The following is a 53,321-nucleotide window of genomic DNA, read 5'->3' on the forward strand; positions in this document are numbered from 1 at the left end:
TTTTTTTTTTTTTTTTTTTGTGGTCCCCCCAACTTTTTGGGTCCCGCTACACAAACAAAGGTGTACCTCATTAATCTAACTGTTCTTCACCAATGTCAGACAATGCAGGCGGTTCGTGTTCTGGTGTCCGCAAATCTTCTACCAATGCTTGCACTTCTGGGGGAGGTGGCGGCGTGAAGCGAGAAACAACCAAGGTAACGATAAAGTTCAGCACCATACCAACAGTACCAAACCCTTCGGCGGAAATCCCAAACAAAGGTTGCATTCCGCCAAACTTAACCGAAAAGATGTAGATGCTGGTGATAACTAAACCCAGAATCATGCCAGCGATCGCACCTTCTTTATTAGTACGCTTATCAAACACCCCCAGCACAATTGCGGGGAAAAAGCTAGCCGCTGCTAAACCGAAGGCGAGAGAAACCACCTCGGCGACAAATCCGGGGGGATTGATGCCAAAATAACCGGCAATTGCAATCGCAATCCCCACCATTACTCGCCCCACAAATAGTCGTTTCGACTCGGAAGCATGAGGATCGATCATGCGATAATAAACATCGTGGGCTATAGAACTGGAAATCACCAACAACAGCCCCGATGCAGTTGATAAAGCAGCTGCCAATCCTCCTGCTGCAACTAACGCAATCACCCAAGGAGCGAGTTTTGCCACTTCAGGGGTGGAAAGCACCACAATGTCTCGGTCAATCTTAATTTCGCTCGTTTCTTTACTAGGCGTTAGTTGAAAGCGTCCATCTCCATTTTTGTCGTCAAATGCCAACAAACCAGTTTTTTCCCACTTCGTCGCCCAGTCGAGTTGTTTTACCTCCTCAATCGTTTTGTTGTGCAAACTATCAATTAAGTTGTAGCGAGCAAAAGAAGCGAGGGCGGGAGCGGTAGTATAAAGAATGGCAATAAATAACAAAGCCCAACCAGCCGACCATCGCGCCGCTTTAACATCTGGAACTGTATAGAATCGGACGATAATGTGAGGTAAACCTGCCGTACCCACCATCAGTGCAATCGTGATAAACAGCACGTCAATCATCGGTTTATTAGCAAAGGGTTGAGTGTAAGCTGGAAAACCCAGGTCAAGGTGGATGCGATTGAGCTTTTCCACAATGTCGCTGAAGGTGAAACTGAGTTGGGGAATTGGGTTACCCGTTAGGTGGGTAGAGATAGCGATCGCTGGAATTAAATACGCCACAATTAACACAATATATTGTGCCACCTGCGTCCAAGTGATGCCTTTCATCCCGCCCAAAATCGCGAAAAAGGCAACAATTACCATGCCAATAATTACCCCAGTTTCGATGTCTACCTGGAGAAACCGGCTAAAGACAATCCCAACTCCTCGCATCTGTCCGGCGACATAAGTCATCGAAACGAAAATCGCTGCAATTACTGCCACCGAGCGTGCTACGTTTGAGTAGTAGCGATCGCCGACAAAATCCGGCACAGTATACTTACCAAACTTGCGGAGATAGGGGGCAAGCAAAAGTGCCAGCAACACATAACCCCCCGTCCAACCTAACAGAAAAATCGACCCGTCATAGCCCAAAAATGAAATAATCCCCGCCATTGAAATAAACGAAGCCGCAGACATCCAATCCGCCGCCGTAGCAGCGCCATTTGCCAGGGAGGGAACCCCTTGATCGGCGACAAAGAAACCTTTAGTATCTTGTACGCGCGATCGCCATCCGATATAGATGTAAACAATGAATGAAAGAATGACTAATACAGTCGTCCAAACTTCTGCTGACATTATTGAACCTCAAAACACGAACTTGGTATTCAACTTTTGTTTCCCGCATGGGGCTAATTGCTAATTGCTAATTGCTAATTGCTAGCTAATTGCTAATTGCTAGCTAATTGCTAGCTAATTGCTAGCTAATGGAAATAACAAATGCCATCCACCATTTTTTTCGGAAATTTATTTCAGATAAACCCGGTTGATTTGCGTCATTCCTGGCTATATTACTGATCTTACCAATTAGCAATTAGCTATTAGCTATTAGCCAGCAACTTGCGTTAATTATCCTTATTTTTCAGATATTTACGGTCAATTTTGTCCATTTGGTAGGCATAGACAAAAATCAGCGCAACGAACAAGTAAATTGCGCCTTCCTGTGCGATCCAAAAACCGAGGGGAATGCTACCCAGTTTCAGGTTATTCAGAGGTTGTACCAGCAAGATGCTGCATCCAAGCGAAACAAAAACCCAGATCAGCAGTAGGTTGCGAATCAACGCTATATTGGCTCGCCAATAAGCTTGTTTGTTGTTTTGATTCATGGTTTTTTTTATTTTGGGGATATTGAGGCAGAAAACTTGCAGCTTTATAGGCAAAAATTAGTTTACCTTGGACCGGCGATCGGAGGCTTATTATTTTAACTTTTTTAATATCGCGTTTTATGCACTCGTTATCCCACGCGGGGGGCGGGTTTAGTTAAGTTATGTGTTGCTGGTAAAAGTTGTTGGTAAAACCCGCCCCTACTTATATAAAAAATACCTGACGGCAGAAATCTCCCTGCCGTCTAGTTTTAAAATGAAATTTGTTTATTTGTTGCTGTTACTTGCCGCCATAAAAGAAGGCAATTTCTTTGTCTTTCAGGGGCGCAAAGCCAGCATCTATTAGCTTTTGGTTGAGTTCATCTTGGGGAATGTGCTTGGCACCGATGCGAACGATGCGCGATCGCATGGTATTACTCACCCCACTCCGCTGGCGACCTGCTTCTAGCGCCATCACCTGATTATACAGATCGAGTTTTTCTGCTGGAATCGGAGAACCGTCGAAGTCGATGCCGTTTGCGATCGCAACATCAATCGCATCTGCACCTGTAGTCGTTTGAAGATCTGGAGTAGTTTCAGAAGGCATGGCAGAACAAGAAACAATTACGAGGGATATTTTACTAGGGATTGGAATGGGTAATTGGTAATTGGTAATTGGTATGCTCAATGCCCCCTGGCTCAAATCTATATTTCGACTGATGTTTCCCCCGGTTTGTCTTAACATAATGTAACAAGTGGAAGGGTCGTTAAACAACAGGAGGTAAACCGTGACAGAACAATTCAAAAAAGGCGACAAAGTAGAGTGGAACACCGCACAAGGCACTACAACTGGCACGGTGAAGAAAAAGCTAACATCCCCCACAGATATCAAAGGATACCATGTCGCCGCCAGCGAAGATAACCCAGAATACCTCGTAGTTAGCGACAAAACGGGGAAAGAAGCCGCCCATAAACCAGAATCGCTCAAAAAAGTCGAAAACGAGGAATAAGCCTGCTTAATTGTTCTCTACACCGACCTATCCCCCCCAGCCCCCCTTCCCTGCAAGGGAAGGGGGGTGCAAAAAAACACCCCTCTCCTTGCCGGAGAGGCAGGTACAAGCGGGTAACTACAACTACCAGCTACTTGGTGCAAAAAAAACACTCCTCTCCTTGCCGGAGAGGCAGGTACAAGCGGGTAACTACAACTACCAGCTACTTGGTGCAAAAAAAACACCCCTCTCCTTGCCGGAGAGGGGCTGGGGGAGAGGTTAACCGAATAGTATTCCCTCTTCCCTAGCCCCTAACCCCTAACCCCTAGCCCCTAGTTCCCACGCCCAGCAATGAACACAATCGCGATCGCTTCCTCCCCAGTTATTACAGTGCCAAAATTAGGGTTAGTTTGCATTACGGCATCAGAACAAGTCCGTTATAAAGCACTAACCCGCAAGCGACTGTTGAGCTTGCAACCACAAGAACAACAGCGGGTACTGCGAGAATTGTATGCAGAAAACCTCAAACGGTTCAACAATGCGATCGCATTTTGCCACACCCACAACATTCGCTTATATCGCATCACCTCTGCCTTATTCCCCTTTGCCGACGATCCTTTAGGCGAGGATATTTTAAGTGAATTTACGGAACAGTTGCAACAGACGGGCGATCGCGCCAAAAATCTAAGTATCCGTATCGTGGTTCACCCAGATCAATTTGTGGTACTAAGTTCGGATAAACCCGATGTAATCGAGAACAGTACCAAGATTTTAGGGCTACATGCCCGTATATTTGACATGTTGGGGTTAGAGCGATCGCCCTGGGCAGTTATGGAAATACACGGAGGCAAGTCAGATCGGGCAGAACGACTGATCGGCGTTATCCGCAATTTACCGGAGAACATCCGCTCGCGTCTAGCCCTAGAAAACGACGAATACGCCTACAGCGCCGCAGAAATTCTGGAAATTTGTCGCGCCGCAGGCGTACCAATGGTATTTGACGCCCACCATCACGTTATTCACGAACATTTAGACAGTTACGAACATCCCAGTGTTGCCGAAATGTTAGCAGCAGCAAGCACAACTTGGCCAGATCCACAATGGCAATTAGTACACATCTCTAACGGCAGCGAATCTTTCAACGATCCGCACCACAGCGACTTGATAACAGTGATGCCAAGTGCTTACCGCAATGCCCCCTGGATCGAAGTAGAAGCCAAACTTAAAGAACAAGCAATTGACAAATTGCGGACAGAATGGTTGATGGAGCGGTAATGGGTAATTGCTAATTGCTAATTGCTAATTGCTAATTGCTAATTGCTAATTGGTTAAATTATTACCCATTACCCATTACCAATTGCTAAATCGCTTGAATCCACTCGCGGATTTCGTATTCTGTCCAAATGCCGTTTTTCCAATAAGGGTCATTTTCAACCAGTTGGCGCACGGTGTCTTCGCTATCAGCGTCGTAGATGCCAAAGACTTTAGTTAAATCTTTGGTAGGTCCAATTGTAATTAAAACACCGGATTCTTTTTGGGCGGCAAGTCCATCTAAATGAGCTTGTCGGTAGGGCGCCCTTTTTTCCAGGACATCCTCGCAATAACTTCCCCACATCACGTATTTAGGCATAGGTAATAGGTAATGGGTAATGGCTAATGGCTAATGGCTAATGGCTAATAGGTAATGGCTAATGGGTAAAATTTTTAGCAATTAGCAATTAGCAATTAGCAATTAGCAATTAGCTTCTAAGATTGACATTGAACTTATCAACCAACGCTTCCCGTACTTTTTGATGAACGGGTTCGATATCGGCGTCGGTGAGAGTGCGATCGCTGGCGCGATATACAATCCGAAATGCCAAACTCCGCTGTCCAGTTGGCACGTTTTCGCCGCGATATTCATCGAACACTTCTACCGACTCTAGTAAAGTGCCAGCAGCTTTAGATATCGCCCGTTCAAATTCCGCCACCGATATTTGCGTCGGTGCAAAGAAGGCAATATCCCGGTCCGATGCTGGGAAAGTGGAATAAGGGCGGAATGCAGGCGTCAGATTTTCCTCTCCATCCAGCGAGTCCAGCAATACATCCAGATCGAGTTCAAACGCATAAACCGCATCTGGTAAACCTCGTTCTTGACGTAACTGGGGATGGAGTTGTCCAAACGTTCCCAATCGGTTACCCTGCACCCAAAGCGACGCGGTACGTCCCGGATGCAAGCGCGGATCGCGGCGATCCGGTTGATATTCCACTGCTAAATTTAGTCGGCGGAAGGCGCCCTCCAGGACGCCCTTCGCTTCAAACCAAGACATGGGTTGTTCTCTTCCGCCCCGCGGAAAGCGACCGACTGTGCGATCGCCTCCCAAAATCCCTGCGATCGCGTCGGCTTCCATTAAACCATCTTCATCGCAAAAGAAAATCCGACCAATTTCAAACCCGTTCAACGCCCCATTGCCTTGTTCCAGATTATACTGAAACGCATCCATCAATCCGGAGATCAAATCGGTTCGCAACGCCGAGTATTCGGCAAACAAAGGATTTGCCAGGGCAATTTGTTTATCCCCACCCGGTTTAACCAGGGAGTATTGCACTAATTCCGTTAGTCCGGCGGCGCGGAAAACTTCTCGCAATTTCCGCGTTAGTTCTTGGTCAATGGAAAGATAGCCTGCTTCTGTTTCTTGCGGCAAATCATCGCAGAAATTATCGTAACCGTAAAGACGGGCGATTTCTTCAATTAAATCGATTTCCCGCTCCAAGTCGCGATAGCGATAGGGCGGAACCGTTACCTGCCAAACTTTTTCATCTTTGCTGTTATCAATTTTACATCCCAAAGCCGTAATAATGCGGTTGATATCTGGGGGTTGCAGTTCGCCGACATCATCGCCTAGGACAATTGGCCCTAAAATCTGGTTAACCCGGTCGAGGCGCAAAGCGATCGAGCGACTCCAGGCAGATTGGTTAGGACGGGCGTCGGCAATTTTTTGCTCGACCAGCACCCCGCCTGCCAACTCGACGAGCATCCCCAGGGCGCGACGACAAGCGACTTCCAATTCTGCGAAGTTGACGCCGCGTTCGTAGCGGGAAGATGCCTCAGTCCGCAATCCGACGCTGCGTGCAGAACGACGAATAGCTACGGGTTCAAATAATGCGGCTTCTAGAACCAAGTTTTGGGTATCGGCGTGGACTTCAGTTTCCTCACCGCCCATGACGCCTGCAAGGGCTACAGGCTGGTTGTTGGCTGTAATTAGCAGAGTTTGTGGTTGCAGGGTGCGAGATTGACCGTCAAGGGTTTTGAGGGTTTCTCCAGAGGCAGCAAAGCGGACGCCAATAGTCAGGGGTTTAGATGATTTATCTTCAGTACCTGCTATACCTAATAAGCGATCGCGGTCAAAAGCGTGCAGCGGCTGTCCCCACTCCAACAGCACATAGTTAGTCACATCGACAACATTGTTAATCGGTCGCACCCCAGCAGCAGTCAGGCGCTGTTGCAACCAAGCGGGAGAAGGAGCAATTTTAACTTGTTCGATAACCGTCCCAATATAAGCAGGACAAGCTTGAGACTCCTCAATTTTCAGCATCAAACCAGAAGCAGCTTTCTCAAGAGCTCCCCTGCTCTTGAGCCCCTCTACCATAATTTCCGGGACTTCTGGTAGCTTGAGGGTGGCACCAGTCAAAGCTGCTACCTCCCGCGCGATTCCCACCATGCTCAAGGCATCGGCGCGGTTGGCAGTCGCAGTAATGTCTAAAATTACATCATCCAGACCCAGCAGCGGGCGCACGTCGCTGCCCAGTTTTAAATCCGACTCAAAAATATGAATGCCAGAGGATTCTTTTTCCAGTCCCAACTCGGCGAGGGAGCAGATCATCCCCTCAGAGGGTACGCCCCGCAGCTTCGCAGGGCGAATCGTCAGATTGACATTGGGTAGGTGAGTCCCTACCGTAGCGATTGGCACGTAAATATCGGCGCGGGCATTGGCAGCGCCGCAGACGATATTTAAAGGCGTTTTTTGCCCGATATCTACGTGACAAACCCGCAGTTTATCTGCATTGGGGTGGGGCTGACAGTCCAACACCTTGCCGACAACCACCCCTTGCGCCCAAGTGCGACGATCTTCAATATCTTCCACTTCAAACCCAGCCATAGTCAGCGTTGCAGCCAACTCTTGGGGCGTTGCGGTGAAATCGACCAGTTCCTTTAGCCAGTTGAGAGAGATACGCATTAACTTGCTTGGATTTTCCAATACAAACCTGATTATATTAGTTGCGCGAGCGGGGAGATAGGTGAGCTGCTTGTGCGGGCGTGCAAGGGAGCAAGGGAGCAGGGAAGCAGGGGAGCAGGGGAGATGGGGAAGGTGATGGAGGTGATGAAGATGATGAAGAAATTACTTCTACTTCAAGAGTCTTCTTCATCTGCCTCATCTCCCCATCTCCCTCATTTCCCCATCTCCCCATCACCATAGCCCCTCTGCTCCTCTAGCATTTAACTGACCTGAACTGTTAGATTGGCGGTAGGACTTTTAAATTACACCCAAGGCGTGGTATGACAAGTTAATTGCTCTGCCATGAGCTTGCTGTTAATTATTCCATCCTTTTGGGCATTCTATATGCGATCAGGAAACCTATTCAGTAATTTCACTGTGGGTAATTACTCGGTGATTTAGAAAACAGTTAAATCCCTATTAGTGCTACTTCATCAACTCTTTAAAGAATTGATTGTACGAATAGCACTGTATTTATTGATGCTTGCCCAGATAATGGAAACAGGGCACTTCATTGACTGCTGAACCGATACTTGAAGCGAGTGATGCTGAATGAGCTATTGCTTAAATCCAGCCTGTTCCCATCCCGAAAACCCAAACCATGTCGATCGGTGTCTGGCATGTGGCTCCAACCTGCTGCTGCGCGATCGCTACCGGGTGAGAAAACCCTTGGGACAAGGTGGCTTCGGAGCCACATTTTTAGCCATAGACGAGAGTCTACCGGGTGAACCGTCTCGCGTCATCAAGCAACTGCGCCCCTCGGCGACGACGCCACAGGTATTTAAAATGGCGCGGGAGTTGTTCAAGCGCGAAGCCGAGACCCTGGGAAGGATTGGCAGTCATCCGCAAATCCCGCAACTGCTGGATTACTTTGAAGATGAAGCCCATCAACAATTTTATCTAGTCCAGGAGTACGTATTAGGCGAGACGCTACAGCGGGAAGTTAAACTCAACGGACCGTTTAGCGAGGAGGGGATCAAACAATTCCTCAGCGAGATGCTGCCGGTGCTGGAATACATCCACAGCCAGCAGGTGATTCACCGGGACATCAAACCAGCTAACTTGATTCGTCGCCATCAAGACCGCAAGCTGGTTCTAATTGACTTTGGGGCAGTGAAAAACCAAGTCAACAACGCAGCTTCGCTATCAGATCAAACCGCTCTAACCGCTTACGCCATCGGCACTCCGGGATTTGCGCCCCCAGAACAGATGGCAATGCGTCCGGTATACGCCAGCGATATCTACGCCTTGGGAGTGACTTGCGTTTACCTGCTTTGCGCCAAATCTCCCAAAGACCTAGAATACAATCCGGCAACGGGAGAAATGCTCTGGCAAAAATACATCCACGTCAGCAAGCATATGGAGGACGTATTGAGCAAAATGCTGGAAGTATCGGTTCGCCATCGCTACCAGTCGGCAAATGATGTCCTCAGAGCCCTAGATTTGGAGCCTTATCTAGATAGCCTGGCTCAGGGGATGGCAACTCAACCTTCTACTATTTACCAGCCCTATGCCAATAAATCCAACATGCTGTCTGGGGGATTGGGTCGCATCTCCGGGGGTTCCCAATCCACACCTTCTGTGGTCAAGGCGGCAATGGCGATTCGGGCAAGGCGCACCCGCTTAGAAGGAACCGATTTTCAATCTGGAATTAGCGGACATCGAGCTAACCGCCCCAAAGCCGCGACTGGAAGCGCAATTGCCAGCGGCGGTTCCCCCGGAAAACAAACCAGAATACCGCGCAAATTAGATGCCCAAGAAGTGCAAACAGGCTATTCCAAAGGTAGAAGAGACTTTGCCGAACAAAATCTCAGTCTATTAAACCTGCAAAAGGCCACTTTATCAGGAGCAATTTTCCACCAAGCTAAATTAAACAGAACAAATCTGACTGGATCAAATTTATACGAGGCCGATTTTGGGCGGGCAAGTTTAAATTATGCGATTCTGCGAGAAGCCAACTTGGCTAGGGCTTACTTGAGCTATGCCGATTTGGAAGGGGCAGACTTGAGAGGAGCAGACCTCAGTTATGCTTATCTCAGCAATGCGAATCTCCGGGGTGCAAACCTGTGTGGAGCGAATCTCACCGGCGCCAGACTCACAGAAGAGCAGTTGGCTTTAGCGAAAACAAATTGGATGACGGTACGACCCAGCGGTAAAAGAGGCTTGTGGTAATGCCCGCTTACTCATCGCGATCTGCCTCCTTTCCCAGCAAGCGCCAACGCATCCTGATTCTCTGTTGAGTTCTGGGGATAATTTAAAAAAACACAACCCTGGCGCGATCAGCGACAGGGAGGCATATCGCGCTATTGGGGGTTTTCCCTGAAAATCAGCAGGAGTACCCGTAGCGAACCTGAAAATCACCCACCGGGAAAACTTTGAGAATAGCTATAAGTTATCTGTATAGCTTACCCTAGAAGTACCTACCGCCTTTGATTTTTAAGATCGAATTGGACTTGTTATCAGTTCGTAGTGTCCCGCGTTAGTTAGTATTAAATTAAGACTTTCCAGAAAAAATTAACCACAACCAAAAAGTCCCTCAACTAAAGTAAAGTTAGTTTGAGGGAACTTGTGGGAAAAATGGAGATCAAAGGAGTTGGAATGGGTGCCATCAGATCGGTAACACACCTGTTGAGCTTGCATGAACCAAATCGCTGAATCGGTACTTAAATACCAGAAACAATGGCCTCAAACGGTTGATGCCCGCATCAACCACGTATTCGTATTCCTGGAAATTTTTGCTGGCGAGGGCGGCATTCAGTCTTACGTCAAAGACATTTTTCGCGCCTACCTCGCTTTGTCAGATTTGCCGAATGCCAAAACATTCTTGCTGCGAGACGCACCAGGATGCGACAATCCGTTTGACAATCAAGGCAACGAGCCTGGTGACCCCGCCCTCAAATTTCACTACTTCAAGACCCGCTCCCCCATGTTAGGGCGAGCGCGACTCTCTGCGGAACTACTCCGCTGTTTGTGGTGGCGGCGACCAAGCCGCGTTTTTTGCGGTCACATTAACCTGGCACCGTTAGTACAAGCAATCTGCCAAACCCTTGGGATTCCCTACACCGTCTTGACCTACGGCAAAGAGGTGTGGCAGCCCCTCCCATTACCCTACCAAAAAGCTTTACAGCAGGCATCCGAGATTTGGACGATCAGTCGCTACAGTCGCGACAAAGCCTGCATTGCCAATCACCTCGACCGCCACAAGGTAAAGATTTTACCCTGTGCCATCGATGGTGCTGCTTTTACCCCAAGTAAGAAAAACCCAGGGTTAATTGAAAAGTACAACCTCGCCGGTGCTAAGGTCTTAATGACCGTTGCGCGCCTGTGGTCGGGGGATATTTATAAGGGTGTAGATGTAACGATTCGCGCCTTGCCACAAATCGCGGCAGCGTACCCAGAAGTTAAGTATTTAGTCATCGGTCGCGGCGACGACCAACCCCGCCTAGCCCAACTGGCAAAAGATTTGGGCGTAGCTGACCGAGTTGTATTTGCCGGATTCGTCCCGACAAAAGATTTGGTCGAACACTATCGCCTCGCTGATGCCTATGTCATGCCTTCTCAAGAAGGATTTGGCATTGTCTACTTAGAAGCGATGGCTTGCGGTATCCCTGTGCTATCCGGCGATAGTGACGGCAGTGCCGATCCCTTGCAGGACGGGCGTTTGGGGTGGCGAGTCCCCCACCGCGATCCGGTCGCTGTGGCGGCGGCGTGTATGGAAATCCTGACTGGGAAAGACCGGCGTTGTGACGGTCAATGGTTGCGACAGCAGACGCTAGCCCAGTTTGGTAGAGATGCGTTCGTTCAGCGATTACAAGAACTGCTGGATTGATGCATCGCGGGCTAAGGGCATCGAGAATGGGTTCAATGCCCGATGTCCTTAGCCCTTAGCCTCTCGCTATGCTAGAGGCAGAACCAACGAGATGCGGAACATGCGCCTCAACACCTCTCAATTCGATCTTTCAGGCTTTGGCTGCTGGCTCGCAGTCCTGGTATTTTTGTGGATGCTCTTATCTGTTGGACTGGGGTGGGTGGTTAAGTCGTTGCTGATTTTGCTTGTATTAGTGCTTGCAGTCCCAGCGATCGCGTTTTTTGGGCTGCGCTGGTGGTTGCAACGTAACTTGATTGAAGACCAGTGTCCGGTTTGCAGCTATCAATTCACCGGATTGAATCAAGCTCAGCTTAGCTGTCCCAACTGCGGCGAACCCCTCCAAGTCGAAGGTGGTCGTTTTAAACGCCTGACGCCTCCAGGGACGATTGATGTGCAAGCGGTTGAGGTTTTACCTAAACAATTAGAAGAGTAGCAAGCACGGGTGCGATTCGCGCTTGCGTGCCGTCATCGGTATCGCTTGTATTTTCCCCCTCTGGAAATATTCCGGATGTGATAGATTCACCCCTAAATGCCACTGTCTGAAAAGTGTTCTTGAATGGTTATCCCTATCCAGAGGAACGGCACCGATCCATCTCTTACGACCAAGCAGGCGCGAACGCACTCTTTATCGCTCTCGCTTCGCCGGTGCGGCGCCTCGGTGGTGGAAGTCTCCCTGATTGTAACCAGCTCAGTAGTTCCCTTCAGCATCGGTTTATACGCCCAAAGCTACGACAGTCGCTCACCGCTCAATCCGGTGCTGGCGACGACCTATAAAACGATCGCTCAAACTCTGGCTCTCCCCGCTCGGCAAAACCAACAGGTAACCCCTGCTACCAATGTCTTATGGACGGCGGCTCTCTTTGCACCCCTGGCATTGGGAACCTGGCAACTATATCGGCTGGGAAAAACAGGCCAAACGCTTCCCAAACGTTGGTTTGGCGTTAAGGTCGTCACAATCTTGGGGACGCCTCCCGGTTTGGCGCGGGTTTTGGTACGGGAAGCAATTGGTCGCTGGGGAATACCTGTCGGCACGGCTTTTTTGATTTGGCGCTACGTCGGTGGCTATCCCAACTTAAGCGTCATGGCTGTACTGAGCGGGTTCATGCTGCTAGGTGCGGGAGCGATCGCCCTATTATGTTCCCAAAGGCGCACGCTCCACGACAGATTGGCAAAAACGCGGGCGATCGATGCCGATAAAACGCTTCCCATCGCTACCATCGGGTTTCCGCCAGCACCCCCCCGCTGGCTCAATCAAACCGATGGCAACGGTATTCATCAAACACAACCCCATCCCGCACCAAACTCACCCCTAGAAACTCATCATTTAGACCGCCATCCGCACTTTTACCAGCAAGTTGATTCAGTAAACGTAAAAAATAGAACTCAGTGGCAGGCGGAAAACCACTCATTACAAGCTTGGCTGACGGTGTCTTTGGCTACTTTGGTTGGTTTGTGGGGCAGCTATGTGGGGCTACAGATTTATACTCAAAATCAGGCGAATCGGCGGGCGTTAGAGCAGCAGAAAAATCAGGTGTTTATCGCCCTGGTGAAGCAACTGAGCGCCACCACAACGGCTGCACCCGCCGAGCGACAAGCGGCGATCTTGGCATTGGGAGCGGCGGAAGATGACGCAAGAGTAGTGCGATTATTGGCGGATTTGTTGAACCAAGAACAAAATCCAGCGGCGATCGCGGCAATTGAGCAAGTGTTTGTCAGAATTGGCACAGTAGGTTTATCAGAGTTGCAGCGATTGAATCAATCTTTAAGCCAACAGCTGGAGAAAGAGCGCTACGATGTTGACCCGCAAGAATATAAGTTAGTGCAACAGCGACTCGCGGTGACAAAAGTGGCGATCGCCAATATTCTCACCCTAGACAGCAACAATCTCAATGCGATCGACCTCAGTCGCACCAATCTCAGCCAAAGCACAGACACCCAGGCTTTGTTCGCTCTGGTGTTAGACAATATCGACTTATCCGGGGTAAATTTCCAGGCAGCTAACCTCACAGGTGCTAGTTTGGAAGGCAGTCGCTTTTGGGGCGCAGGTAAGGATGGGCATTTGGGCACCTTTGATGACTCGTTTGCCGATTTAAGTGGTGCCGATCTCAAGGAAGCAAACTTGTCCGGCGCGGTCTTAAACAACGTCTCAATGGAAAATACTAACCTGATCCACGCAATTCTGAATCGGGCGAATTTATCCCAAGCAAGTCTGACTGGTGCTAAGCTTAGCAGCGCCAAGCTGATCGGGGCGAATCTACAACAAGCAACCCTAGAAAATGCCAGCTTAACGGGTGCCGATTTAACCGAAGCCAACTTAACCAAAACGAATTTACAAGGGGCGCTTTTGGGGCGGGTGAGCGCAGTAGGGACTCAACTTGAGTCTGCCGACTTGAGGGTATCCGACTGGCGAGGTGCCGATCTATCTGGAGCTAATTTGAGTCGCGCCAAACTGGAAAATGCCAATCTCAGCGATACCCGACTTGCGGGTACTAATTTTAACCAGGCTCAATTGCAAGGCGCTTCCTTCCGCAACGCCGATTTGAGCATGGCAGATTTGCAGGGAGCCAACGTAGCAAAGGCAGATTTTCAGGGCGCTATTTTTGCAGTCACCCGCGCCCTCCCACCAAATCAATTTATTCAAACTCAGCCTGATATTTCCATTTCTGCTCGCGTTAAAGGCGTCGATTTTACCGCTGCTAGAAATTTAGATCAACGGCAATTGGCGTATATCTGCGCCCAAGGCGGACGCCATCGGAGCTGTCCATAACTAGGGGTTGTTGCGGGCGATCTTCTTGCACTCACAATTATCTACACCATTTTACGTTAAAATTGATTGTGTTTGACTTGACAAAATTTTAAAACTTTACAGAAACTTTAATCTAGCTTAAGATATCTTTTATCTGTTCAAATCTGTAGAGTTCGCTTGACATCAGTAATTCAGCGGCTGTTTTATCGGTATTTATCCCAACTTAATATATCTAAATATATTGTTTTAGTAAAAATACTGAAAAACGGGTTGCCAACTCGGAAAACTCGTGCAAAGATAGCTAGCAAATACACATCAGGATTTGTCTACTTACCTAAAAGGCTAACAACGCCTTGGAAGTATACCGTTGTAGAGTTTAGCTCAATTTGACGGCACAAAGAATTTAGTGGTGTTAAGACCCGGAGCGACAGGGTTTCGGGTAAATATAACTGGGTTAATTGGAGCTAATGCTCTAATCCTGTTTTTTCTGACCTTTTGGCAAATCTTTGCCTGAGAGCTTAAGACAGCCAAGTTGCTCAATCGGTTTTCATATAGTCGAGTGTATCTGCTTACCCAAAAAGCCGGAACTTGGAGCTGCTAAAAATCAAAAGATCTCCTGCATCCAGAGGAGGAGAAATACATGTTAAATTCCCCATCTGCAAGCGTACCTGCAAGCGAAACGGCATTCCTTGAAGTTTCCATCGTCATGCCTTGCTTAAACGAAGCGGAAACTCTGGGAATTTGTATCGAGAAAGCCCAATTGTATTTAACCCAACACAATATTTCTGGTGAAATTGTTGTAGCCGATAACGGCAGTACGGATGGTTCCATAGAGATTGCCAAACAAATGAATGCTCGCGTTATTCGGGTAAAAGCGAAAGGATATGGCAGCGCCCTCATGAGTGGAATTGCCGCGGCACGCGGTAAGTACGTAATTATGGGCGACTCTGACGATAGCTACGATTTCACTAACCTCACCCCATTTATTGAAAAGCTGAGAGAAGGTTATGACCTGGTAATGGGAAATCGGTTCAAAGGCGGCATCAAACCGGGGGCGATGCCACCTTTGCACAAATATTTAGGAAATCCAGTCCTGACAGCAATAGGGCGATTGTTGTTTTCCAGTCCCTGCGGGGATTTTCACTGCGGACTGCGTGCATTCAATCGAGATGCGATCGCCAAACTCAATTTACGCACGACGGGGATGGAATTCGCCAGCGAAATGGTGGTGAAAGCAACCCTAAACAAGCTGCGAATTACAGAAGTACCGACAACTTTATCCCCCGATGGTCGCAGTCGTCCACCCCACCTGCGTAGCTGGCGCGATGGTTGGCGACACCTGCGATTTTTGCTGCTTTACAGTCCACGCTGGCTGTTCCTATATCCTGGAATGCTGCTGATATTGCTTGGTTTAATAAGTACTTTTTGGTTTTTACCTACTCCAAGAGTACACACGCTACTTTACTCATCGGCAGCGATTATTATCGGCTTCCAGACAGTAACTTTTGCCATATTTACCAAAGCCTTTGCCATCAGCGAGGGACTGCTGCCTGAAGATTCCCGATTAAAGCGGGTATTTCGCTATATAAACCTAGAGGTAGGCTTGATTGTCGGCAACGCACTTTGGTTAATTGGAATGGCTGGGTCTATCTATGCTTTTAGTACTTGGAAAGCTAATTTATTTGGCGCATTAGACCCAGCTAATACAATGCGAATAGTAATTCCATCAGTGACATGTCTTGCGCTTGGTTTTCAAGTGATTTTTTCCAGCTTCTTTTTGAGCGTATTAGGATTAAAACGGCGATGACTATTATTGAGCAAATTCACGGAAAATATGTTTTTAATCGACGGGTTAGCGTACTCAGCCAGCATTTAGCAGATCTGATTCCAGCAAATGCTAAAGTGTTGGATGTTGGCTGTGGTGACGGCTCAGTAGCGCATTTGATCGGGGAGAAACATCCCAGTGTTAAAATCCAAGGGATCGATGTCTTAGTACGCAATCAAACCCATATTTCTGTCACAGAGTTTGATGGAAAGGTAATTCCATATGGTGATAGCAGTTTTGATGTAGTGATGTTTGTTGATGTGCTGCACCATACAGAAGACCCAACGATCTTACTTCGCGAAGCGGTGCGTGTTGCCCGAAAAGCTATTGTCCTCAAAGATCACACCTGCAATGGATTGCTAGCTGCCCCAACGTTGCGGTTTATGGATCAAGTCGGCAATCAGCGCCACGGCGTGGTACTACCTTATAACTATTGGTCTAAACAGAAGTGGTTAAATGTCTTCGACAAACTCGGTTTAAAAATCGGGGTATGGAATAAAAATTTGGGACTTTATCCTGCTCCAGCGAGTTGGATTTTTGAGCGATCGCTTCATTTTGTTGCCCGACTTGACTTAACTTAGCTCGAAGATCGCAAGTCACCTGATCGGGGAGCATGTCAATGAGAGTAGGTTGGGTACTTAGCACGAAACCCAACTAAGGCAAGGTTTGTTGGGTTGAACGTAAGTAAAACCCAACCTACACAGAAGAGCTAATTGCTTGCGTTGACATGCTCCCCCTGATCCCATAAGTTTACTCTGATTGATATGGCAATTGCAAAAATTACAGAAATATGATCCAAACTACAAATTCAAAAAGTGGATATTACGAAAATCAGCCCGGTTTTGGTGGGCTAGTTAGTAACATTTCTTGGTACGCTCGAAAAAAAATGTTTAATTCATTGATTAAGACAGTAGATCTTAGCTCTGAAAAAAAAGTTCTGGACGTAGGAGTGACTTGCGATCGGCGTCAAGAATCCAATTTTTTTGAAAAATTATATCCATACCCAGAAAATATTACAGCAGTTGGCTTAGAAGATGCCTCCTTTCTAGAACAGGAACATCCGGGGTTAACTTTTGTTAAAACAGACGGTTCAAGTCTCCCATTTGCCGATAAAAGCTTTGATTTAGTCGTCAGTTTCGCTGTGATTGAACACGTCGGTAATCGCGATCAGCAGCGTGCTTTTATTAGCGAACTATGCCGCGTTGGTCGAACCTGTTTTATCACCACCCCTAACCGCTGGTATCCAATAGAATTTCATACGGCGTTGCCCCTAGTTCACTGGCTTCCCCCTTCCTGGTTTCGGACAATTCTAAAATGGCTTGGTAATATTTTTTATTCAAAAGAAGAAAGTTTAAACCTTTTATCTGAGAGCAACATGTTAAGTTTATTCCCGGCTGATAGTCAAGTGTATAAAAAACATTTCAGACTGTTTGGGCTAATTTCCAATCTAGTTTTTTATTTGGAAAATTAACTTGCAGCATCTGTTGAGTGGTTCTTTTGAGATTGATTTTTGAAAAAGACACATAAAATTTATGACTACTGGTCACTGGCGAACTTTTATTCGTGGATTAATCGGGATTGCGATTGGAGCAATATTTTTATGGTTAGCCCTGCGCCAAACCAGTTTAGAACAAGTAAACACAATCCTCTCCCAATCTAATGTTGGATGGCTATTTATTGCCCTTGGATTTTACACTGCCGACCTTTTGTTCAGGATATCGCGTTGGCGCAGGTTGCTGAGCGAGGTAAAAACTCTCTCTTTCCAGTCTGTAGGGATAGCATTGCTAGTGGGTTATGCCGCGAATAATATCATGCCTGCTCGCTTAGGTGAATTATTTCGTGCAGATTTTGCTGGCAGGCGCTATCAACTTTCTCGTTCTGCTATTGTTGGCTCTATTTTTGTAGAACGAGTATTAGATGGATTAATTGTAGTTTTATGTTTGGTTCTCGGACGACTATTTGTATCTGAACAAGCTCTCCTGAATAGTTTAACAGTAATTAGTGCGCTGCTTTTCCTGAGCATTTTTATTGGACTTTGGCTATTAAGTAGAGATTCCAGACAGGATTGGTTAGCTCGTTTACCTCCTGCTATACTCAGCCGAATACAGAGTTTTCGTCAAGGCTTGAGCGTTATGCGTGGAAATGGTTTCGGCAGAGTTGTCAATCTTTCGCTCATTATTTGGCTGTTGGAGGGGATAACTTTTTGGTCGGTATTAAAGGCAGTTAATGTATCTCTGGGTTGGCAGGAAATGTTATCTGTGGTGGGGGTGGCAAGTTTGAGTAGCTTAGTTCCTTCAGCTCCCGGTTTTGTTGGAACTTATCAGTATGCCTTTGCTTTCACAGTTAGTTTATTTGGTTACGAACCAGCAAGAGGTATTGCAGCAGCTACCGCCACCCAAATCTTTTTATTAGGGAGCGTTACGTTAGTAGGTTTGGGAATTTATACCTACATAAATTTGGTCAAACCAAAGAAAAACTATAAAATCTAGTGGGTTACAAAAATATGGATAATTTGCAACCGATCGTACTTAGCGCCGCTCTCACTCTAGCATTTTTCTGGGCGATCAAAATCAATAATCACAAGTTAGGCGTTTGGATATTTTTACTGCTTGGGATACTACCTTTAATTTTCATATATCTTCGATATCCAGACTTTCGTGTTTATGACTGGCATGGTTTCTTACACGCCAGTATTGTTTACCAAATTATCAACGGAAGTATACCACCCAACAACCCAATTTTAGCTGGAGAACCACTACTATACCCCTGGGGTTCTCATCTTCTGGTAGCGAGTATAGTGTCTTTACTTCACCTATCTCCAGCAACTGTTTTTGCCTTGTTGAATCTCTGTTTTTTAGCGCTGACATTGATTCTAGTATTCAAAATTTCTCTTTTTTTATACTCTGATAGAGTAGCAGGATTGTTTGCAGCATTTATGTCAATATTTGGTATAACATTTGTTCATAGAGGCCCGTTTGCCGAGGGATTAAACAAAATAAATTTTCTCGTAAATGTGAAACTATTTAGGATGGACATTCGAGCAACACCAGTTATTTCTAAGTTTGCATCTAGCGGGGCAAATAATCAGTTTGGTATACTGCTATTCGCGCTTTTTATCTATTCTATTCTACATATATTTTGTCATGTAAAAGTGGGTAAAATATACTATTTTACTGTTTTTATTTCAAGTCTGGGTATAGGTTTTTTTTACCCAATTTATTTGCCGGCGATCGCTGCAAGTAGTTTAGCCTGCTGTGCGGTAATATATTTTCAGCAGGGTCGATTATTTTTAAATAAAATCCTTGGCTTAATTGCATGTATAGTTTTAAGCATTGTACCCATACTGCCCTATTTACATCAAATTACTACAGGAAAGGTACAAACCGCAGCAATAACTTTAGCGCTTTTCAAAAAACAACATTTGTTTACCCAAAGCTTTACCTATTTTATTACTGTTTTGCCTGTTTTAATTATTATATTTTGGAAACGAAAACTCCTCCTTAAAATACTACTTAACGCAAATCTATCTGTAATTATATTAATAACTATAGTGGTGACAACAGCTCTCATGTGGATTTTTATGACTTCTCCAACCGGGGTTGAATATAAATACTTAATTCTCAGTCTTTTTACTTTGGGTATTTTCAGTAGCTTCTGTTTTAGAGATCTGTACTCAAACCAAAGAATAATTTGTTTTATATTATTATCAATCTTTCTAATTCCAATGAGTTCTTTCATTCTTTATGATAGCGGTCAAAAACCAATTACCGATCCGTATATCGAAAAGGGTATGTATCTTTTTCATAAGCAGCCGAACGAGAATGCTTTGTATAGCTATATAAGTAGTGAAACTAAGCCTGATGCCTTATTTGTAGACTCATACTTAACAATTCCTGTATTTGGAAGACGACAACTGTATATAGGTTTGGATATTCGGCGGAAAAGTTTTGGTTGGGGAAAAAATGATGGATGGACAAGTACTGCAAAAAGATTGCTTAGCGAGCAAGGTTACCCATCTGAAATAACTGATTTACGAAGAACAGTAGCAAGTGATTTTTATGATAAAACAAGCAATAAAATTAGCAAATATACAGTAGATAAATTAGCTAAAATATCAAAAAAAAATGATGTTTATGTAGTTGCTAGAGATGTCAAAACTAACAACAAAATTGCCAAAAGCGAGCATTTCAATAAAGTATTTGAAAGCGGCGTTACGGCAATTTATAAATTCTCGAATCGCGTTAATTAGACAAAATGTTGTGCAGTTAGAAAAACATGATGATGAAAACTATTATTAAAGTAGCGCTAATTTCTTTGTTGTGGATTGCAGCAATCAACCCAGGCCCAATTTACGGAGATACTCTAGCCAGATTAGATATGGCTCATGCTTGGTGGACAGGAACTGAAGAAATTTCTTTACCACCAGATTATAAACCGAAATCTAGATTAGAAAATATTGGTGTATTAGGGGTGGGAGGGAAACGTTATATCCCCTATGAAGTGGGTCAATCTTTATTAATGCTTCCTGGTGATTGGTTGGGAACTCAACTGCACAAGATATTCCCGCGCATGGAGATCAATTATTTACGACGTTTGGTCGTTAGTCTTCTGATTTTTATACCTCTGAATGTAGCGGCTGTAGTTTCCTGTTTCTGGCTGCTAAGGCTGTTTGACTTTGAAGAGCGCATTGCTGGAATAGCGACTATTACTTTGCTACTTAGCACGACAGTTTTTCACTATGCCCAAGTGCCTCAGCAGAACAATCAAGTGCTGCTGTTTGTCACTCTCGGTTACGCTGCGGCATTAGCTTGCGTGCGTCGCGGGCTTCCTTACTTGGCCTTATTCAGTGGATTAGCGTTGGGTGCTGCTCTTCTAATCAGAATGACCAGTATTATTCATATTTTTACTGTATTTCTGTTTCTGGTAGGCTGCATAGTTTATCAAAGCCGCGACAAGTTTAAGATTCTCAGGGTTGTGGGATGGTGGATAGTTGGCTTTATTCCCTTAGCCCTGCTAGGAAGAGTTTTTGATTATATCCGTTACGGGAGTTTTTGGACTAGCGGACAAAGGTTGGCTGCCCAGCAATGGAATACAGAGCCAATTTTTTCAGGTTTGCCTGAACTGCCTGAAAATTTTCCATTTATCAATCCACCGCACGTTGGCATTTTTGGGGTGCTATTCTCACCGGCAAAAAGTATTTTCATCTATGACCCTTTACTCTTGCCTTGTTTGGTGTTAGGAATTGTTTTTTGGCAGAAACTTTCGCCATATATACAATGGTATCTGATTAACGGTATTTTCAACCTTACATTACATATATTTCTCACGAGTAGGCTCGATTTTTGGCACGGGGATTCTGCTTGGGGGGCTAGATATCATGTCACTTCGGTTCATTTGTTGCTTATTCCTCTAATCCCTCTGTTGATAGAGCGCATTTTATTGGTCAGAGGTTTAACCCAGTGGCTGATGCGAGGCTTTCTTGTACTAGCCATCATAGTTCAGATGAGTTCGGTTATTCTGCGAACTTCGGCAGAGACAGGTCCAATTTTCTTTGCCACGCTTCGCAACCACCTTGAGTTTCGCTTAGGCGATCGCGTAACTAATATTGCTTGTTTAATCAATAGTTCTTTCTCCAACCAGTGTACAGCCAAGCTGTACTACAACGTAAATGGTCTTCTAATCAAGAAAATCTCTCTTCTACCGTTTTCCTTTACTAAAGGTCGAAATTTAGTATTTATTGTTTGGGGATTGGTATTGACACTAGCAATCGTTACTACTGTCATGTTTTGCTTTGTTGGTTAAGATAAAGCCATTCAAACAAAGATGATGGCGGGCTAAGTAACAAAGATAAAATCATAATTTTTTATCCCAGGGATACTCAAAATGAGCGGATAGCAACCAGAGTTCATACCAAACCACTTCTTTGATAATATTTTTGCAATCAAAAACAAAAAAATGGAATTTAACAAGAAAATTTTTAACGTTAAAACATTGCTAAACTTAGTCGCAATAATTGTCACAGTATCAATGTTTTTGAAGAGTGTAATTGATGTAGACCGATCGTATGATAGCTGGTGGTATCATTTGCCATTTGCAGCCAGAATTTGGGGCATTGTTCCAGCTATATCCTATGCTTTTCAAGACTTTGTTGAGGCTCGTTATGATGGGTTTCCCCTGTTGGCACAATTTTTACAGGGATTATTTTGGGTGGTATTCCAGCGAGTTCAAGCTGCAAACTTAGTGAGCTTTTTAAGTTTAATTATATATATTTGTTTTCTCAAATATTATTTTAAGGTACCTCTTTATTTATCAGCGATCGCACTCCTAGCCGTTCCCATGATTCAAATCCATGCAACATCATGCTATGTCGATTTACCAGCTAATGTATGCCTGTCGATTCTGATTTTAATGACTTACCTAATCTATACTCAAAGAGGTTTTTTAACTAAGCGCAATCTATTTGTTATCTTCCTAGCAGCAACTGGTACTGCCAATATAAAGATGCAGTTAATTCCTGTAGTTCTTCTAATTTTATGCTTTGTCGGATTCAAATTAATCTGGTTAGGCTTTAAAGAAATTAAAGCCAGAAGAATGCCATCTAAATCGCTGCTGACTATAGTACCTGCTATTTTCCTGGCTGCTCTGTTGATTTTTGCCACCCCCATGAAAAATATAGTTTTTTATGGCAATCCATTTTATCCGTTAAGAATAGAGATAATGGGTATAGTTTTAAATCACAAGGAACTCTTATACCAAGACTCTCCAGATTATTTAAAAAACGCTTCTAGACCTCAGCGGTGGGTTTATTCAGTTTTAGAAATTAACAGCGCCCCCTGGTCAATAGATCAAGGTAGTAAAAATCCTTCTCAACATAGAATGGGAGGTTTTTTCGGTGCTTATGTTATCTTCAATATCCTCCTTTTCAGTTATATATGTTATCGCTATCGCTCTCGCGAAACTTTAGTTGCTGCCATTTTAGTTATTATTATGTCTTTGGTTGCTGCTTTCATACCTCAATCTCACGAGCTTAGGTACTATATGTTTTGGATGATCTCATTAGTATCTTTGAACTTGTATCTGGTATGTCATTTAGAGCGATCGCCCAAAAATCTGAAATGGCTCGACACCAAAAACTTGGGAATTATATGCGTTCTATTTTTAACATTGGTGATTTTTCAAATCAGAAAGCCTTCTGCTGTTAAACCAAGCTTCTACACGTTTGAAAAACATCTCGAACGTCATGTTGATTTTAAGCTTGTAAATAAGATTTCTCCAGCGGAAGAAGTTTGTATCATTAGTATAACTCCTAATGATTTTCTCTATGCTTCTAAGTTTCATCCCCAATTAAATTATTCCTATTCAGTCAAAGCCACAGATTCTGAAAGCGAATGTGGAGTGCGTAAGGCGATCAAACCTGCCTACCGCCCTTGGCTATAACTAAGCAACAAACTATCGCACTCGGTCTAAAGAGTAATACAAGGGAGGTGAGAAAATGTCAGAAAAAATCTGAAATATAGTCACAAAAAATCCTGTAATTATTTCTTCCTGCTCATGAAAAAAAGTACAAAAATAGCGCTAATTGCCTTGTTGTGGATTGCCGCAATCAATACAGGTTTGATCAACGCAGATGCAAATCTCAGATTGCAAATGGCTCATGCTTGGTGGACAGGTACGGAAGAAGTTTCTCCCAATTATCGACCGGATAGTAGGGTTGCGTACTTTTCTGTAGCCACGGGGGCAGGAGGTAGGCGTTATATACCCTATGACTTGGGACAAGCGATGCTGATGCTTCCTGGCGACTGGTTAGGAACTCAACTGCATCGATGGTTTCCAAAAGTAGGGGAAAGAGATTTTCGGGGTTTGGTAGTTAACTTCGCCATCTTTGTGCCTTTGAATGTAGCTGCTGTAGTTTCATGTTTCTGGCTGCTAAGGGTTTTTGAGTTTAACGAGCGAATTGCTGGTTTAGCGAGTATTAGCTGGTTACTTGGCACTACAGTTTTGCACTACGCCCAAGTACCGCAGCAAAATAATCAATTGTTACTCTTTGTCACCATCGGTTACGCCGCCGCCTTAGCCTGTGTCAAGGGCGGGCGTCCTCACTTTGCTGCTATCAGTGGACTAGCGCTGGGTGCTGCCTTGCTGATTCGGATAACGAGTGCTATTCACATTTTGACCGTATTCTTGTTTCTAGTCGGCTGTATAGCCTATCAAAGCCGCGACAAGCTAAAAATTCTCAAAGTTGCGGGATTATGGATAGTCGGATTTATTCCTTTGGCCTTGCTAGAACGAATTTTGACCTATATCCGTTACGGAAGTTTTTGGACTTATGGACAGAGCTTCTCTTTAAAGCAATTGTACACCGATCCAATTTGGTCTGGTCTGCCCGATCTGCCTGCAAATTATCCCTTGAACTTGCCACCCCATGTTGGTATTTTTGGGTTGCTATTCTCACCCGTAAAAAGTATTTTTATTTACGATCCATTACTGTTGCCTTGCCTGGTGTTAGCCATTGTCATGTGGAAGAGATTTTCGCCTTACATACAGTGGTATTTGATCTGCGGGATTTTCAATCTTGTTTTGCATATATTTATAACCAGTCGGCTGGATTTCTGGCATGGGGAAGCTGCATGGGCAGCTAGGTATCACGTTACCTCTGTTCACCTGTTGTTGATGCCGCTGATAGCTCTATTTCTGGAGTACCTCTTATCTGCCAAAAAGTTGACTATTTGGTTGATGCGGGGAATTCTCGCAGTAGCGATCTGCGTGCAGATTGCCTCGGTTATATTAGTTTTCTCCCTGGAACCTGCTCAGGATCTATTTGTCCCACCCGAGTCTAGCTATTTTCAATTCCGCTTAGGTCAGCGAGTGACTAACATTGTTTGTCAGATAGACAGTTACTTGTCTAATAGTTCGTTCGCCGAACGGTGCATCAGTGGAGACATCAGTCAATTGCCTCGTAGCCAAAGGTATTTTCTCACATACCGCCATCAAGTAGCATTTCTACCGTTTAACTACGTTCGGTTTGGATTCAATCGCAAGTGGGCATTTACTGTGTGGGGAGCGGTATTGACTTTAGCCATCGGAACTAGCATCTGGTTCTGTTTTTTGCATACAAAACGATGAGTTTTATTCAGTAGCTTGAGGAAAAATGAAATCAGTTACAAAAGTAGCTCTGATTGCTTTGTTGTGGATTAGCGTAATCAACACAGGTAAATTCTACAGTATAGATAACTATCTCAGGATGAAAATGGCTCATGCCTGGTGGACAGGTACTGAAGAAGTTTCCCCAGGCTATCAAGCTAAATCTCGAGACGATGTCAGCGCTGGAGTGATGGGGGTGGGCAATAAGCGTTACATAGCCTACGATGTGGGACAGTCTATGCTAATGCTTCCTGGCGACTGGTTAGGTACTCAACTGCATCGATGGTTCCCGAAAATAGAGGTACAAGATTTTCGGGTTTTGGCGATTAGCTTCCTAATTTTTGTACCATTAAATATTGCTGCTGTAGTCTCTTGTTTCTGGCTGCTCAGGCTGTTTGAATTTGAAGAACGAATTGCTGGTTTAACCAGTATCATTTGGTTACTGGGTACTACGGTTTTGCACTATGCCCAAGAGCCTTTTCAGAATAATCAATTGCTGCTGTTTGTCACTATAGGTTATGCAGCCGCCTTAGCTTATGCGAAGCATCAACGTCCTAGCTTTGCTGCGCTCAGTGGACTAGCGCTGGGTGCTGCTCTTTTGATCCGGATGACCAGTATTATTCACGTTCTGACAGTCTTTCTGTTTCTAGTAGGCTGTATAGCCTATCAAAGCCGCGATCGCGTCAAGGTTTTAAAGACTGTAGGATTATGGATAGTGGGATTTATTCCTTTGGCTCTAATAGGACGAGTTTTTGATTACATCCGCTACGGGAGTTTTTGGACTACAGGACAAAGCTTGGCTACTAAGCAATTGCACACCAATTCAATGTTTTCTGGTCTGCCCGATCTGCCTGATAATTATCCCTTTACCAATCCACCCTATGTGGGGATTTTCGGAGTGTTATTCTCACCAGCAAAAAGTATTTTTATCTACGACCCGTTACTGTTACCTTGCCTGGTGTTAGGTATTCTCCTTTGGAAAAGACTTTCGCCTTATATACAGTGGTACTTGATCTGCGGTATTTTCAACTTAGGATTACATGTGGTTTTAACCAGTAGAATGGATTATTGGCACGGGGATTGGGGCTGGGGAGCAAGATATCATGTCACCTCTGTTCACCTGCTGCTTATTCCTCTTGCAGGTCTGTTTATACAGCAAATAAAATCAGCCAGACAGTTGGGTGCATTGCTGATGCGAGGGGTTCTCATACTAGCAATTATGGTTCAGATGGCCTCAGTGACAATGCCATTCAACCTGGAAGTTACTCAGGATACTATTGGAGTCTCAAAATCCCGCGGCTTTACGCTGGCATATCACTCTAGGCTGGGGTTTCGCTTAGGTCAGCGCTTCACCAATATTGTTTGCTTGATTAACAGTTCCTTCTCTAATAATTGCCCTGTTATAGTTGCCGAGCAATTAAGTCCTGCTCAAAAGAGCTTGTTCTTAAACCGCCACAATAGAATAGCATTTCTACCGTTTGACTACGTTCGGTATACATTCAATCGCAAGTGGGCATTTATTGTGTGGGGAGCGGTATTGACTTTAGCCATCGGAACTACTCTATGGTTCTGTTTTTTAGCACAGGGCAAAACGAGCAGTTTTATTCACTAGCTTTGTTTTTGGATTGTGGATTGCATTGAGCCAAAATCCACGCAGTCAACAGGTTATACCAAATCCGGGTTATAAACCCCCTTTATTTTATAGCCCGCGCAGGCGGGCTTTGTTTGTGTAGCCGCGACTTCAGTCGTTAGGAATAAAAGGGGTAATAGAACCGGATTTAGTATTATATCGTTGCAGATTTAGTGGTGCGTCACGAATTAAGTCTCTTCAGGACTAAAGCCAACTGGCACATTAAATTTGGTTTGTAGTAGCGCTTTAGCGAAGACAGCGCTACTACAAGCCTCAAAATTGACCGAGTGGTGTGACAGTTGGCTTTAGTCCTATCTCTTTTTATCAGTCAAATACCTTTAGCCGTCACGCACCCTACACCTGAATTATTCCGAAGCTTTCCGGATTTAATATTATTGTTCGCTCAAGCTATTTTATGGTTGGGAATTAGCAGTTTCAAATATTTCTCCTACGGATAGGCGCGTTCCATTGGCGAAGTCCCATCCAGATTGGGGGCGTTTTCCAGCTGGCTGTATTTGTTGCAATAGTAAAAGTCCAGATCCGGTTTGAATAATTGGACCGATGCCTTTGGCGATGCTGACTACTTCTCCGGGACGCCCGGAATGAGATGATATTGCCGGCCAATTTTGCTCTAATGCTTTTAATTTTGGCGGTAGTTGATGCCAGTAATCGGCGCCAAGGGGTGCGGTGGCGATAATTTTAATGGGATTGCCGCGAAATGTTGCCGTACAATCGGGAAAGAATGCTCGGACTTGGTTGTGGATCGCGATCGCTTCCCTAGACCAATCAACGTTGTAATCTGGCTTTTTGATCGGTGGCGCATAAGTCGCCTTAGCAGAATCTTGAGGTATTGGTTCGATCTCTTGGCGTTCTAGCTTCACCAGTGTTTCCACTAACAAATCTGCCCCCAACTGGGCTAAAGTTTCCCCCAGTTGCTGGGCGTTATCCAATAGCCCAATTGGCGTATAAGCTTTTAACAGCATTGGCCCGGTATCCATTCCGGCATCCATTAGCATTGTGGTAATGCCGGTTTGGCTTTCTCCGTTGTAGAGACACCACTGGATGGGCGCAGCACCCCGATATTGGGGCAAAATCGAACCGTGGACGTTAATGCATCCGATTTTGGGCATATCCAGAATTTTTTGGGACAGTATTTGCCCATACGCCACTACTACGAATGCATCTGCCCCAGCTTGCCGCAGTTGTGCCAGGGTTTCGGTATCTTTTTTCACCCGCGTTGGTTGCCAAACTGGTAACTGATGCGCCAATGCAAGGGTTTTCACGGGGGAAGGAACCATCTGGTTACCCCGTCCTCGACGTTTATCCGGTTGAGTGACAACTGCCAAAACTTCAAAGTCGGGTGTGGCGAGCAAGCGTTCTAGGGTTGGTACGGCGAATTCTGGTGTGCCGAAAAAGACGATTTTCATCAAATTAATAGTTGCTGGATACTCCCGTTAAAATCTGTGATTTAACGGTGAGAGGAAAGCAGCCAGCATATAAACTACCTTCCTCTGTGTAAAGGATTAAAACAGACTTAGTTGTTCTCCTTGAAATCCTTTGAACTGTGGAGAATGCTTTGATTCAGTTGGAACTAACTCTGCCTTGATTTGGCTAGTGTTTTGCTTGACTTGTTTCACCAAAGCTGTAAGTATAACCGTCAGATTTATGCAAGTGACGGCAATACTTGTAATTGATTCCTTGAACTGTATCATTTTTGGTTTTGATGTTAAAGTTGCCAGTTTTACGAACCGCAACTCTACCAACATAACTGCCTACCTTTTTACCTTTGGTAACTACAGCTTTGACGATATCGCCAGTCATAAAGCCATAAAATGATTTCTTTCTGTCTGAGTTTAGGAGAAGTACGAGGGAACCCATACTTATCAGGTTTAACCATTTGACGATCGCCTCTGCCCATAGCTTTGATAATCAGAGGTTGATAACCTGTGATATCTAGACTGTCTGGAGTAGAAATTCCAACACACGCTGCATCCGTCCAATGGCTTTTATTGATGTTTAAACGCTTGCGATTGTATTTGGTTAAACCACCAGAAGCTAGTTCAACAGGTAAACCAGTAGATTCAAGAACTTGCTTTAGTTTCCATCGGGTAGCATTGACGGCAGCGGTATCAGCTAACGGTTGCTTCCGTTGCTTATCAATCTTGGCGAGAACATCTAAGCGAGCGCTCAGAAATTCAGCAGGTAATATGTTTCCTTTGTCCTGGTTGCAGTCAACACAGGACAAAACCAAATTACTGACTTTATCGCTACCTCCTCTTGACTTTGGATGAAAGTGGTCTAGGTTAAGAGGTTTGTCAGTAGCACCGCAGTAAACACAGGTGCGATTGAACTTCTCAAGCAAGTATTCTTTGACCTCATAGCCCCAGAGTTCGCCTTGTTGATACTGCACCCCGCTAATCTCAGGATTCACCATTTTCTGCATATCAAACTTAACCAGTTCTTGACTGATAGCAGAGATTGGAGCGAACTTACACAGCCGTTTTACCCAAGTCTGAATGTTGTAAACGCGAGACATCAAGCTGGGTGGTAACCAACCATCCTGACGACGGCGATTGAGAAATCTTGGCTTACGGTATCTAGTTTTACGTTGACGACGACTTCTGCGTTGCTCTCTTCTGCTGGTCAATGATTCCCTGATAGCAAAGCCACGATGCTCTAGCTCAGCCGCCCAGACAATGTTCGTATCTGAGACTAAAGCTAAACCAGTGAACTTAGCACCAGGGTCAATTTTAATCCTCAATTGCTTTCTGGTATCACTTTGAACCTCCTTTAAAATTATTGTGAACGGGTATTGACGGAATACTGCTGCTTTATGCTCAGAAAGTAGTTTTCTGGCAACAGCCGGATGCACTGGATCGCACGGACTACGATTGGCATCTAGCACAAACACTGCGTTTCTGTTGGACATTGAAAACTCCTATTTCTAGGGTAAAGTTCGCCTAGCCAATGTTATAGAGGCAAGTCATGCCAGCCACACTTTCTAAACCCAACTCGAATGTTTAATGACTGGCAACAGAGCAAAGAACTGGCGAGGCATTCTTTGGTGTTATGACCTCGATAACGTAGTCAGTTAAGACTTAGGCGGGTCAACTATGGACTTGTTTCAAGCCCCCACTAGAATCTATGATTTAGTGGTGGGTTGTTGACGCAGGTTTGGTAATTGGTAATTGGTAATTGGTAATTGGCAATCGCAACGGAGTATTACCGATTACCGATTGACTATTCAACAGCAATTTCAATCCGGCGGTTGCGTTGCAGGTTGACTGGGGTATCGTTGGGGACAAGGGGGCGAGTTTCGCCGTATCCTACTACCAGCCAGTGGTAGCCGTCGCCTAAGGCACTGGATAGATATTGGGCGATCGCTTGGGCTTGCCGAAACGATAAAATGCGGTTGTTTCTCGCTTGTCCTGCCCCATCGGTGTGTGCCCAAATGCGGACGGTGGTTTTGGGGTAGTTTTTCAATTCCCTGGCGATTTTGTCCAAAATTGGTCCTGCCTCTGGACGCAGATCCCCAGATGTGTCTGCAAACAAAGCATCGCTGGGTAAGGTTGCGGTCTTTTGCTCTGGAGAAAAGAAGGGGGTGGAGGCAACAGGGGGTGGTTCGGGATGGAGTTGCTGCTCAATTTCTGCGATTTGCTGGTTTAATTGTGCAATTTTCTGGCGATTGGCGCGACGATTTGGCAGCTTTTTCAACTTTGCCTCCAACTGCTTTAACTCGGCTTCTAGTTTCTCTTGTTCTGCCGCACCCAGTTGGGATGTCGATTGGACAGGCGTTGCTGTTTCTGTCGCCTCGGTAGGCGAAGCAGCGGGATTTGAGGCAGCAACCTCGGGGTCGAGGGATGGCAGTAGATGAGCAATCAGGGGCTTTTCTGGGGTTGGATTGGGGGATCTGATGGCGATCGCCACGCCTGCAAGCGCCGCTAAACCGCCTCCAACTGCCACTAGCAGCAATCTAAAGATAAAAACCAGTAAAAATCGCAGCATATCAGTCGATTTGGCTCTCCACTTCCCTGGATTTTAATTCCTCTTTTCATGCAACCCCCGACGATACAGGCGCTTTTTCCATGCGTCTGGTGCGCTTGGGGAGCGGAAAAATCATAGTGACAAAGTAGCATTTTAGAGCCACTCGAGCAGCCAATCGCAACCAGGAGATTCCGAGACTCCAAGGGATGGGAAAGCTTGGTAACTCAATTCCTAGTTATAGCTAGCAGGCGACAAATTCCACCTTAATTTACGGAATACGACTAAAAAGCCAAATATTTGTCTTTCCCTCGTCCTTATCGCCCTCCTGCTTCCTCTTCCCTCTCGCTCTTAGCAGTATTAAAAAGTTTATAGAATTTTGAACATTTTACAGTCATACCTGGTATACATATAATGACGCTCAACTGACCGTTAGGCGTTGCTCCTCCCACAACAAACGCCTTTATAGAGATTTACTAAATGTCTAAACAACCGTTGCTGCGTGGATGGTTCCTCAACCAAAAATACCCGTTCCTGTTCGCAGGTGTGCTGCTGATGACATCTGGTACTGTCGTTAGCGACTCATCTGCTTTGGCTAACAAGTCTACAGAGACGCGATCGCCATCGGGTCAAGTGCGGGTGCAAAAAGCGAAGGCAATTCCTCACCGGGGAACTGCCGTCCCTCAAGCACAAGAAGCATCGGAAACCGACCCCCTCGGTAGTCCCTATCCGATTCCCTGGAATTGGATTATGAAAACCTACGAGCAAGTTAGCTCGACCAGGGGTTCCGGTGTTCGTCAATATCGCACTCCGGCAGTGATTTCCCCCGATGGGAAGTTTGCCGCTTATACCCGCGTTCAGATGCAGGTTAAGCCGGAATTGTACGAAAGCCGCGTTAGCAGCGTCATGTTTGTGGAAAATCTGCAAACTGGGGAATTGCGGGTCATATCTGCTACTTCTCCCTTGGCGAATACAGCGAAACCGAACGAAGCTGCCGATATGCCGGGGGTGATTTCGGTTTTAGTCCCGGTTTCTTGGTCGGCGGGGGGCGATCGCTTGCTAGCACGCCAGTTTGAAGGCGGTTTGAGCGCCTCGGATGCTTCCGACTACGCGGTGATTTGGGAACGTCAATCAAACCGCGCCACGACTATCGCCCCAGGCGAACATGTCGGGTACAGCAACGCTACTTTGTTGGGTTGGAGTAAAGCCAATCCCAATCAGGTCATCTTCCGCGCTGGCGAATTAGGCGATGAAAAGATGCCGTTGTGGGCAGTTGGCATGAACGGTCAAACCGTCGCCGCCGTTGAAGATCAACCCGTGGTCTTCGGGCGCACTATGCGTTATGCTTGGGCAGGCCCTCAAGCATTTTAATTTGCTAGGGGCGGGCTTTGTGCCTGCCCCTCTATTGTCAGCGGGAGGCGATCGCTGTTATATGGAAAAATATTCTAATTATTAAAGCAATTGCTCCAAATTAAACGATATCCGAATGAGCTTATTTGTCCTTCTAAGCGCGGTCTTTGTTATTATAATTTTAGGGTTATTATTATATAATAAAAAAAGTCAAAATGATAATAGTGAAAGAATATCAAATTACGAAATTTATAGCCAAGATACTTTTTATAAAACAAGTTATTACCCGTTAGAACAAACAATTTCATCAAGCCTCTATCAACCCGTGGGAGTGTGGATGGGAAGGTTGATATTACTATCGAAAGAATTAAGAGAAATACAGGATAAAACTATATTATTTGAAGTTCAAAAGACCGATCGTTTCCATGATAATTTAGTCGGAAAGACTGTAAAATTGAAGTGGAGTGACAAAAAAGAGGTGCAAGAATATGTCCAAACCGTGACGCAGGATGTTCGCTTTACTCAAGAAACTAAAAAGAGTCAAAAATCGGGACAGGTTCATCCAGAAAGATTGAATAACTGGAAAAAAGTTGACCCGTTAGAATCCTTGGCGGGTGCAAGACCCCAGGATGATGTTATAGTCATGCTCAAAAATCCAGCGGTTGTATCTAGGGATAGCGGCGAAAAGGTTTCCCTGGTAATTGACCGAGAACCCGTGCAAGTCACCGGGAGATTTTATGGTTTAGTGACTATTATTAAAAGGAAAAAAAAAGATAGCGATCGCTTCCTAGTTCGTCACTATAATAAAAGCTCAAAACAATTCGACGATATCCCAGAAACAATTCGCATTCCTCAAGTACCAGCTGACCGAGATGGTATTCCCAGATCGACGAATATAAACATAGAATCATCTCCGCTCAATTCGCAAGGTTGGTATATTTATGGCGCCAAAGGTGCGGATGGCATTTTTGTCGTGCAAGCGATTGAACCCCGCGCCATTTTACGACTGAAACCCGATGAAGTGCGGTTGGGATTGCCAGCTGGAAAGTATTATATTAAGCATAAAATTTGGAAAAATGTCGCCAGAGAAAAAGGAACGGCAAAAACCGTTTTACTTGACCCAGTTGCTCAAAAGAAAACCGAAGCAGTAGGTAAGTGGCGCGAGGGAGATCGGGCAATTGTTATTCATACTTTTGGGGGAATAGGCGGGAAAAAAGCAGAACCCACACCCCTGGGAATGGTGACGGGGCATTTTGCTTATGGAATTGCCCGTGTAGTGCGCGATCGCTTCACCAATGAGTTACGCTTTGATATCGAATATCAACAAGTCTACGCCCATAACCCGGATGGAATTATAGCGGGGGCAATTAAATGGTCTAGTTACATGGGAGATTTATGGCGAGGGTGGCTAGGAACTAGACCTGTTTGTGATATTATCGTCAAACTCGATGCCGTCACTGAAGATTACAATTTTGATGGCATTAAATTATCCCCCCTGGCTGAATTTACCCGCCAATTGGATATCATGATGGCGCGTTACCGCATCGGGGATGGAACGGGTGCAGCAATTGTGACGCCTGCGACTTCTTGCGTACAAGACTCGAACCAGGCACTTTACGCGACGATTAAGCAGATTCAAGCAGATATTGCCTCAAATTCCCAAATTCAAGATTGGTTGCAGCGCCATCAGAATCACCCGCAAACATTGCGGTTTCAGAAATTAGTAGAATTGGGGCGATCGCTGGAAAAAAACTTGATTCCCTGGCGAACGGTACGGTCAGATTGGTATTACAGTACCGCTGAATTGGCAGGAACTCGCCAACCAGATAGTTTAATCTTAACCTTGATCAAAGCGATTACAACTTGGCGCACGATAATGCCGCGTCAGGCACAGGATGAAATTGCCACAATTTTATTAAAAAATGGCGGTTCGCTTTGGATAATTCGCACCAATCAAGTGGGAGGTTTTGACCCAGATATTGCACCCCTTGCTACTACTGCTTTTAGGGGATAGAACAACATCAAAAACATCTTCAGGACTGATGCAAGCGCGTTGCCAGAAACCCGGTTTCGACCGTCGTTCTCTGGTTGCCAAACCAACGATTTTTCCTATCACCTTTGTTTCTTTGCGTAAGTCCTGATCTTGTATTGGGCAATCCCAGGAGCGAGCGCTCATATCGTTTACAGTTGCATCGTAATTATATGGTTTCTCTTTAAGTTTGCTACAGATGACTGACGCACCAGACGCACCAGACGGGGAGACCCGGGGATTGATGTGTAGCAAAATATTAACGCAATTTGCTAGTTATAAACTTTGGCGTTGCTAATTGCTAATTGCTAATTGCTAATATATGATTTTTACCAATCGAGCCGTTAGCCATTAACCGCTCCCAGAGAGATAACTAGCAACTTGAGTTATTAGAGAATCGGGATACAACCGGATTTGATATCAAAACAAAAAGATGACAATGTGCTGGATCTGCTTTTAAGCTGAAATCATGACCTCTAGCTAGCTTCAGTACGGAATTATGCAGATCTCCTATCCCGTTGATTTACCGACTCTGGAGCAGGTAATTATTCCCCAAGGTTTAATTGTCAAAAAAAATACATTAATTACAAGTGTAATTACCTGGATGAATCAGGGAATGGGTAGTACTTTGAGCTTATCAGAACAAGATTTTTCCTAGCAAAACCGGCAAAAAAATCATTGTTGCCAGTCGCTGGACGCTGGTGCGCGATGAATCCGGGCAACCCAAATCGATTCTCGTGGTCAGCAGCGACATTACAGAAAAGAAACAACTGGAGCGGCAATTTTACCGGACTCAAAGGCTGGAGAGCTTAGGAACTCTAGCAAGTGGTATCGCCCACGACCTTAACAACGTCTTCACCCCTATCTTAATGATTTCTCAATTACTACCGTTAAAATTCAACGATATCGATCGGCAAACTCAGGAACTCTTAAACACCTTAGAAGATAGTACCAAGCGCGGAGTCGATTTGGTTAAACAAATTCTTACCTTTGCCCGTGGTACAGAAGGAAAACAGATAGTCTTGCAAGTCGGACATTTGCTCAAAGAAGTAGCAAAAATTGCCCAACAGACTTTTCCTAAATCAATTAAAATCCACACTGAAATTCCGGCAAACTCTCTCTGGTCGGTGAAAACCGACCCCACTCAACTGCATCAGGTTTTGATGAACATCGTAGTCAATGCTCGTGATGCTATGCCCAATGGTGGTATGCTCAGCATCCGGGCAGAAAATCGCTTCATCGATCAAACCTATGCCGGGATGAACTTGGACGCCCATGTAGGAAATTACACCTAAAAAGACCGGGAGTGCGGTAGCCCCGTCAATTCATTGCGGCGCCCAAGCACGACGCGAGCAGATTTATCTGCCGTCAATATTGGTTAAAATTAATTAATGCGATCATCCAGGTCAAAACCAGTAGATTATAATTAAAATTTCTGCAACAAGAGGTGACAGTAATTGGCTAAAAGCAGGACTTCATCATTCATCACAGAAATTCCATTGGTTGTAGATAGCAAGCAGCAAAAAGAACTACTGTCTCGCTTTCAAGCAGCAAGGCAACTGTACAACGCTTGCTTGAACGAAGCAATGGCAAGGATGAACCTTGTGAAAAACTCAGAAGCCTTCCAACAAGCCAAACAGATAAATAGAGAAGCCAAGAAAAAAAGAAGTGACGCATTCAACGCTGCAAGAAGATCGTACAGATACTCTGATTACGACATGCAGGCATATGCAACAATTGTCAGTAATCGTTCAAAATGGATAGCCCAACTGCTTGACTCAAACACCCAACAAGTTTTAGCCACTCGCGCTTTTAGAGAAGCGCGAAAAAGTAATGTTTAGGCGAGCCAAAAAAGTTCGCTATAAAGTACCTTCTAGATTTAGAAGCGTTGAAGGCAAAACCAACAAGCAAGGAATTAGATGGAAAGACAACAAGTTAGTTTGGGGTAAATTAATCCTAATCCCTGATATCGACTACCAAAATCCTGTCATCCAACATGGCTTAAATCATCCGGTAAAATACGTGAGCCTGCTGTGGCGAGAACTCAATGGCAAGCAGCGCTGGTATGTCCAGTTAATTAACGAGGGGCAGCCTTATCAAAAAGAGAAAAATTATGTGGCTGATGGTGTTATTGGGCTAGATATTAACATCTCCAACATTGCTTTCGTCGGTGATAACAAAGCCGGACTGCTTCCCTTTGCAGACCAAGTACATTTGACAGTTGACAGTTGACAGTTAACAGTTGACAGTTGACTGTCAACTGTCAACTGTCATTCTATTGCACCTCGCTCAAAGTGAGTGGGAAAGGTCGGAGCCAATCTTAATGCAGGCATGGAAGGACTTTCAAATAAACTGCGAACAATTAGGCGCGTCCGAACTTTGGCTGAGTCATTCACCCTCTGAGCAGTTCTGCATGAAGCCAGAAACGGTTAGCCAGATAGCTATTAATGAGCGAAAAGCTAACTTTAATTCCACAGCCTGATTCCTCGTCACGAAGCGTGCGAGGAGTGGCTCAAATAGCGAAGAAATCAGCGTAGTGTTGATGGATATGATGATGCCGAACATGGACGGATTAACTGGGATTCGTACCCTGCGATCGCTGAATCCAGAGGTAAAAATTATTGCTAGTAGCGGCTTGTCTGCTAACCGTCAACAGTTGATGGCGTTGGGTGCAAAGGCGTTTTTGTTGAAACCCTACACAGCACAGGAGTTATTGCAGACTTTATCGCAAGCGATCGCCACCACCACAGACTAGAAACCGGATTTAGAGTGTAGATCTGTAATTTTTTTTCCCAACAGCTGGCGGGCGAGACGCCCACCCCACAAGCAATTTTCCCAACTACTGGCGGGCGAGATGCCCACCCCACAAGCAAATTGGTTTTGTGGCATAGGCGCTGGCGGGGGAGACGCCCACCCCACAAGCAATTTTCCCAACTACTGGCGGGCGAGACGCCCACCCCACAAGAAAATTGGTTTTGTGGCATAGGCGTCTCGCCTGTCTTTGATCCCATATTCCGCAGGTTCCGAAGGAACCTGCGGAATATGGGTTTGATCTTAATATGTTGGAGAAGTCTATTGACCTAGAAAACCACCAGCCATCCGCATGGCATCGGCGATATCAACATCGCCATCACCGTCTGAATCTAAGAAAGAATTTAGTACCGGATTTGCACCTGCTTGATCTTGAATCGGCGCACCTGTTTTGAGGAAATTCAGCAACAGAGGTACTAAAGTAGGCAGCATTTGTTGGATTGTATTGGGGTCTAATCCCGTCCTTTGGGCAACTGCTTCAATGATAGGTTGTAATTGCGATCCAAATAACGCAGTCACGGCGGCGATATTTGGGGAAGTACCGCCAAATTGATTTACCAGATTTTGCACTGCATCGTTACCGCCTTCTGCTTGTTTTTCCTGTAGTGCGGAACGAACAAAACCACCCACAACTGACATAGCAGATTGCATGGTTGAAGCATCTGCTCCTTGATTATTACCCAGTTGCTGCATCGTGCCGAAAATACCAGCAAGTTGACCTGCATTCGCTTGCAGGTTGGGATCGTTCACCGCATTCATAATTTGGTCAAAAAGTCCCATATTTTTTGGCTCCTATTTCTGTAGGTTCAGCGTTTTCAGGGCGCTAGCTGTAAGGTGAAACGCGCAGGAAAATTTTACCACTGTTTGTGGCAGAGAAAGACTGGCTTGGCAGGGTTAATTAGGAGTTAAACGCGGCAAGGATTGGTGTCCGGGTGCGGCATAAAGGAAACCGCTAGGGCACTCTCCGACATGCGATCGCATCCCGCAGGAGGTGGTACTCAAAGTTACATGACTTACGCAAAAAAACAAAGGGCGATCCGAAAAATCGTGGGTTTCGACTCGCGAGATTGACGCAGTGGGTTTTTGGCTCCGGGTGCGTCAGTCCTGGGTTAGTTCTGGGGAAAACAGAGCGATCGCCCATGCTCCGGGAGCAAGTCCAGCACTAAAGCTCGCGGGTTCTAATCAATTTGAACCGAATTGCTGAGCTTGCTTTTTTTGCGAAAAAATCAATTTTTGTAACGGGTTCGTAAAAAATTCCTGATACCACTTTGGCACAGGTGTTATAACGAAAATGAAGCCAGCAAAAAGGAAATAAAATGTCAAGATGGCTTGAGTTTTTCAACGATGGTCGTGTGTACGAAATCGAAGACGACCAGCCAATTAATGTGATAAAAACAGAAGGAATTGTGGGAGAGCTAATTGAAGCTTTGCAGTTCACGCCGGCTGAAAAATTTACAATCGCACCTCCTGACGCAGTTCCTCCTGATGTACCTGAACCTAGAAGACCTATGAGGGAAATTAACCAAGAGGGACTGAAGTTAATCCAAAGATTTGAGGGTTTGCACGAATTAAAACAAGGGTCCCAAGGAGAATATATAGAAGCTTATCAAGATCCAGTTGGTGTATGGACTATCGGTTGGGGATGCACGGAAGGTGTCTATGAAGGCATGAAAATTACCCGCGCCCAGGCGGAGGAAATGCTCAAGAAAGAAATTGAAAAATTTGAAACTGCGGTGGCTAATGCTGTCAAAGTACAAATCAATGATAATCAGTTCTCAGCATTGGTAAGTTTTAGTTACAAACAGGGCGCGCGCGCCCTGTTTGAGTCAACGCTTTTGAAGCTTTTAAATCAAGGAAAGTTTCAGGAAGCTGCTGACGAATTTCCGAGATGGGACAAGGCAGGCGGTCAAGTATTACTGGGTTTGTCCCGCAGGAGAAGAGCTGAACGAGCATTGTTCTTAAGTCAGTCTTGGGAAGAGTTTTTGACTTGGAAGCCAAGCAGGGTGCTGCGGTTAGCTGAACCCGGTCAACCTCTGATGCAAGGGGAGGATGTGCGACAACTGCAAAAAGCTTTAGTTAAAGCTGGGTTCAACATTCAGGTTGATGGATTCTTTGGCAATGATACTGACAAGGCAGTCAGGCAGTTTCAGCAACAAAAACGGCTAAGTGTGGATGGGATTGTTGGTGATGAAACTCGCAGGGTATTGGGCATATAAGGCAAGTGAATTTAATGCCATCACCGTGATGATACCCCAGTAAATGCTAGTAAATACACTAGCTATATAACAATTCATTTCAATTGATTAAAAAATTGGATATTTTGATGACCGATACACCCGTTGATGCAGAAATTAAAACATCAGAATTTGATTTTGAACCTTGTTTTGAAATTCATGAAGGAGAAGCTCGTTCAGGAGCAAAACCTGGTTTTGAAGGCTTGCTTCAAGATGCTCCTGGCTGCGGAACCTCGGTTGTTAATGGGTTATCCCAGCAATTGATTCACCAGATGAATCTCATTGTGCCAGATGCTCTGGTTAGCTTTGACGATCTGAATGTGGAACTTGAAGATGCAGCTTTTCCCTATCTGCAACCTTCAGCCAAATTGGGATTGCAGAAGGCGATTCAAGAGCGTGGCAAAAAGATGCATGTCAACTCAGCCTATCGTACAATTGCCCAACAACTTCTTTTGTACCGATGGGGCATAGGTTGCGGCTATAGTATTGTTGCTCTTCCAGGACGCAGCAATCATCAAAGTGGGTTGGCGCTAGATATTAATGACCATCTTGGCTGGAAACGTTATCTTGAGAATCATGGTTGGGAGTGGTTTGGTCCCAAGGACGAGCCTCACTTTGACTTTGTAGGAGCCGTTAGATAGTTGTCATTAAAATATGTAAACGTGTTAATATGTCTCTATTCTAGAAACATACAGACCACGCACGCATCGGATAATTGAATCGTTCTCATTTTTAGTGCTAGAGTATAGGGCTTTCTCTCGTACAATAAGGTGAGCAAAAATGCTGCTTTGCAAAAAGATCCGGCTCGTCATCAGTAAAGCTGACCAAAAAGCCTTAGAGTTTATGCAGGCTAAGTGCAGAGGCTTGTACAACTGGTGGATAGGAAAATTACGTCAGGGGGAACAGTGGAAACTGTATGAAGCTAAGAAAAGCTTACAGGAGAGCAAGCAATATGACCCTCAATTGCATCAAGTTTATGGAAAGCTGTTAGCGGAGGTATATTTCAGAATCGACTCTTCGATGCAAGCTTTTTACCGGCGAGTCAAAAGCGGTGAAACACCAGGATTTCCTAGATTTAGACCGCGGCACGCTTTTTTCACACTCTGCTATCCGGCAAGTTATCTCAAAGTTGAACACAACCGCATAATTCTACCTACAGGAGGCAAAGGAAAAAACAAACTCTTCGCCAATATCCAAGCTGTCCTCACAGAACAACCCCCAGAAAAATTTAAAGAAGTTGCTGTTTCTAGAGACAGTCGAGGCAATTACTATTGCTCTATAGTCTATGAGGCAATTCCACATCAATTAGAGCTGCTTGGCACAGTGGCTTTTGATTTAGGTGTCAAAACCTTAGCTGTCGGTGTCAACTCTATGGGCAGAAATTATCACATAGGAGGATTTAAAGGCAATCCTTGGTTCAACAAGCAGTTAGACCGGATTCGTGCCAAACGCGACAAATGTAAAAAAGGTTCCCGACGCTATCGTTATCTCAGTCATGTTTACCACCGGGTATCCGAGAAACGTCGAAATAAACAAAAAGACTCATTGCATAAAGCCTCAAGCTTAATCGCCTACAAACTGGCTGAAAGTGCTGTTGTAATTGGCGATTTGTCGGTGCGACAAATGGCAATGAAGTCGGAAAATAAATGGTTGAACAGGGCAGTGTTCAATGATTGGGGCTTGTATCAGTTTGTGCTATTGCTCAAATACAAGTGCCAGTTAGCTCTTAAACAAGTTCATCTGGTGAGCGAACGAGATACAAGTAAAACTTGTCATCGTTGCGGACACATTCAAGATATACCACTGGCGCAAAGAACTTACCATTGCCCAAATTGCAGTTTAGTAATGGACTCCAGATGAGAACTCAGCTCGGAACATACTACTGCGGTACCTTGCTCGGCTAGAGCCACACAAACTGCTATCAGGCAAGCGGTGTACTTGGGGTGACTCAAGAAATCGACACGTTTAAACACGTTTAGAAAGGCAGGAGGCACTAAAGATATTCGCGGTACAGCTATGTTGGCTATCCAGAAACTCTGGAATAAGAATCATCCAAATGAAAAGATTTTGGAGGATGGTGAATACGGACCTCAAACAGAGAAAGCCCTAAATCGATCGCCAGCGCTAGGTTTTGATCAGGCACCGTGGGATGAAAAACCCAGAATACTGAAACTCAGCCGACCGTTCATGGAAGGGTCTGATGTTAAAAAGCTTCAGGAGTACCTAAAGAAGGCAGGAATAGCTGTTTCTGTCGATTGGGTCTTCGGACCAAAGACAGAGAAAGCCGTCAAAGAGTTTCAGCAGCAGAAAGGTTTAGATCCAAACGGAATTGTTGGGAGCAAAACTCTCGAACAAATGACTTGATCGACTTCAGGACTTACACCAAGGATCTAAATGTAGGGTGCTATCTTCGAGCAGAGTACGGCACCGCAACCACCACATATGGTATTTCTGCGTAAGTCCTGTAATTATGAGCTAGCGAACCAAACCTTGAACTATAGCCGATTGTGACTCGATAGAATACACTTATTTTTGCATAAGTTAAGTCCCCATAGGCGGACGCCTTTTGTGTAGCGACACCCTTAAGGGTGCCGCTACACAAAAGGCGCCACAAGGGCTGTATTCCATCAAGTCGCTTTCCCGCTATAAAAAATGCGTTGCCCAATTAGCAGAGTTTTCTCTTGAGCTTGAACTTGTAGCTCTAAAACTCTGCTAATGCATCAATGCTCTGAATTAGACAAAGACACTGGATCGACAAAGTAAAAATGGCTGACCAACCCGATCAAATACCAAAAATTTATGCCTTGTTAATTGGAATTGACTACTATCAGCCCAATCGTTTGTACAAGAATCTTAAAGGATGCGTGCGCGATATTAATCTTGTAGCAGACTACCTCTTAAAGACGCTGAAGATTCCCTCCCAACAGATTTTCAAGCTGACTTCTCCGAATCCTGAAGTTACTCAAATAATCGGAACCAAAGACCCGGAACCAACTTATGAAAATATTGTGGCGACGTTTCAGGCGATTACAGAAATAGCGCAACCAGGAGAGCAGGTATACATTTACTACTCCGGACATGGAGGACGGGGGAAAACCATCTATGAAGAAGTGAAGAGGGCTGACCAATATGATGAAGGTATTGTGCCAATGAATATTGGCGATCGCGAGGGTCGCTACCTGCGGGACTTGGAATTGGCAATGCTCTTGAAGCGGATGACTGACAAAGGATTGATTGTCACAGCGATTATGGATAGCTGTCACTCTGGAGGAGTAACCCGAGGTGATGCTGCTATCCGCAGTCCAGAAGAACCCGACACAGCACAGCGAGACTCCGAAAGCTCGGTTGGTTCGCGTCAGGAATTGATCGAAAACTGGAAGACTCTAACTGGAGGACTAGATGGTGACATTGCATGGGTTCCTCCAGCAAAGAATTACCTTCTTTTGGCAGCAGGCCGTCCTCATGAGTATGCCTACGAATATGCGTTTGACGGTAAACAGCGACATGGAGCGCTGACTTACTGGCTAATTCAGACTCTGGCGACCAGTTCCACAGGATTGAGTTTCACAAAGCTGTACGATCGCGTTTGCGCTCAAATTCAGAGTAAGTTTCCCCAACAGTTACCCATGTTGATAGGTGACGGCACTCGCGCAGTATTTGGGAACGAGAACTTACCGCCCTACTACAGCGTGACAGTTGGCAGTGTAAGTGTAGATTCTCACCAAAAGCAAGTCACCTTGAATGCTGGGTTAGCTCATGGACTCAGTAGCGGTACGCAATTTGCCATCTACCCACTGAATGCAACAGATTTTTCCCACAGGCAACAGCAACTGGCGATTGTTGAAATTGTAGAGGTTCAAGCATCTAAATCAGTGGCAAGAGTTCTGGAACCTAAAGAGGGAGGGATTGAGGTTAAAGAAGAGATGAAAATCGAACCGGGCGCTCCTGCCGTCATGGTATCTGCACCCATCGATCTCGTGCGTCGAGTCCTTTTGTTAGATAACAAAGAGGCAGGTGATAAAGAGCATGAATTACCAGCCGAGTTGGTTGACAAACAAAAGGAAGCTTTAGAGAAAGTTCGGCAAGCTTTGGCAGGGAATGGTTGGGTTGTTGAAGTGAAAGCAGGCGACAAGGAAAAGTCTCACTATCAAGTTGCAGTTGGCAGAGATGGCGAGTACGAAATTTCTAGTGAAACTCCCTTGAAAAACTTAGGAACGCCACTACAAATTCATGCTTCAGAGTCGGCGTTAGGAGTAGTTAAGCGCTTAGTTCATTTAGCGAAATATCAAGCTGTTCAGGCCATTGATAATCCGGATTCGGAACTTACCGACTATCTTGAATTTGAATTGTTAGATCGGAACAAGCGACCATTTGCCGATTCGAGTAATATAGTCCTAAAGCCGGGTCAATCGGTGTATTTACGGGTTAAGAATACTTGGTTTTGGCCGCTCAATATTGCTGTCCTCGATCTAGACTCCACTTGGGCTATTTCTCAAATGCCTATTAAAGGAAGCGAAAATATTTTCTATTCTCTAGATAACACAGAGGAAATATTTTTTCTTATGGAGCCTGAATTGCCAGAAGGTGAGGACTACAAACAAGCTAAAGAAACGCTCAAACTGTTTGCAACTCGTGGACTTGCTAACTTCCAATGGCTAACCTTACCTGCCCTCGATGAACATTTAGCTACAAAAGGAAATCTTGACGAAGAGCTTGAGAGGGAAGCAAAAACAAGGGGTTTAGGTATTAATCCTCTCAACAAGCTCTTAGGTACTATTGGTGCTGATGTTGAGTCTCCGCCTGATACTCGTCGAATGCGCGCTAAATCCGAGCCTAATGCTGAGTGGCTAACCAAGCAGGTGACATTTACTATCACCAAACAATAGGTTCGCAATGGGCTGTCAAATGGCTGAGAATTTAAAGTTACTATTTTAGCCAACTACTTTTCAGATTTTGCCAGCCCTCAGTTACATTTTACCCTAATAGTAGCCAAGCTGCTAGTAGTGGTTACAACCTAGATTGCCAAATTTTTAAAAGATCAATTGATTTTTTAATCAACATTACCTGCTTGTATGAAGATTCTATTTCTAGCAGCTAATCCTCAAGAAACTGTTCGCCTAAAGTTAGCTGAAGAAGCGCGGAAGATAGAGAACAGCTTGAAGCGATCGAGGTGGCGGAATGAGTTTCAAATTGTTCTACGTTGGGAAGTGCGTCCGGAAGATATACAGCGCGTACTTTTAGAAGAGCAACCTGAAATCGTGCATTTTTCAGGACACGGTGAAGGGCAATCCGGGTTAGTATTAGTGGATGATAGCAATCAACCTAAGCTAGTCAGTGCTAAGGCATTAGCAAAATTATTTAGTTTTTTTACCAACAGAGTTAGGTGTGTTTTTCTCAATGCTTGTTATGCAGAAGTTCAAGCAGAAGCCATTGTCCTTGCTATCGATTATGTAATCGGTATGAAAAGTGCAGTCCGAGATGACGTTGCCATCGCCTTTGCTGTTAGCTTTTATGAGGCTTTGGGAGCAGGATGGTTGATTGAAGAGGCATTTTCCTGGGGGTGTACTGCACTTCAACTGCAATTTGAAAATATTAGTAATGCTTCACTCGATCGAAAATTAAAAGCCTTAGATTTTTATAGCAATCTTCAAAAAATTGGTTTTCAATCTCACGAAATACCAATTTTAAAAAAGCGGGCTACTTTAGGCGTAAAAGTATCTTATACAGACCCTAAAAACTACACAGGAGCAATTTGGACTCACATTATTCCTGAACCTACTAACGTGGACAAGCAACATCTGATCGTAATTGATTGGGGGGGTTACCAATGGCAGAACATTAGAATATTGCCAGCCAGAGGATTACTGCTTTCCTATCAAAAAAGAAATCAGGATGAAAGTCCACGAGTAATTACTGTTTCTCCCCTGGGTAAAAAATATGGTGAAAATAGTGCTTGTGAAGTTTCAAACAATACCGAAATTTTAAATGGAAATTTGCAACCAGAGCCTCAATCAGATGTGAGAGAAGAAATTAATACAGGTTGGAGACAAATCGATAGATAAAAAATCAATAACTAAAGAACTGCGCTTTCAGAGCTAATTTTTCGGTTTTATCGGTTTTTACTTGTTTTTAAATTTTCCTAGTACAGGTGAAACTATGCAGTGGGAATATAACAAAACAAACTTCGATCGCAACCAGGCAGTTGTCATCGGTATCGATCGCTTCTCAAACCTCCGGTTCTATTCCAAGCGCTCGCCAAAACTTATATCCAACAAACAATGATGTTATATCATGTCCTTAGCTATCGGTAGTGGAGCGATGGCTAATTGCAAGCTTGCTAATTGCTAATATAGTATTTTTCCTGATTGAGCCATTAGCGATTAGCTATTAGCAGTTACACAACCGTTGCTACTGGACATGATATTAATCACCAAATTTTTGCCATCCGCAAGACAAATCCTGGTAGCTCTGGAGCGCAGCTCACTGTCTCGGGATTGTCTAAGATTTCAGGTTCTCGCTCGGGGCGGTAGATGTAAACTTTCCGGTTTTTGCGATCGATTAATAAGCCTAGTGATGCACCGTTGTCAATATATTCCTGCATCTTGTTTTGCAATCCACTGAGAGTATCGCTAGAAGACCGTAATTCAATTACGAAGTCTGGACAAATCGGTGCAAATGAGGCTTTTTGTTCTTCAGTTAAGGCATTCCAGCGCTCTAGTTTAATCCAGGAAGCATCAGGAGAACGAGTTGCCCCATTCGGCAAAGTAAAACCTGCACTGGAGTCAAACGTTTCACCTGTGCCATCTTGTTCTGCCCAGTTCCCCAGTTGTAGGGCAATCTTGAAGTTGCGATTACCTGTATCTGAAAAGGCTGGTGACATAATGATAACTTCCCCACTGGCAGTACGCTCAATTCTCAAATCGCGATTGGCTAAACAGAATTCGTAGAACTGTTCAACAGTCATCGATTTGATAGCAGGTAGATTGACCGTCAGTGGGACGCTCATGCTTTGAATTAGCAGCGTCGTCATTCTTTGTCCTCCTTTGGTGTAGGCGTGAAGTAGTGACAGAATACCCTGAGCTGATCCGCTCCTAGTTTTAGCGACTAAATCGATCCTACACTCATTAACATTTCTGACAATCAATGCCATCGCCTGTAAACAGCGGTTATGGTGGGTTAACTCAGATACCGAGAGGCAGGCGGATGAGTCAAGGAGTCAAAGGAATGCAGTGGGAATATAACAAAACAAACTTCGATCGCAACCAGGCAGTTGTCATCGGTATCGATCGCTACAAGAACGATAGCATTCATGACCTGAGTACACCAGTCAGTGATGCTAGAGCGCTTGCCGATCTGTTAGAAACAGAGTATGAATATAAATCTGAAAATGTCATTCGCCTGTTCGACGAAGCTGCCACGCTGACGGGACTCCAAACGCTACTTGATGATATCCTTCCCCATCAACTCAATCCCACGAAAAACGATCGCCTGATTTTCTACTTTGCGGGTCATGGCATTCCCCGCAACAGTAAAGAAGGTCCAGAAGGATATCTAGTTCCACAGGATGCAGACTGGCAGAAAGAGGACTCTTTTTTACCCATGTCTAAAGTGTATGAGGACTTACGCAAACTCGAGTGTCATCATTTGCTAGTGATTCTGGACTGCTGCTTTGCTGGAACGTTTCGCTGGGCAGGTCGCCGGAAAATGATTCCGATTCTGGAAACCCTTCGGCGGGAACACTACGATCGCTTCATTCGCTATCCTGCATGGCAGGTAATAACCTCGGCAGCGCACGATCAAGAAGCTTTAGACGTTGCTAAATTGGCTGAGGACAAGCGTGGTGCAGTTCGAGATGAAAACCAGGAACTACATTCTCCGTTTGCGCTGGCACTACTGGAAGGATTACTCGAAAACAAAGCAGACTTGATTCCGGATAGGGTCATTACTGCCCACGAACTGTTTTTGTACTTGGAAAAGCGGGTCAGCGAGATGTCTCGCGAACGTCAAAAGCCTGGAATCTATCCCATGAGGCTAGAGTATGACAGAGGAGAGTTTGTCTTCACTAAACCTGGATTCACGTCCTCTCAACTTAAACCTGCACCACCCCTCAATCAAGAGAACAATCCCTATCGCGGACTGAAACCGTTTGATGAAAAACATTCTCGCTTCTTTTTCGGTCGAAATACATTAGTTGAAGAATTGAGCGATCGCCTGTCTCAACCCCATCGTTCTCTCACGGTTGTTTTGGGAGCTTCTGGTTGCGGTAAATCCAGTCTAGTTAAAGCAGGATTGATTCCTCATTTGAGGCAGGAATCAATCCCAGAGATATTTGCATTAAATCTGATTAAAGCTTGTATTTTAACGGCAGCGATTCTTGCTGCCTTTCCCCAGTTTCCTCTCAAACTCCTACCAATTTACTACGTACAGCAATGGTACATCCTCGAGCCAATACGTCCGGAGCGTTCTCCATTTACAGCTTTAGCACGAGCCATTCTGCCCATCGTTCAGCCTGAATTAATCGAGCAACTCTCTCAAGTGAGTTTTCTAGATGAAGCGTTCAAACCCAAGGATGAAAGCGGTCAAAATCATGGTGATGAACCAACATATCCAGGGTTTTTCAAACTAGCAGAGTCTTGGCACAGTGCAACGCCAGAAGCTAAACTTTTGCTCGTTGAGGATTACTTCAAGCAGCTTTTGGCTCGGTGTCGCAATCCCCAAGAAAAGGAACAGTTATCGCAGCTTTATCAAGCAATTTTTGCCAGAATAGAATCTCTGATTTATAGATTACAAAATGAGCCACAACACCTGAATAATGTTATTATAAAGTGGAGCGAAACTCATCCCAATGCCAAGTTGCTGTTAACAATCGACCAGTTTGAAGAGTTGATTACGATGAGCTATGAGGGTCAAACAGAAACTCATGGCGGTGACAGACAAAACAGCGATCGCGCTGTTGAATCCCAACCTTGGCTGCCGTTTTTGCAGGTGCTGAGAGGGGCAATTGTTGAATGTTCTCAGCAGTTGCACATCGTGTTGACGCTACGCTCGGACTTTGAACCGCGTTTTCTTTCCTCACCACTTTCGGCTTACTGGAAAGATGCCCGATTCCCCGTGCGCGCGATGAATTTGGATGAGTTGCGACAAGCGATAGAGGGACCGGCACTCAAGCTGGCGTTGTATTTTGAGCCACCGGAGTTGGTGGGTAAATTGATTGATGAAGTGGGGCAGATGCCAGGAGCATTGCCGTTGCTATCGTTTACCTTGAGCGAACTCTACATCAAATTGCACAATCGTTGGGCAAAAGATAATGCAACGGATCGCGCTTTGCGAATCAAAGACTACGAGGAACTCGGTGGAGTGGCAGGAGCATTGACCCGTCGGGCAACCCAGGAGTATGACAATTTTTTTGGCAAGGCATACCAAACTACGATGCGACGGGTGATGCTGCGGATGGTGACGATTGAGGCGGGAGGAGTGGCACGGCGACGGGTGTCCGAGTCTGAATTGGTGTATCCAGATGCGGTAGAAAACAAGCGTGTAGCGCAGGTGAGCGATCGTTTAGTTAAAGCTCGTTTGCTGGTGAAAGGACAGGAAACAGGGGAGCCATACATGGAACCAGCTCATGATTTCCTGGTGCGAGGATGGGACAAGTTGCAAGGATGGATCGAGGAAGAGCAGGGAAACTTAACCCTGCAACAACGTTTAACATCTGCTGCTAATGATTGGGTTAAAAATAATCGATCTGCTGATTATCTTTGGGATGATAACCCATATCTTCCCTTATTAAAGACAGTTGCAGACTCCGATCAGAACTGGCTCAACAAAGTAGAAGCTGAATTTGTCGCTAGCAGCTCTTTGGAAAATGAAAAACAGTTACGTCGGTTGACTTTACGTGCCAAAGCAGCTGAGTCACGATTACTGCTCCCCTTGATTCCAGTTCAGGGATTAGTAACAGCTATCGAAGCAACAGGCTTGGCAATACCAGGATTTGAAACCGAAGAAGTGTTCAGCAACGTTCAAACCAGTTTAAATGAGGCAGTAGAAAAATCTAGGGAAAAAAACGTTTTTATAGGACACCAAAACGCTGTAAATTCCGTAGCCATTAGTCAAGATGGTCAACTGATTGTCAGTGGCAGTTCCGATAAAACTGTGCGGTTATGGGATGGTCAAGGTACTGCCATTGCACCCCCTTTTACAGGACACGAGAAAGAAGTCTACTGTGTGGCTATTAGCCCCAATGCTGAGATAATTGCCAGCGGTAGTGCTGATGGTACTGTCCGATTATGGGATCTTAAAGGTAACCTGATTGCCCTACCATTCAAGCATGAAAGTGGTTATAGCGTTCTCGCTGTAGCATTTAGTCCAAATGGTCAAGTTATTGCTAGTGCTGGTTGGGATAGTAGCATCGGATTATGGGATCTTGAGGGCAATCTGATTGCTCCTCCGATCAAGTATGGACATCCTTTCACGTCAGTTGCTTTTAGCCCTGATGGTCAAACAATCGCTAGTGGTAGTTCTAACGGTACTGTACTATTGTGGAATCTTCAGGGTGAACTGATTAATCAGTCACTTGGAGGACATGAAAGTTCAGTTAGGTCTGTAGCGTTTAGTCCAGACGGTTCGACTATTGTTAGCGGTGGTGAAGACAATACTGTACGGCTATGGGATTTACAGGGTAACTCCATAGGGCAACCATTTAAAGGACATCATTCTTGGGTCAACTCCGTAGCTTTTAGCCCTGATGGTCAGATGATTGTTAGTGGCAGTAACGACAAAAGTGTGCGGCTATGGGATTTACAAGGCAACCTCATAGGTCAGCCATTCAGAGGACATACGAGTATAGTTACATCTGTGGCTTTTACCCCGGATGGCTCTACGATCGTTAGTGGGGGTGGGTCAGAATACATTAGCCCGGATGTTCCCAGTTATATCAGCACTGATTACACGGTGCGATTGTGGGATATTCAGAGTAATTTGATCGCCCTAACGATCGAACATCAGGGCAACGTAGATTCTGTGGCTATTAGTCCTGATGGAAAAGCGATCGCTAGTGGTATTAGTAGTGACAACAGTACAGTACATACTGTAATGTTATGGGACTCCCAGGGCAACCTGATTACCGCACCTTTTGAGGGACACACAGGTCCGATCGGTTCAGTTACTTTTAGCCCTGATGGTAAGGTAATTCTCAGTGCCAGTGCTGACGGTACGCTACGGTTGTGGGATCGGTCGGGAAAGCAAATAGCTCCACCAATGACCCATGGGGACTTTGTTTTTTGTGCAGTCTTTAGTCCCAATGGTCAGATGATTGCTAGTGGCAGTATTGACCAGACTTGGCGTTTATGGAACATACAAGGTCAACCTCTTACTCCACCTTTTACCGGACATGACAGCGAAGTAAATTCGATAGCCTTTAGTCCAGATAGCCAGATGATTGTTACTGGCAGTGGCAGCTTCAGCGATCTTGACCATACTGTACGGCTATGGGATTTGCAAGGCAACCAGATTGCATCCTTCAGAGGTCATAGTGGACCTGTCAATTGTGTCACATTTAGCCCAGATGGTCAGATGGTCATCAGTGGCAGCTACGACAAAACTGTACGGTTATGGGATTTGCAAGGTAATCTTATTGCTCCACCCTTTTTACATGAGGATGGTGTTAGAGCAATAGCCTTTAGCCCAGATGGTCATACGATTGCTAGCGGCACTGGTGGTATTTTTGCTGGACCTAATACGGCAGTGTATTTGTGGGATAAACGTGGCAACCTTATTGGTCAGCCGATTAGGCATAGCGGGTCTGTTGAGTCTGTAGCATTCAGTCAAGATGGTCAAATTATTGTCAGTAGCAGTGAACAAACGGTACAGTTGTGGCGTGTCGGCTGGCTTGAGTGGTTGAAAGTTGCTTGCGATCGCCTCCGCTACCATCCTGTCTTCAAAAATCCCCAAACTAAGATCGAGAAGCAAGCTGGCGAAACTTGCCAAAAATATGTTTGGATCCAGGAAGATACGTCAATCTTGCCGCGATATCAATCGGAAAACCAGATCTAATAACTCAAGTTGCTAGTTATCTCTCTTGGAGCCGCTAATGGCTAATGGCTAATGGCTCGATTAGTAAAAATCCTATATTAGCAATTACAGCGGTTTTCAAGTTAGTTGACTACAGACGCTGATTAATCCGAAAAGCAAGTGGATACAACTTGTATTCCATAAACGTGAAAAGTGCTGTAAGCTGCTACGCACCTAATTTGAGAGCCAAATTTTACCTTCTTCTTGTGGGGTGGGGCGACTTGCCCGCCTCTTTATTGGATTTAAATGCGTAGCAGCTTAGCAATTAGCAATTAGCAACGCCGAATTTTATAACTAGCAACTTGAGTTACTAATAATTCCTGTTTACAGCTCAGCTTGCAGGCTTTGGTAGATTTTTCTGCCAAGTTTCACAAATTCCAGTAGCGGCATAATTGGCAATCTTTTTGATAATCAACGTAGCCAGGAGAGTAGCAACCGTAGGAGCGAGTCCCAGTCCAGAGATTAGAACAGGAGCTAACATCCCAGCAGCTTTAGTGTAATTCTGACTGATCGCTTCATCCAAAATTTTCTGAGTCTCTGGATCTTCACCACCAAGAGGTTTGCATAAAAGCTCGTATGCGATGGGATTGATGCGATCAAAAAGCCGCCGACCAGCATCTAGGAGCCTTGGATCGATTGGTGCTTTAGTCGCAACGTCTACCTCTATAGAGTCCAAGGAAGCTGGGTCTGCGAATGCTCCTCTTGCTCCAGAGAAAGCTACATTATCCCCTATGGCTTGGGCGCGAGAGCCAATCTGGGCTGCTAGCTGATCGTCGTCAAGTTCCCACAAACTTTCTACAAGCGCTTCAACTTCTGCCACTGTTACCGATCTCCGGAATTTATTTAACTAACTATTACTGATTATCCTTTGCTGACGCAGCCAACTTAGAAAACCAGTTAATACAGCTTAACCAGGACACAGCTAGACAGGAAAAATCTTAACTATCCTTTACTGGGGCTGCGTCCGGTTAAACCGAGAAATTTCATCGGCTCAAATAGCGACCTGCCATTATCATTGCATCAGCAATATCTACATCTCCATCTCTATCCGCATCCAAAAAGCTATTCAACACTGGATTCGACCCTTGCTGAGGATGTTGAGTATTGCTGCCAGTGTATAGCAAATTTAACACTACAGGAACTAATATCGGCAGCATCTGTAAAATCATATTGGCATCCAACCCCGTCCTTTGTGCGACTGCTTGGACAATTTGCTGGATTTGATAAGAACCGAAAAGCGCATCGACGGCTTGAGGGTTGGGATAAGTGCCGCTATATTGATTGACAATCGATTGCGCCCCTTGATAGCCTGCTTCAGCTCGCTTTTGTTGTAAAGCAGAGCGCACGTAATTGCCGACAATCGACAAAGCGGATTGCATTGTTGAGGGATTTGTATGATAGCTATTGCTCAACTGCTGCACGGTGTTGAGAATGGTGGCAAGTTGACCCGAACTCGCTTGTTGGTTGGGGTTATCTACCGCACTTAAAAGTTGATCTAAAAGTCCCATAATGGTTTGATTTCACTCTTCGATCCCCAACTGTGTCACGAGGGGCTAATGTTTGCCTCTAGCTAATAGGAGAGAAGGGGGGTGTATCTTGGGGAGGAGCGATACGCATCGATCCCCCCAACCCCCCTTGCCAAAGGGGGGCTACGGGGGGATCCTCCCAACCCCCCTTGCCAAAGGGGGGCTACGGGGGGATCCTCCCAACCCCCGTTGGCAAGGGGGGCTTGAGAGGGTAGGAGTGACCCATGTATCCCCCCCAACCCCCTATGCCTTGGGGGCAAAGTCCCACTAACTCGAACAGGGGCATCGATGGCAAACTGTTTGTCGGTAAAATACGATCGCCCTTTGTCAGAGGAAAAGATGACAGATAACGTTTTTGTGCATGGCGTAGCTAGTGGAGATCCACTCGAAGATCGGGTGGTGATTTGGACGCGAGTCACCACACCCACACCCGAACCTGTAGAAGTCAACTGGAAAATAGCCAGCGATTGAACGCACCCCATCCAAATCAAAGATTATGGATGGGGATTCTTGCGCTAAGATAGAACTCCCTTGAGTCTAGTTAGCGTTCCCAGAGTTACTGGCGTCCTCAGTGTGCCGTCAGAGCTTTTGCTGTCGAACACTCTAG

The 53,321-nt window shown here is 45.1% G+C and carries 44 protein-coding genes and 1 pseudogene; 33 read left to right on the forward strand and 12 right to left on the reverse strand.

Annotation, left to right across the window (positions count from 1 at the left end):
- Positions 1-70: 70 nt before the first annotated feature.
- The 3 genes from ACE1CM_RS00965 to ACE1CM_RS00975 form a co-directional block, all read right to left on the reverse strand.
- Positions 71-1,759, reverse strand: coding sequence for a sodium:solute symporter family protein (locus tag ACE1CM_RS00965; protein WP_374875535.1), 1,689 nt, complete (start codon positions 1,757-1,759; stop codon positions 71-73).
- Positions 1,760-2,025: 266 nt separating this feature from the next.
- Complete coding sequence (locus ACE1CM_RS00970; protein ID WP_374875536.1) at positions 2,026-2,286, reverse strand: DUF4212 domain-containing protein; 261 nt, start codon at positions 2,284-2,286, stop codon at positions 2,026-2,028.
- Between the two features lie 277 nt (positions 2,287-2,563).
- The gene (locus tag ACE1CM_RS00975; protein ID WP_374875576.1) at positions 2,564-2,869 is read right to left on the reverse strand and encodes a DUF4090 family protein; all 306 of its coding nucleotides are present in this window, start codon (positions 2,867-2,869) and stop codon (positions 2,564-2,566) included.
- Between the two features lie 181 nt (positions 2,870-3,050).
- Between ACE1CM_RS00975 and ACE1CM_RS00980 the strand changes: the two genes are divergently transcribed.
- Both ACE1CM_RS00980 and uvsE read left to right on the forward strand, forming a co-directional pair.
- On the forward strand, positions 3,051-3,272 hold the full coding sequence (locus ACE1CM_RS00980) for a DUF2945 domain-containing protein (RefSeq protein WP_374875537.1): 222 nt from the start codon (positions 3,051-3,053) through the stop codon (positions 3,270-3,272).
- A gap of 330 nt (positions 3,273-3,602) precedes the next feature.
- Positions 3,603-4,526, forward strand: a complete 924-nt coding sequence (gene uvsE / locus ACE1CM_RS00985; protein WP_374875538.1) for a UV DNA damage repair endonuclease UvsE — start codon at positions 3,603-3,605, stop codon at positions 4,524-4,526.
- Between the two features lie 85 nt (positions 4,527-4,611).
- Here the strand turns inward: uvsE and ACE1CM_RS00990 are convergent, their stop codons facing one another.
- Together ACE1CM_RS00990 and pheT are read right to left on the reverse strand one after the other, a co-directional pair.
- A complete protein-coding gene (locus ACE1CM_RS00990) occupies positions 4,612-4,881 on the reverse strand; it encodes a YciI family protein (RefSeq protein WP_374875539.1) in 270 nt (89 codons plus the stop codon).
- 109 nt (positions 4,882-4,990) lie between these two features.
- Complete coding sequence (pheT, locus tag ACE1CM_RS00995) at positions 4,991-7,468, reverse strand: phenylalanine--tRNA ligase subunit beta (protein ID WP_374875540.1); 2,478 nt, start codon at positions 7,466-7,468, stop codon at positions 4,991-4,993.
- An 80-nt stretch (positions 7,469-7,548) separates the two neighbouring features.
- Here pheT and ACE1CM_RS01000 point away from each other — a divergent pair, with 80 nt between their 5' ends.
- The 14 genes from ACE1CM_RS01000 (at position 7,549) to ACE1CM_RS01065 (ending at position 26,699) form a co-directional block, all read left to right on the forward strand.
- Complete coding sequence (locus ACE1CM_RS01000; RefSeq protein WP_374875541.1) at positions 7,549-7,725, forward strand: hypothetical protein; 177 nt, start codon at positions 7,549-7,551, stop codon at positions 7,723-7,725.
- Between the two features lie 334 nt (positions 7,726-8,059).
- Positions 8,060-9,679, forward strand: coding sequence for a pentapeptide repeat-containing protein (locus ACE1CM_RS01005; RefSeq protein ID WP_374875542.1), 1,620 nt, complete (start codon positions 8,060-8,062; stop codon positions 9,677-9,679).
- Positions 9,680-10,145: 466 nt separating this feature from the next.
- Entirely contained in the window at positions 10,146-11,336 is a 1,191-nt protein-coding gene (locus ACE1CM_RS01010; RefSeq protein WP_374875543.1) for a glycosyltransferase, read from the forward strand.
- A 91-nt stretch (positions 11,337-11,427) separates the two neighbouring features.
- A complete protein-coding gene (locus ACE1CM_RS01015) occupies positions 11,428-11,808 on the forward strand; it encodes a hypothetical protein (RefSeq protein WP_374875544.1) in 381 nt (126 codons plus the stop codon).
- 123 nt (positions 11,809-11,931) lie between these two features.
- Positions 11,932-14,142 (forward strand): pentapeptide repeat-containing protein, encoded by a 2,211-nt coding sequence (locus tag ACE1CM_RS01020; RefSeq protein ID WP_374875545.1) that lies wholly within the window; start codon positions 11,932-11,934, stop codon positions 14,140-14,142.
- Positions 14,143-14,761: 619 nt separating this feature from the next.
- Complete coding sequence (locus ACE1CM_RS01025; RefSeq protein WP_374875546.1) at positions 14,762-15,928, forward strand: glycosyltransferase family 2 protein; 1,167 nt, start codon at positions 14,762-14,764, stop codon at positions 15,926-15,928.
- On the forward strand, positions 15,925-16,527 hold the full coding sequence (locus tag ACE1CM_RS01030; RefSeq protein ID WP_374875547.1) for a class I SAM-dependent methyltransferase: 603 nt from the start codon (positions 15,925-15,927) through the stop codon (positions 16,525-16,527). The genes ACE1CM_RS01025 and ACE1CM_RS01030 overlap by 4 nt, the downstream gene beginning before the upstream one ends.
- A 209-nt stretch (positions 16,528-16,736) precedes the next feature.
- Complete coding sequence (locus ACE1CM_RS01035) at positions 16,737-17,417, forward strand: class I SAM-dependent methyltransferase (protein ID WP_374875548.1); 681 nt, start codon at positions 16,737-16,739, stop codon at positions 17,415-17,417.
- A gap of 61 nt (positions 17,418-17,478) precedes the next feature.
- Positions 17,479-18,435: a lysylphosphatidylglycerol synthase transmembrane domain-containing protein gene (locus ACE1CM_RS01040; RefSeq protein WP_374875549.1), complete on the forward strand. Its 957-nt coding sequence runs from the start codon at positions 17,479-17,481 to the stop codon at positions 18,433-18,435.
- Positions 18,436-18,449: 14 nt separating this feature from the next.
- Positions 18,450-20,195, forward strand: coding sequence for a hypothetical protein (locus ACE1CM_RS01045; RefSeq protein WP_374875550.1), 1,746 nt, complete (start codon positions 18,450-18,452; stop codon positions 20,193-20,195).
- 26 nt (positions 20,196-20,221) lie between these two features.
- A complete protein-coding gene (locus ACE1CM_RS01050; RefSeq protein ID WP_374875551.1) occupies positions 20,222-21,748 on the forward strand; it encodes a hypothetical protein in 1,527 nt (508 codons plus the stop codon).
- A 153-nt stretch (positions 21,749-21,901) separates the two neighbouring features.
- A complete protein-coding gene (locus tag ACE1CM_RS01055; protein ID WP_374875552.1) occupies positions 21,902-23,383 on the forward strand; it encodes a hypothetical protein in 1,482 nt (493 codons plus the stop codon).
- 114 nt (positions 23,384-23,497) lie between these two features.
- A complete protein-coding gene (locus tag ACE1CM_RS01060; protein WP_374875553.1) occupies positions 23,498-25,069 on the forward strand; it encodes a hypothetical protein in 1,572 nt (523 codons plus the stop codon).
- Positions 25,070-25,094: 25 nt separating this feature from the next.
- Positions 25,095-26,699 (forward strand): hypothetical protein, encoded by a 1,605-nt coding sequence (locus ACE1CM_RS01065; RefSeq protein WP_374875554.1) that lies wholly within the window; start codon positions 25,095-25,097, stop codon positions 26,697-26,699.
- Between the two features lie 431 nt (positions 26,700-27,130).
- On the opposite strand, the gene fmt is transcribed toward ACE1CM_RS01065, so the two are convergent.
- From fmt to ACE1CM_RS01080, 3 genes and pseudogenes are all read right to left on the reverse strand, one after another.
- On the reverse strand, positions 27,131-28,144 hold the full coding sequence (gene fmt, locus ACE1CM_RS01070; protein WP_374875555.1) for a methionyl-tRNA formyltransferase: 1,014 nt from the start codon (positions 28,142-28,144) through the stop codon (positions 27,131-27,133).
- Positions 28,145-28,328: 184 nt separating this feature from the next.
- A pseudogene (gene iscB, locus ACE1CM_RS01075) lies at positions 28,329-29,646 on the reverse strand (RNA-guided endonuclease IscB).
- A 311-nt stretch (positions 29,647-29,957) separates the two neighbouring features.
- Positions 29,958-30,722 (reverse strand): OmpA family protein, encoded by a 765-nt coding sequence (locus ACE1CM_RS01080; RefSeq protein ID WP_374875556.1) that lies wholly within the window; start codon positions 30,720-30,722, stop codon positions 29,958-29,960.
- A 456-nt stretch (positions 30,723-31,178) separates the two neighbouring features.
- Here ACE1CM_RS01080 and ACE1CM_RS01085 point away from each other — a divergent pair, with 456 nt between their 5' ends.
- The 8 genes from ACE1CM_RS01085 (at position 31,179) to ACE1CM_RS01120 (ending at position 36,832) form a co-directional block, all read left to right on the forward strand.
- Positions 31,179-32,069, forward strand: coding sequence for a hypothetical protein (locus ACE1CM_RS01085; protein WP_374875557.1), 891 nt, complete (start codon positions 31,179-31,181; stop codon positions 32,067-32,069).
- A gap of 316 nt (positions 32,070-32,385) precedes the next feature.
- Positions 32,386-34,062, forward strand: coding sequence for an abortive infection protein (locus ACE1CM_RS01090; RefSeq protein WP_374875578.1), 1,677 nt, complete (start codon positions 32,386-32,388; stop codon positions 34,060-34,062).
- Between the two features lie 514 nt (positions 34,063-34,576).
- On the forward strand, positions 34,577-34,735 hold the full coding sequence (locus tag ACE1CM_RS01095) for a hypothetical protein (RefSeq protein ID WP_374875558.1): 159 nt from the start codon (positions 34,577-34,579) through the stop codon (positions 34,733-34,735).
- Between the two features lie 79 nt (positions 34,736-34,814).
- Positions 34,815-35,372 carry a histidine kinase dimerization/phospho-acceptor domain-containing protein gene (locus ACE1CM_RS01100; RefSeq protein WP_374875559.1) on the forward strand — a complete coding sequence of 186 codons (558 nt, stop codon included), beginning with the start codon at positions 34,815-34,817 and terminating at the stop codon, positions 35,370-35,372.
- A gap of 162 nt (positions 35,373-35,534) precedes the next feature.
- Positions 35,535-35,918 carry a hypothetical protein gene (locus tag ACE1CM_RS01105; protein WP_374875560.1) on the forward strand — a complete coding sequence of 128 codons (384 nt, stop codon included), beginning with the start codon at positions 35,535-35,537 and terminating at the stop codon, positions 35,916-35,918.
- Positions 35,911-36,309, forward strand: coding sequence for a hypothetical protein (locus ACE1CM_RS01110; protein ID WP_374875561.1), 399 nt, complete (start codon positions 35,911-35,913; stop codon positions 36,307-36,309). Before ACE1CM_RS01105 ends, ACE1CM_RS01110 begins: the two co-directional genes overlap by 8 nt.
- 10 nt (positions 36,310-36,319) lie before the next feature.
- Positions 36,320-36,559, forward strand: a complete 240-nt coding sequence (locus tag ACE1CM_RS01115; RefSeq protein ID WP_374875562.1) for a hypothetical protein — start codon at positions 36,320-36,322, stop codon at positions 36,557-36,559.
- A gap of 45 nt (positions 36,560-36,604) precedes the next feature.
- Complete coding sequence (locus ACE1CM_RS01120) at positions 36,605-36,832, forward strand: response regulator (protein WP_374875577.1); 228 nt, start codon at positions 36,605-36,607, stop codon at positions 36,830-36,832.
- Positions 36,833-37,149: 317 nt separating this feature from the next.
- On the opposite strand, the gene ACE1CM_RS01125 is transcribed toward ACE1CM_RS01120, so the two are convergent.
- Positions 37,150-37,668, reverse strand: coding sequence for a DUF937 domain-containing protein (locus ACE1CM_RS01125; RefSeq protein WP_374875563.1), 519 nt, complete (start codon positions 37,666-37,668; stop codon positions 37,150-37,152).
- Positions 37,669-38,204: 536 nt separating this feature from the next.
- Here ACE1CM_RS01125 and ACE1CM_RS01130 point away from each other — a divergent pair.
- From ACE1CM_RS01130 to ACE1CM_RS01160, 7 genes are all read left to right on the forward strand, one after another.
- Positions 38,205-39,104, forward strand: coding sequence for a glycoside hydrolase family protein (locus ACE1CM_RS01130; protein ID WP_374875564.1), 900 nt, complete (start codon positions 38,205-38,207; stop codon positions 39,102-39,104).
- 107 nt (positions 39,105-39,211) lie between these two features.
- Positions 39,212-39,763 (forward strand): M15 family metallopeptidase, encoded by a 552-nt coding sequence (locus tag ACE1CM_RS01135; RefSeq protein WP_374875565.1) that lies wholly within the window; start codon positions 39,212-39,214, stop codon positions 39,761-39,763.
- Between the two features lie 139 nt (positions 39,764-39,902).
- Positions 39,903-40,982, forward strand: coding sequence for an RNA-guided endonuclease InsQ/TnpB family protein (locus ACE1CM_RS01140; protein ID WP_374875566.1), 1,080 nt, complete (start codon positions 39,903-39,905; stop codon positions 40,980-40,982).
- Positions 40,983-41,138: 156 nt separating this feature from the next.
- Complete coding sequence (locus tag ACE1CM_RS01145) at positions 41,139-41,486, forward strand: peptidoglycan-binding protein (RefSeq protein ID WP_374875567.1); 348 nt, start codon at positions 41,139-41,141, stop codon at positions 41,484-41,486.
- Between the two features lie 401 nt (positions 41,487-41,887).
- On the forward strand, positions 41,888-44,008 hold the full coding sequence (locus tag ACE1CM_RS01150) for a caspase domain-containing protein (RefSeq protein ID WP_374875568.1): 2,121 nt from the start codon (positions 41,888-41,890) through the stop codon (positions 44,006-44,008).
- A gap of 186 nt (positions 44,009-44,194) precedes the next feature.
- Entirely contained in the window at positions 44,195-45,184 is a 990-nt protein-coding gene (locus ACE1CM_RS01155) for a CHAT domain-containing protein (RefSeq protein WP_374875569.1), read from the forward strand.
- 94 nt (positions 45,185-45,278) lie between these two features.
- Positions 45,279-45,404, forward strand: coding sequence for a hypothetical protein (locus tag ACE1CM_RS01160; protein ID WP_374875570.1), 126 nt, complete (start codon positions 45,279-45,281; stop codon positions 45,402-45,404).
- A gap of 145 nt (positions 45,405-45,549) precedes the next feature.
- On the opposite strand, the gene ACE1CM_RS01165 is transcribed toward ACE1CM_RS01160, so the two are convergent.
- Complete coding sequence (locus ACE1CM_RS01165; protein ID WP_374875571.1) at positions 45,550-46,152, reverse strand: Uma2 family endonuclease; 603 nt, start codon at positions 46,150-46,152, stop codon at positions 45,550-45,552.
- Between the two features lie 113 nt (positions 46,153-46,265).
- Between ACE1CM_RS01165 and ACE1CM_RS01170 the strand changes: the two genes are divergently transcribed.
- Positions 46,266-51,170: a caspase family protein gene (locus ACE1CM_RS01170; protein ID WP_374875572.1), complete on the forward strand. Its 4,905-nt coding sequence runs from the start codon at positions 46,266-46,268 to the stop codon at positions 51,168-51,170.
- Positions 51,171-51,519: 349 nt separating this feature from the next.
- Here ACE1CM_RS01170 and ACE1CM_RS01175 read toward each other — a convergent pair whose 3' ends face one another.
- Both ACE1CM_RS01175 and ACE1CM_RS01180 read right to left on the reverse strand, forming a co-directional pair.
- Positions 51,520-52,008: a hypothetical protein gene (locus ACE1CM_RS01175; protein ID WP_374875573.1), complete on the reverse strand. Its 489-nt coding sequence runs from the start codon at positions 52,006-52,008 to the stop codon at positions 51,520-51,522.
- A gap of 163 nt (positions 52,009-52,171) precedes the next feature.
- Positions 52,172-52,696 (reverse strand): DUF937 domain-containing protein, encoded by a 525-nt coding sequence (locus ACE1CM_RS01180; protein ID WP_374875574.1) that lies wholly within the window; start codon positions 52,694-52,696, stop codon positions 52,172-52,174.
- Between the two features lie 306 nt (positions 52,697-53,002).
- Here ACE1CM_RS01180 and ACE1CM_RS01185 point away from each other — a divergent pair, with 306 nt between their 5' ends.
- The gene (locus ACE1CM_RS01185; RefSeq protein ID WP_374875575.1) at positions 53,003-53,185 is read left to right on the forward strand and encodes a PhoD-like phosphatase N-terminal domain-containing protein; all 183 of its coding nucleotides are present in this window, start codon (positions 53,003-53,005) and stop codon (positions 53,183-53,185) included.
- The last annotated feature ends 136 nt before the right edge of the window (positions 53,186-53,321 follow it).

The sequence above is a fragment of the Microseira sp. BLCC-F43 genome (assembly GCF_041929235.1).
Taxonomy (GTDB): Bacteria; Cyanobacteriota; Cyanobacteriia; order Cyanobacteriales; family Aerosakkonemataceae; genus Microseira.

Bases quoted from the DNA above. Each gene is read 5' to 3' on its own strand.
- ACE1CM_RS00965 (WP_374875535.1), bottom strand. From the start codon at position 1,759: ATGTCAGCAGAAGTTTGGACGACTGTATTAGTCATTCTTTCATTCATT.
- ACE1CM_RS01040 (WP_374875549.1), top strand. From the start codon at position 17,479: ATGACTACTGGTCACTGGCGAACTTTTATTCGTGGATTAATCGGGATT.
- ACE1CM_RS01165 (WP_374875571.1), bottom strand. From the start codon at position 46,152: ATGACGACGCTGCTAATTCAAAGCATGAGCGTCCCACTGACGGTCAAT.
- ACE1CM_RS00990 (WP_374875539.1), bottom strand. From the start codon at position 4,881: ATGCCTAAATACGTGATGTGGGGAAGTTATTGCGAGGATGTCCTGGAA.
- ACE1CM_RS01030 (WP_374875547.1), top strand. From the start codon at position 15,925: ATGACTATTATTGAGCAAATTCACGGAAAATATGTTTTTAATCGACGG.
- ACE1CM_RS01005 (WP_374875542.1), top strand. From the start codon at position 8,060: ATGAGCTATTGCTTAAATCCAGCCTGTTCCCATCCCGAAAACCCAAAC.
- ACE1CM_RS01085 (WP_374875557.1), top strand. From the start codon at position 31,179: ATGTCTAAACAACCGTTGCTGCGTGGATGGTTCCTCAACCAAAAATAC.
- ACE1CM_RS01010 (WP_374875543.1), top strand. From the start codon at position 10,146: ATGAACCAAATCGCTGAATCGGTACTTAAATACCAGAAACAATGGCCT.
- pheT (WP_374875540.1), bottom strand. From the start codon at position 7,468: ATGCGTATCTCTCTCAACTGGCTAAAGGAACTGGTCGATTTCACCGCA.
- ACE1CM_RS01110 (WP_374875561.1), top strand. From the start codon at position 35,911: ATGTTTAGGCGAGCCAAAAAAGTTCGCTATAAAGTACCTTCTAGATTT.
- ACE1CM_RS01025 (WP_374875546.1), top strand. From the start codon at position 14,762: ATGTTAAATTCCCCATCTGCAAGCGTACCTGCAAGCGAAACGGCATTC.
- ACE1CM_RS01055 (WP_374875552.1), top strand. From the start codon at position 21,902: ATGGAATTTAACAAGAAAATTTTTAACGTTAAAACATTGCTAAACTTA.
- ACE1CM_RS01155 (WP_374875569.1), top strand. From the start codon at position 44,195: ATGAAGATTCTATTTCTAGCAGCTAATCCTCAAGAAACTGTTCGCCTA.
- ACE1CM_RS01095 (WP_374875558.1), top strand. From the start codon at position 34,577: ATGCAGATCTCCTATCCCGTTGATTTACCGACTCTGGAGCAGGTAATT.
- ACE1CM_RS01015 (WP_374875544.1), top strand. From the start codon at position 11,428: ATGCGGAACATGCGCCTCAACACCTCTCAATTCGATCTTTCAGGCTTT.
- ACE1CM_RS01170 (WP_374875572.1), top strand. From the start codon at position 46,266: ATGCCATCGCCTGTAAACAGCGGTTATGGTGGGTTAACTCAGATACCG.
- ACE1CM_RS00970 (WP_374875536.1), bottom strand. From the start codon at position 2,286: ATGAATCAAAACAACAAACAAGCTTATTGGCGAGCCAATATAGCGTTG.
- ACE1CM_RS01180 (WP_374875574.1), bottom strand. From the start codon at position 52,696: ATGGGACTTTTAGATCAACTTTTAAGTGCGGTAGATAACCCCAACCAA.
- ACE1CM_RS01150 (WP_374875568.1), top strand. From the start codon at position 41,888: ATGGCTGACCAACCCGATCAAATACCAAAAATTTATGCCTTGTTAATT.
- ACE1CM_RS01125 (WP_374875563.1), bottom strand. From the start codon at position 37,668: ATGGGACTTTTTGACCAAATTATGAATGCGGTGAACGATCCCAACCTG.
- ACE1CM_RS01185 (WP_374875575.1), top strand. From the start codon at position 53,003: ATGGCAAACTGTTTGTCGGTAAAATACGATCGCCCTTTGTCAGAGGAA.
- ACE1CM_RS01080 (WP_374875556.1), bottom strand. From the start codon at position 30,722: ATGCTGCGATTTTTACTGGTTTTTATCTTTAGATTGCTGCTAGTGGCA.
- ACE1CM_RS01160 (WP_374875570.1), top strand. From the start codon at position 45,279: ATGCAGTGGGAATATAACAAAACAAACTTCGATCGCAACCAGGCAGTT.
- ACE1CM_RS00975 (WP_374875576.1), bottom strand. From the start codon at position 2,869: ATGCCTTCTGAAACTACTCCAGATCTTCAAACGACTACAGGTGCAGAT.
- ACE1CM_RS01135 (WP_374875565.1), top strand. From the start codon at position 39,212: ATGACCGATACACCCGTTGATGCAGAAATTAAAACATCAGAATTTGAT.
- ACE1CM_RS01050 (WP_374875551.1), top strand. From the start codon at position 20,222: ATGATGATGAAAACTATTATTAAAGTAGCGCTAATTTCTTTGTTGTGG.
- ACE1CM_RS01065 (WP_374875554.1), top strand. From the start codon at position 25,095: ATGAAATCAGTTACAAAAGTAGCTCTGATTGCTTTGTTGTGGATTAGC.
- uvsE (WP_374875538.1), top strand. From the start codon at position 3,603: ATGAACACAATCGCGATCGCTTCCTCCCCAGTTATTACAGTGCCAAAA.
- ACE1CM_RS01140 (WP_374875566.1), top strand. From the start codon at position 39,903: ATGCTGCTTTGCAAAAAGATCCGGCTCGTCATCAGTAAAGCTGACCAA.
- fmt (WP_374875555.1), bottom strand. From the start codon at position 28,144: ATGAAAATCGTCTTTTTCGGCACACCAGAATTCGCCGTACCAACCCTA.
- ACE1CM_RS01020 (WP_374875545.1), top strand. From the start codon at position 11,932: ATGGTTATCCCTATCCAGAGGAACGGCACCGATCCATCTCTTACGACC.
- ACE1CM_RS01045 (WP_374875550.1), top strand. From the start codon at position 18,450: ATGGATAATTTGCAACCGATCGTACTTAGCGCCGCTCTCACTCTAGCA.
- ACE1CM_RS01060 (WP_374875553.1), top strand. From the start codon at position 23,498: ATGAAAAAAAGTACAAAAATAGCGCTAATTGCCTTGTTGTGGATTGCC.
- ACE1CM_RS01130 (WP_374875564.1), top strand. From the start codon at position 38,205: ATGTCAAGATGGCTTGAGTTTTTCAACGATGGTCGTGTGTACGAAATC.
- ACE1CM_RS01035 (WP_374875548.1), top strand. From the start codon at position 16,737: ATGATCCAAACTACAAATTCAAAAAGTGGATATTACGAAAATCAGCCC.
- ACE1CM_RS01145 (WP_374875567.1), top strand. From the start codon at position 41,139: ATGTTGGCTATCCAGAAACTCTGGAATAAGAATCATCCAAATGAAAAG.
- ACE1CM_RS01090 (WP_374875578.1), top strand. From the start codon at position 32,386: ATGGGAAGGTTGATATTACTATCGAAAGAATTAAGAGAAATACAGGAT.